The following is a 55,006-nucleotide window of genomic DNA, read 5'->3' on the forward strand; positions in this document are numbered from 1 at the left end:
GACCCACTTCACCCCAGGAAGCCATATGTAGGTAACCGGATCCAGTTGGAGTCTGTCCTGCGGGCCGACAGCCGGGGCCTGCCGGAGCTAGAACGCTTTCGCTACGAGTTACAGGATCAGCAAGGGGATCGGCAACTCTTTGTAGAGCATGGCTTACGAGAGGGGGGCAAGGCATACCTCGATGTCGAACCGATGAGGTTGCTTCAGAAGCAAGGGCGCAAGTGGCCGATTGAGCCGCCGGAGAAATTCTACCGGTTCTCGGATGTGACCTTGGCCCGATATCAGAACGCGGATTCCTTGAGCGAGTTCGCTTTGGAAACCGAGCGCCTTCTCGCCGGATTGACCTATCTTGGGCCGCTACGCGAGCATCCTAAGCGTACTTATTCGTGGGCTGGCGACAGTGTTCCTGACGTTGGTGCAAGGGGCGAGTTTGCCATCGCGGCCCTTCTCGCGGCTGCCCAGGACAAGCGAATGCTTAATCGGGGCTATCGCAAAAAGAGGGAGCGATTCGACGAGTTCATTGCCAGTTGGTTGCGCGACTTAGGTGTAATTCATAGCTTCACGGTAAAGCCCGTGGGTAGCGGAAGGAAGGAGTATGAGGTCCTGGTGCGTGCCAACGAAAGTGCACCAGAGGTGAAGTTGACGGATGTGGGCTTTGGGGTCTCACAAGTACTCCCGGCACTGGTTCAGGCCTTCTACGCCCCGGCAAACTCCACAGTGTGGATGGAGCAGCCTGAGATTCATTTGCATCCTCAGGTACAGGCAGAGCTTGCCGACGCGTTCATCAGCGCTGTCCAGGCCTATGAAGGCGGGCAGCCGCGTAACGTTCAGCTCATTGTCGAAAGCCATTCCGAGCACTTCTTGATGCGGCTGCAACGACGAATTGCAGAAGAAGTAATTCGTCCGGATGAAGTTGCAGTTTACTTCGCTAATCGAGGCGACAAGTCTCTTGATCTGGAGTCATTGCGTCTGGATAGCTACGGCGATATCGAGAACTGGCCTGACAATTTCTTTGGCGATGAGATGGCGGAGATTGCCGCGAGGACGCAGGCGGCGATGAGTCGGCGAATTAGGGAGCGCAAAGCCAATGGCGGTTGAGGTCGTGGTGGACACCAACGTTCTGCTGGTGGCGGAAGGAAAACACCCTGATGTGAGTGAAGAGTGCGTCTTGGCGTGCGTAAGCCGGCTGCAGAAGATCATGCAGGCTGAGATCGTGGTGGTAGATGACGGATATCGCGTCCTTGGCGAGTATCAGAATAAGCTCAATTCACGCGTGGGAAAGGGCGTAGGTACTGTGTTTCTCAAGTGGCTTTTGCAGCGACAGGCGAATGTCAATCATGTCGTCCAGGTTAATGTGACCGAGTATGAAAAAGATCGATACGTCGAGTTTCCTGCGCCTGAGCTTGAGGCGAATTTCGATCCCCCAGATCGCCGATTTCCAGCCATATCAAATGCTCATCCGGCAAAACCTGAGATTCTACAGGCAGCGGATTGCAAGTGGCTTCGCTGGTGGCCCGAGTTGCAAGAGGCCGGTATCTGCGTTCGCTTCCTGTGTCCCGACGATATTTGTGGCTTTTATCGAAGGAAGTTTCCTACTGAGAACGTCCCGGCTTTGCCAAAATGAATGATCTCTTCCGCTTCCCTCATACGCCTCACATTGCATGGCTGGGAAAGGGCAGTCCGCGCGATGACAAAGTGTTGGCGACGGATGAAGTCGCTGAGCTGCTATCAGGCCCGGTGGTGGTAGAAGAAAAGCTCGACGGTGCCAACCTCGGCTTCTCCAGAGCCGATGGGGGGGCGCTGCGCGCGCAGAACCGCGGGCAGTACTTGATTGAGCCGCACGTCGGCCAGTTCCAGCGCCTGCCGGAGTGGATGGCTTTGCACGGGAGTGATCTATTGGACGCGCTTGGCGAATCCTTGATTGCCTTCGGCGAATGGTGTGCTGCCCGTCATTCTCTAGACTATCCGATGCTACCGGATTGGTGGCTATTGTTTGATGTATATGATCGCCGCCGGCAGCAATTCTGGAGTACGCGCCGTCGGAACGAATTGGCATCCAAACTGGGGCTTGCGGCTGTGCCGCGCTTGGCGACTGGACTGCAGACGCTGGCGAATCTGCGCGACGGCGTGGGGCGGTGGAAAAGCCGTTATCGTGACGGAGCCTTGGAAGGTGTGGTAGTGCGCCGAGAAGACGAAAACTGGCTCCAGGCTAGGGGTAAGCTGGTTCGCGCGGGCTTCACTCAAGAGATCGGTAGCCATTGGCGAACCCGCAAGTTGGAGTGGAACCGTTTGGGATGGGGGGATTCAGGGGCGGATGGATCAGGGACGACTGTGCAGTCGAACGATTTAACCTAATGCATTTTCTATAATCTGTTTCGCTATCCTGCCTGTGCAGCCGAAGTCCGCTGGCTTCAGTGCTGCCTTAGTTTGTATTGTCTGTTTTGGGTTCTTGCTCGCTGATGGATGAATGGAGGATCTTTAATGAATAATGGAGTTGTTCAGCGGTTGGTGGATTGCAAGAACGTCGAAGCTATGAAAGGTCTGATGCCGAAGATTCGGCCTGAAATTGCCGGGAAAAGAAAAATTGTCTCAGCCGACATTGATGAATTCTTAGGCTTGATTCGTCGTCGTGATCGCAAGAAGATGCAGGCGTTTGGGTTTTACTTGGCGCTGATTGACGCAAATGAGCTAATTAGTAGGGTTCGGCGCTGTGGGGCTTTTCGGGCTTCCCGATATGACTTCAAAGATGTAGGGCTATCTCAGCTGATCGTTGGGCTCATCGATCTGCATTCATCCCTCGAGATTACGCCGGTACAGCTGTGTTACCTTGAGTCCGTGAGGAATCTTCATGTGCTTTCATCGCATGCGCGAAAGCTCCGTGATGCCACGATCACTCGTCTGAAAAGTCGAAGAGGAATGGCGTTAAAGTCTCATATTTCTCGATTGAATCAGCTTTTCCTTAATTATAGGGAGCCTGATAACAGGTTGGGCAGCGAAAGTCTCGACAGTTATAGCGTGGAGGCGATTGCTGAGGCTGTTTCAAGGTTGTTTGAGATTCATAAAGAGGAGCTGGGGCTAACGGCTGCGGATGTCTCGCTAACGGACGTGTGCGCGAGAGATCGCTTGAATGCTGCCTATGAGCGTGAACTGCTTGATGTTCTGCATATTGAAGAACTCATGAAGGCCGAAATCCTCATTGATGGCTTGCCGTATCGAGCGGATATTGATGGCGGCAATATCATTGTTCGATCGATTGATCCATGCTTTGAAATGGCTACTCGGTTTGGGTATATCCAGACAGCTGCCCAAATTCAAGTTAGACAAAGAAGCATGCTTGAGCTGTGGGGGGAGTTGGGTCCTCCGCCAGAACTAAAGGATGTTATCGCATCGAATGGGAAGTTGTTCTCCCATCTTGCAAAGGTTATTCGCAAGCCTGTGCCTCGTGTCGTAATGTTCCTTCCGACTCAGATCGAAGGTTTCTTTGATTTTCTGGCCAGGGATGCGCTGTATCAAGAAGAATGGCTGATGCTCATGCAGCTTGATGTTGAGAAATATGGGGATTCCGAAGATCCAGTATTTTCAATAATTGACAACATAAGCTCAACGGACATATTCAAGGTGATGAGGGTTTTCTCGTTCTTCAATCATCTTGTTGATCTGGCGATTGCCGCTGAGCCCGAGGAGAGACGGGCTGCAATTGCGCAATCCTCTTCCGCGCCCTTGATGAAGAGGGTTGATCTCATATCCTATGTCTCATTGGCGGTTGGCGTTGACAAGGCTGAGAAAATTGTTGATTTGCTGACTGCACGTCCTGGAGATTCGTATTTTGATCTTCAGTACAAGCCATTCGTGCTTATTGATGGACTTTACTTTGTTTCGCCTGTGATAGTTGCGAAAAGCAACATTGCAAGAAGTATTGTTAGGGCTAACTCGCTTGAATCGCCGATTTCTAGTGGTAACGACGAGATGCAGAACGCAGTGGCATGTGCATTTCGATCTGCGGGCTTTGCTGTTGGCGTTGAGGTTGAAAGTTCAAAACAAAAGAACATGCCGGAGTTTGACATTGTTGCATTTCGCGACGGTGTTCTTTATGTCCTGGAGTGCAAGAGTAGCTATCACCCTGTTAATTCTCACGAATTGCGAAACAGTTACTATCACATTGAAACCGCTGGGAGGCAGTTAAGTAAGCGATTGGCTTGGGCGTCAGATCGCGGGAATATTGAGAAGCTTTGGAGTGTGCTGGGGTGGGGCTTTGATCCCAATGTTGAGGTGCGTACGGTAGTGGTTATGGCGAATCGGGTGCTTTCGGGTATTGAGGTGGGAGGTCATCCGGTTAGGCAAGCGCATGAGTTGATCAATGTTCTGCTTAATGGGACCATGGAGGCGCCTGGTGTCAAGCTCAAGTTCTGGAAGGGTGATGCTTTTTCTAATGCGGACCTTAATTCTTATCTTGGCCGTGATGGACTAATTAGAGACCAATTCTCGGCAATGATGCCTGTAGCCTACAGTACACACTTTGGCGATCGTTCATTGGTTGTGGAGAGCTACGCACTATCGCCTGAAGATTTGCATTCAACATACAAGTCCCGCTACTGCAACTTACTATGTGCGCCTTTGGGGGGAGTGGAGTGCCCTAAGACTGATGGCTGATTATGTGTTGTCTCGCGTCGGTGGTGCTTTGCGCAATTTCGCATGTGGTCGAAGAAAACGTTCTTGCTCGAACCATTGGTATTGGAGAGGTGCTCATTTGTAGAGGAATGAAAGGGAGCTGTTTAGGTTTGGCATGAGAGGGTGCGATGAAATTCAAGAAGAGTCGCTGGTTTTTAGGGGCGTCTTGCTACGCTCTTGGTGTAACGGACTGCCGGTTAAGTTCGCCGTTGGTAGTGGAAGGTTATCCAGTCGGCAATTGCCCGTGCAGCGTGCAATTGTGTCTCGGAACAAAGCCGGTACACGCAATGCTCCTTTGACATCCTGAACTCTCACGCCACCATGTCGTTTTACTGAGGGCAGCGCGGTGCCATGAACCTGTCTCGGGTCATAGTTGCATATCAGTCGCGTGTGGTCGCAGCTTGTGAATTTCAATCTATTGTCAGATTGCAGCGGGAAGGGCGAGTGCATTCGCCCCGGCGCGCGGCACGTGCGCAGTAGTGGATGATTAGAGCCTGCTTGAGTGCGACGGATGCGGTGGTTCGTTGCACGTTCACCAATCAAGCAGATCATTCAGGCCTAACCTCCCGACAAGCCCACTCAACCAACCCCCTACAAGCCAGAAACAACCCATCCACAACCCCCTCATCCAGATGCCGCTCCGGCTCCGCTGCCACCCGGCAGCGGTCTGCCGCGTGCAGCACCTCCAGCACGGTCAGCGCCCCCACCATCGCGCGTTCGCTCTTCGCCAGGCTCACACGGCGGCCGGGTGACACATCGTTCTCCGGCCAGGGCAGTCCATCGGCTCCCTCACCTGCGCGAATGCGCGTAAGGATGCCGAGCAGGGAGTTCAAGTCGGGCAGGGGCGTGTCGTCGTTGATGGGCTCAACAACGGTGTACGAGGAAAAGGTGTCGGACTTTTTCATGGCGTCGGCTTCCGTGGCTGTACTTAACAGCGCCACCGTGAAGAAGGTGGCGGACGATGCGTGGCTGCAAACCGGGACGAAGCAACGAATGACCGGTGGGTCCGAAGACCCCCACGCACCGCCCGCCATACAGGCCGACGGATTGCCCGCCGGCACCGCTTGGGGACGGTGCCGACGGGCAAGCGTAAACAACAGTCGTTGCTCATCGCGGGTTTGCAGACCCGGAGCCACCCGTTGTCGGTGGCGCGCCATGGTGTTTACGCGGTCGCTCCGAATACCAATTGAAATTCGCGAAGAGATCGCAGAATTCGAGAGCGGAAATCTATTGTGGCACGCACTATTCGTGCCGTACGCCTCACGAACAGACGCATCCGCGCACACGCGTTGCTGATCACGAATAAGATCGTCGCAATCGCCCGTGCCTTCAGGGGATAGCGAGACAGCCGCCTTTACAACAATTCGTATTCCGAACCGGGCCGCAGCACCGCGCGATCAGTCAGACAGGCCGAAAAGCGGTCCAAAGCCGACACCGCGGAAAGACGGCAGAAACTCAATCCACGCCGTCCTCAACCAACGCCGCATTCCCCACCAGCAACTCAATCATCGCCCGCGCCGCGGCCGACTGCCGCCGATGCGGTGCATAGATCACCGAGAACGGGCGCGATCTCCCACGCAACTGCGGCAGCACTTCCACCAGCTGTCCGCGCTGCAACCGTTCGCGCACGATGAACGCATAGCTCTGGCAGATGCCGATGCCCTGTTCGGCCAGCGACACCACGCCCAGAACATCGTCGGAGGTCTCGATGGACGAACGCGGCAGCCAGTCCACGTCACGCCCGCCGTCGCGGAAGATCCAGGGCGCCAGCCGCCCGGTGCGCGGCATCACGAAGGGCAGGCACAGGTGCTGCTGCAGATCGTCCAGCGTCTGCGGCGTGCCGCGGCGCTGCAGGTACTCCGGCGAAGCCACCAGCACCAAGGGCGCATCCTCCAGCTTCCGCGCCACCAGCCCGCTGTCCGGCAGCTGGCCCAGGCGGATGGCCAGGTCGAAGCCTTCGGCCACCAGGTCCACGTTGCGGTTGGTGATGTTCAGTTCCACCTGCACCTGTGGGTACTGCTGCGCAAAGCGCGCCAGCACGGGCGGCAGCCGGTAGTGGCCATAGGTGGTGGGCACGCTCAGGCGCACGCGGCCGGCCAGCGCACCGTCCTGGGCCAGTACGTCGCGCTCGGCGTCGTGCAGCAGGCCGAAGGCGGTGCGTACCTGTTCCAGATAGAGCCGCCCGGCGTCGGTCAGGCCCACGCGGCGGGTGGTTCGTTGCAGCAGCTGCCGGCCAAGCCGCGCTTCCAGGCGGGTGACCGCGCGGCTCAGCACCGAGGGCGTGGTGGACAGCGCCACCGCGCCGGCCGTGAACGAGCCGTGCTCGACCACCGCCAGGAACACCTCCACATCGCCCAGGTAGTCGAACTTGCGGCTCATTTGGCTCTCCGGGGAACAGATGTTTTGCGATGTGGCCAATTTATCGCCGCTGGGGCGATGAATAAAGTGGCGGCCATTCCCCGATAGGAGCTCCCCCATGAACCTGATGACCCGACTGGCCGCAGCGCTGGCCCTGACCTTGGCCGCCACCGGCGCGCAGGCCGCCAACGTGCTGGTGGTGCTGTCCGACGAAAACCACCTGGACCTGAAGGACGGCAAGGTGCTGTCCACCGGCTTCTATCTCAACGAGCTGATGCAGCCGGTCAAGCTGCTGCTGGACGCGGGCCATGAAGTGACCTTCGCCACGCCGCAGGGGCGGGCGCCGACCGTGGATGCGTCCTCGGTGACGCCGGCGTACTTCGGCAACGATGCCGCGCAGCTGACGCTGCACAAGGAACTGCTGGAGAAACTGGCGCTGACCTCGCCGACGGCCTCGCCGGTGGTCAGCCTGGCGCGCATCGAGCAGCAGGGTTACGCCCATTTCGATGCGGTCTACATTCCCGGTGGCCACGCGCCGATGCAGGATCTGCTGAAGAGCCCGGCGCTGGGCCGGTTGCTGGCCGACTTCCACCAGCGCAACAAGACCACCGCGCTGGTCTGCCACGGGCCGATCGCGCTGCTGTCCACGCTGCCGGATGCGGGTGGTTTCGTGGCGAAGCTGGAAGCGGGTGCGACGCCGGCTACGCCGAAGTGGATCTACAGCGGCTACCAGATGACGGTGATCAGCAACCAGGAAGAAGAGCAGGCCAAGCCGCTGCTGGGTGGCGGTGAGATGAAGTTCTACCCGCAGACCGCGTTGCAGCGGGCGGGTGCGACGTTCAGCAGCAATGCCGCGCCGTGGACCGGGCATGTGGTGGTGGACCGCGAGCTGATTACCGGGCAGAACCCGGCTTCGGCGCTGGAGGTGGGGCAACGGCTGGTGGAGCGGTTGAAGTAGGCCTGAGGGTTCAGCGGGCTGGTCGTACTTGGGAATCCCGCGCGCAACGCGCGGGTCATGCCTCGGACAACCTGTCACATGGAGGCGCTTAGGCCTCCATCTCAATTGCCTGCTCAACGGCGGCCGCATGCTGCAGCCGGGCCCTGAAGTAGGCGGCCACCTGCGGATCTGTGGCGTAGACGTAGCAGCCCTTCATTCCTCGGGTCATCAAGGTGCGGTAGGTGTTCTTGATGATGGTGTCCGCGAGCTCGGCGGCTTGGGCGGGATGGGACTTTGACAGCTTCACGAATCCCTTCATGGTCTTGTCGTGCCGGTCCCGCGCACGAGGGACGGTCTTCAGAGCGCCGTCTTCCATGACCATGTCCGGCCCGATGATCACGCCGATGTAGTCGACTTCCAGGCCCTGACAGGTGTGGATGCAGCCCACCTGGTCGATTGAATCAGGAGAGATGATCCAGAGGCTCCCATCGTCGTTGAGGTTCCATTGCCGGCGATAGCTGCCGATGACAATGTCCATCTCTTTGCTGTTCTTCTTGCTGTTCCAAGGCCAGCAGTAGCCAGCCACAACGCGCGCGCGGTTGCCGCCGTTCCTGGCCTCGATGGCGGTATGCAGCGCGGACGGGTCATCGAACACCTGGAAATCGTAGCTGCCCTCATCCAGCGTGGTGTTCGCGGTTGGGCGGATCTGCAGCACGTCATCCAACCAGGCGAGATAGCCATCGGAGCCAGCACAGCGGAACTGCGAGGACAGGACATATTCCTCCACCGTCGCTCCACGGGCGATTGCAAAGTCCCGAATGGCCTCCTTGGTGCCGACATCCTTGAGCGTGACACGCTGGTCTTCATCAATGAAGAACACGCTGCACAGAGCGGCGTTGATCAGCTCCTGGATCTGGTGCGTGCCGAGGTTGCCGTAGAACCCGCTCTTCTCGGTAAGACGGTGTGCTTCATCCACAACCAATACGTCGTAAGCGTTCTGCGCCGATTCGGTGAAGGAGCCCGACCCGCCGAAAAGGTGGACCAGATGGGCGTTCTCGGGTTTCTGGATGAGTGTGTTGCTGTACACGGCACGAGGTGCGGCATTCTTGGAGATGTACTTGACGGTCAACCCATCGCGAAGCGCCGCGAGAAGATTCACCGCGACGATTGATTTCCCGGTGCCCGGCCCGCCCTCAACGATGACAACACGCGGCTTGACGCTGGCGTGCGCTTGGGCGCACGCGGCCTTGGCGGCTTCAAATACCTGCTTCTGCTCATCCAGCAGCGCAAATGCACTGTTCCCCCTTAGCAGCCGATGCACATCATCAGCGAGCGCCTTGGAGGGACGGATGCGGCCATTCTCCAGTTCGGCAAGCACGGGCGCGCCGTCGCCGTTGCACGTGTGCTGCCTGATGAAGCTACGCAGCCTTTCAAGATCGCCGGTGCTCTTCAGGAAGAGCGGCGCACGCTCGATGTAGGGCTGATAGTGGGGCGAGTCGATCACACCGTCCGGCACATAGTTGTGCAGGTAGGCGCAGGGATGTAGTTGTAGCTTTCCTTCATGCACCGCTTCGTTGAAGCCTTCCAGGAAGGCGGCATATGACCATGCCTGATAACTTGGGTGGACGAGTGACTGCCCTTCACGAAGCTCAACGATGGCATCGCGCTTGGTCGGCTTGATGGCAGACCACTGTTTGAGCTCAACGATGATGACGTGGGGCGAGCCGTCCTCGGCGTGGCCGGTCAGGACGACATCGATGCGCTTCTTCGACTGGGGAAGGACGAACTCCACCGCCACGCCGATGTCGTTGGGAATGGAAGGGTGAGTAAGCGCACGCGCGACGTATCGAAGCGATTCGCGCCAGGATCGAACTTCGGACTCACTGACGTCACCCCTCGTTGCCGCCTTGAAGCTGGCACGGATGACCTCCTCGATTTCCTCGTCGTTGCATTGGCGAAGGAAGGACTCTTTGTCGGCCTGATAGACGATCATGGCTGCGCCAGCTTGTTGTACTTGGTGCTGACACCCCTTGAGAGGTCGACCGGGTACTTGGCGGCATTCGTGGCGAGCTTGCTGCTGACGGCTTCGTTCAGGTCGATGCCGAGTACGTCCGACAGCCGGATGAGGTACAGCGCCACGTCGGCGATTTCCTCACGCACGGCGCTGGCGGTGGATTCCGAAGCTGCCGCCTTGAAGGAGTCGGCCTCGGTCATCCACTGGAAAATCTCGTTCAGCTCTCCAACTTCGCCGGAGAGCGCCATGACAAGGTTCTTGGGGGAGTGGAACTGCGCCCAGTCACGCGCTTCGGCGAATTCCCTGAGCGCTTGGGCAGCGCCCCGAACCTCGACAAGAGGGTGTTCCATGGCATGGCCTTATACGACAGTATTTGGCCAATTCTACCCATGCCAGCGGGGCGTAAGCGACATTTTCCCCTTGATGCGTCGGGAAGCAGCGAGGGCGCCGATGGGCGCCCTCATTGGTGATGCGATCAGACCATAGATGCCCGCCGAGGTATCAACCCTGGCACCTTGGCTTACCACCATCAACGCAACTGGCCTGCCAGTGTTGCCAGGCTTTGGTGTCGATGCCGGCTTTCAGTGCGATGGCCTCCAGCTCCTTCCAGTTCGTGGGCGAAGGCGCGGCCAGCAGCCCGCGCATGAAGGCCTGCATTTTCGTTTCGCCCACCTGTTTCTCCAGCGAGAGCAACAGCAAGGGCGCATAGACGTAGCGATACATCTCGCCCAGATCGGAATTGCCGTCGATGGCATCGAATGCGGGCAGCGGCGTGTCCTGCGTGTCGATGGCCGATTGCATTCGCGCAATATAGCGATCAGCCGCGGCATCGCCACTGATCTCACGCAGCGCCTTGATCGACAGGAACTCGGCGCTGGACTCCAGCAGCACCCAGAAGTACGGTCCCTGCGGACGGTTGAGCGTGCCGAAGTAGTAGTGGCCCATTTCGTGTGCGATGTACTGCACGCGGCGGTCGGCCTGCTCGCCACCGGCCAGCAGTGAATCGGCCACATTGCCGATGCTGCCGCTCATGGCGATGGTCGGCCAGGTGGCAAAGCCCCATTCGCTGCCTTCGCGGTCGCGCTCGATCTGGTTAAGCGTGACCATGCGCAGGAAAGTGGGGCGGTCGGCCAGCGGCACGCCCATGTAGCGGTTGTGCACGTCGGCTACGTTCTGCACCGTGCTGGATAGTGCCTGGACCTTGGCCGCGGGCAGGGTCTCATTGAGGATCGTGACCTGCGCGGTGCGGGTGATCGGGCCGTTGCCGCCGAACAGCAGGATCGGCCGCGCGTTGTCGCTGCGGAAGCGGCCCTGCGCGCCTTCGATGGCGGGGCTGCCATTGAGATACAGGAAGCGGCAGCCGGCGCAGTCCACCTGCAGGTCGTAGCGGCTCTGGCTGCTGCGCACGCGCGCCTTGGGGTCGAACGCCTGCGGCAGCCACGCGGACTGCTCGGTGAACCGCGCGCTGTCGCCGTTGAAGGCCATCATGCCTTTGAAGTCGCCCAGGGCATCGTGCTTCGGGTACAGCGGGAACGCGCCCACGTACTGCACGCAGAGCTTGGCGGCGGGTTCGGCCAGAGTGTAGACGCGTGCTTCGCCATCCACGCCCGGGTCGTACCAGCCATCGAACCCTACTGGCGTGCCCTCGCCATCGGTGACCCGTGCGACATTCAGGCCGGCGTTGAGCACGAAGTGGGATTGGGCATTGGCAGGGGAATTGGACAGGCAGACATCGCCTTCCACACGGCCGCTGGCTATATCCACCCGCACGCTGCCGGTGGTGAGCGGCGTCGTTGGCTGGGCGGGCAACGCGGCCTGGCTGATGGCGGGGGTGAACAGTGCGGCGACAACGGCGGGCAGCAGGGCCTTGCAGGGGTTCATCGGGCCATCCATGGGTGGATTGGGGTGAATATAGGGGGAATGTTGAATTTTGCCGAGAGTAAGCATCCACGCGTGGCGCGGACGCGGAGGGCTACACTGACCACCTACCCCCGACGGAAGCTCGCGCATGTTCTCTGGAAAGGTTGCCGTGGTTACCGGCTCCACCAGCGGTATCGGTCTTGGCATTGCCACCGCGCTGGCGCGGCAGGGTGCCGATATCGTGCTGAATGGCTTCGGCGATGCGGCGGAAATCGAACGCATCCGCACCAAACTGGAAGCCGAGTTCGGCGTACGGGTGGCGCATGATGGTGCTGACCTGTCGCGGGGCGAGGCGGTGCGCGGACTGATCGACCACGCAGTGGCGACGATGGGCCGCATCGACATACTGGTGAACAATGCGGGCATCCAGCACACCGCGTCGATCGAGGAATTTCCGGTCGAAAAATGGGATGCGATCCTGGCGCTGAATCTGTCGGCGGTGTTCCATGCAACGGCGGCGGCCTTGCCGCACATGAAGCAGCAGGGCGCTGGCCGCATCATCAACATCGCGTCGGTGCACGGGCTGGTCGGTTCGGTGAACAAGTCGGCCTATGTGGCGGCCAAGCATGGCGTGGTGGGGTTCACCAAGGTGACCGCGCTTGAGAATGCGGGCACCGGCATCACCGCGAATGCTATCTGCCCGGGCTGGGTGCGGACGGCGCTGGTCGAGCAGCAGATCACGGCGTTGGCCGAGAAGGACGGCACGGATCAGGAAGCCGCCGCCCGTGCGCTGCTGGCCGAAAAGCAGCCTTCGTTGCAGTTCGTGACGCCCGAGCAGCTGGGCGAGATGGTGGTGTTCCTGGCCTCGGACGCTGCGGCGCAGATCACCGGCACGGCGTTGCCGGTGGATGGGGGCTGGACGGCCCGCTAATTGGCGGGCTGCGCGCGCCGCTGCAGCATCGGCAGCGCCACCAGTGTCGCGAGGATGGTGAACAGCACCAGCGACGATCCCACCGTGCCGAAGCCCAGGCCACCCTTTTCCAGCGGCTTGGTGAGCAGGTCGCCGAAGGTGGCGCCGAACGGGCGGGTGAGTACGAAGGCGATCCAGAACAGGATGACCCGGTTGATGCCCTTGATGCGGGTGGCCAGCGCGGTGAGTGCGATGAGGCTGCCGATCAGCAGCGCGCCGCCGGTGAAGCCCAGCCCGGAATCGTCGGCGAGGAAGTCGCCCAGGGCGGTGCCGAGCGTGTTGGAGAACAGTACGGCTGTCCAGTAGAAGCCTTCGGCGCGGCGCGATGCGATGTTGCTGACCGAGATCGACTTTTCCGACACTCGCCACGCCAGCAGCACCAGCGCCAGGCAGCCGGCCAGCAGGCTGGCGCCGGTGGCGTAACCGAGGCCGAGCGTGCGGTCGAGCAGATCGGACATCGTGGTGCCGGCGGTGCTGGTGGCCAACACCACCGACCAGAACAGTACCGGGTGGAAGCGCCGCGCGGACAGTTGCACTGCCAGCAGGCCGCCGAAGATGGTGAGCAGGATGGCCGAGCTGGCCACATAGCCCAGGTTGATCGTCATCGACAGCAGATCGCCCGCAGTCTCGCCGAGGGTGGTGGCGGCGATCTTCATCACCCAGAAGCCAAGGGTGACCGCCGCCACTTTGCTGTGCAGGGAATCTGCCTCTGAAGCACTCATCGAACATCGCCTGGGGAGCCTGTGGGTGATGCTGTGGCGGGCGGCGTCGGAGTGCGGTCGGAACCGGGTTCGGTGAGGGTGAGCGTGGGGCTGGCGTTCAGCCCACGCTGGCCGAGGCCGAAAGGCGAACCAGCAGGGCATTCCAGTCGGACACGAAGCAGCCGTTGTGGCCGCGGTTGCACTCAATGATCCACGCGTCCAGCGATTCGCTCTGTGCGCGGTAGTCGCTGACATCGCCCAGCACGGCGAAGTGCAGGCGGTAGTTCACCAGCATCTGCAGCCACTGACCGGCCATGCCGGAGCGAAGCTCGAAGAATTCTGGAGAGAGGCGTTGCACCGGCACGGCGATCCACTCGGCCTGATGCCCAAGGGCATCGCCGACCAGGTCGCGCAGGCCGTTGGCATCGAGTGCGGGGCCCTGCGGCGCAATGCGCAGGAGGCGGGTGGTGCCGAAGTGTTCAATGGAATCATTCATGCTGGAGGTTCTGCAGTTGACGCAGCCGGGCGAGGATGTCTTCGCGCAGGCCGGGGATGTAGTGATAGGCGTCTGCGAGCAGGGTGACGTCCGCCGTCGGGACGAGCCGCTTCATGCGTTCGGCGGCGGCAGGGGTGTCGATGAGGGCATCACGCGCGCCCATGACAAGGGCTGCCGGCGGATGCAACGCAGCCAGGCGCTCGTCGCTGATGCGGGGAATGCGCAGCGGACGTGGCCGAACCTCGGCACGGATCAATGCCAGCAGGTCGAGCAGCGGCTGCGCACGTGCAGGTGCATGCAGTGGCGCGGGACCCATGACGGCACGGCGCAGGCGCTCGCGCCCCCATTGGCCAAGCAGCAGCAGTGGCAGCGCCTTGAGCAGGAATGCACGCTGGCGCCCGATACCCGAGGGGCTGACCAGAACCAGTGCGTTGACCCGGGCAGGCCTTCGCAACGCGTAGTCCAGTGCCAGGAAACCGCCGAACGACAGGCCCACGAATGCAGCGCTTTCCACGCCGAGTGCGTCGAGGACATCATCCAGCCATTGCGCATGCGCATCGCTGTCCAGCGCAGGTTGCGTGCCTTCGCTGAGGCCCGGTTCGCCAATGATGTCGACGGCATGCACGCGGTAGTGTTCGCTCCAACGTGCGGCATCGAACATCCAGCTGGCGGCATTGCTGAGGGTGCCATGCAGCAGCACCAGGGCAGGGCAGTGTTCGGGGCCGCAGCTGACCACGAATGTCGAACCGGCGCGGGTGGCGAGATGGTGCGATTCGTGTGGTACCGGCCAGTCCGAAAGCACCTGGCGGTAGGCGGCAAGCACGCGCTGTGTGGGAATGCCTGGGCGCTGCCGCTTCATGCGCTGCGGTGCTGCAGCAGACGCTGCAGGCTGACCAGCAGCGCCGTGGAACCTGCCAGGCCACCGATCACGATCAGCTTGAGCACATCGTGCTCAGGCGAATAGATCGTCTCCATGCGCAGCGGCTCACCGTCGGCCTCGCGGCCGGTGACGCGCGCATGCAGGGCACGCACCAGGTCGGCGGCACGTGCCGCACCGCATCCGGGAATATCCACCACCGTGGTCAGCTGTGGGCGCGCAGGGGAGGGCTGACGCACGGTGCCGGTGAACACGTCGAGGTCTTCGGCGGTGATGCGATAGGACTTGCCGATGCGGGTCGCGCGCAGTTGGCCGCTACGGATATGCCGCAGGACGGTTTTGGGGTGCAGGCTGAGCTGCTGGGCAGCCTGATCGACGGTTAGCAACGCGGGGGACATATCGGAACTCGAGAACCATGCGCTCCCTATTGTTCCATAAAATGCAATTTTAGGGAGCGATTGGGGATTGCGCGGCGACGGCGACAGGGGGCCATCTGCCCGGTACCACTCGCGCGGGCCAACCCTCCCGACGACTACGCTGGCTTCGCGAACACATCCAGCCCTTTGCCGGTCTCCAACAACGACTTCAGGCTCGACAGCACGATCGGCCAGCCCTGGCGGATACCGGTATCCATGCCGCTGCCCGGTTCCAGTTCGTCGTGGGTGACGGTCAGACGCACCATGTCCTGGTAGGGCACGATGTCGAAGGTGACGCGGCTGTAGGCATTGGGATTGTCGGCTTGCGAGGCGGCAGCCCAGGTGATGACCAACCGGGAGGGCGGTGCGCTTTCCACCACTTCGCCAACCAGTTCAACCGAGCGCGTTTCGTTGGCACGCACATGCTGCCAGCGCGAGCCGGGCTTCCAGTCCGAGACGTTCTCATGGCCCCAGTAGCGGCTGGCGATCTCGGGGCGGGTGATGGCCTCGAACACCTTCTGCGGGGTGGAGGCGATGTAGATCACGTGGATGAAGCGGGTGGACTCTGCGGACATCGTCATTCTCCTTCCAGTTCTCGTTTCAGGTCATGCAGCAGGCTCAGGCGCTGCTGCTCGAACTTGCGGACCCAGCGCTCGTACACCTCGTGCAGCGGCACCGGGTTGATGAAGTGCAGCTTCTCGCGGCCACGGCGCACGGTGCTGATGAGGTTGGCGTCTTCCAGCAGGCCCAGGTGCTGGGTGACCGATTGCCGGGCCATGTCCAAGTGCTCGCACAGCTGGCCGAGCGTCTGCCCGTTGTCTTCGCAGAGCAGGTCCAGCAGCGTCCTGCGCGTCGGGTCGGCCAGTGCCTTGAACACCTTGTCTGCATTCATGCGGGGCGTCTTCAGTTCCAGTTGTCGATCCTGACGTCGTGCGGGTTGGGGTGGCCTTTGCCGGTTTCCAGCAGGGTCTTGAGGCTGAGCAGGAACACCGCCCACTTGGTGCTGCAGTGGGAGGTGAACTCGACGCGCTCTTTCCAGCCTTCGTGGGTGAACAGGACGATGCAGTAGTCGCCTTCCTGTTTCAGCGCGAAGCGTGCGTGGGTGCCGATCCATTCGGCGGGGCCGGCGAGGAATTCCCAAAGCACCAGCTGGCCGGGAATGAGCTGTTCCAGCTTCATTTCCATGGCGCCGATTTCCTGGCCGTTGTTGGTGAAGCGCACGTTGACCTTGCCGCCGACATCGCGGTCGCCGTGGCTGTCTTCGGCCCACCAGGCGGCGACGCCTTCGGGGGTGGCCAGGGCCTGGTACACCTGGCTTGCGGGGGCCTTGATGCCGACCCTGTGTGCGATATCCACCATGGCAGGTTCCTCGCGATGGGCGGGCGGGTGCCGTCCTTGGGGGGACTATAGGCAGGCAAATACCTGCATGTCAACCGTGGTTGCGGAAGGGATTACCAGGCATGGCCGGGCACTGCTGCGGCATTTGGTCGCAAGCGCTCGCAACCATTCCTAAGCGGTGCTGACGCATGCGGCGTTTACAGTGGGGTTACCCCTCCAGGAAGGAGCAGTGCATGTACTACAGCAGTGGCAACTACGAAGCCTTCGCGCGCCCGCGCAAGCCGGCGGGTGTTGATGGCAAGCGCGCGTGGTTCGTCGGTTCGGGGCTGGCGTCGCTGGCCGGTGCGGCGTTCCTGGTGCGCGACGGCCGCATGGCCGGTGAGCGCATCACCATTCTCGAACAGCAGCAGATTGCCGGTGGCGCGCTGGACGGCCTGAAGGTGCCGGAGAAGGGATTCGTGATCCGTGGCGGCCGCGAGATGGAAGACCACTTCGAATGCCTGTGGGACCTGTTCCGCTCGATCCCGTCGCTGGAGATCGACGATGCCAGCGTGCTGGACGAGTTCTACTGGTTGAACAAGGATGACCCGAACTATTCGCTGCAGCGGGCCACGATCAATCGCGGTGAGGATGCACATACCGATGGCCTGTTCACCCTGACCGAGCAGGCGCAGAAGGACATCATCGCGCTGTTCCTGGCCACCCGGCAGGAGATGGAGAACAAGCGCATCGATGAGGTGCTGGGCCGCGATTTCCTGGACAGCAACTTCTGGCTGTACTGGCGCACCATGTTCGCGTTCGAGGAGTGGCACTCGGCGCTGGAGATGAAGCTGTACCTGCATCGCTTCATCCACCACATCGGCGGCCTGCCGGATTTCTCGGCGCTGAAGTTCACCAAGTACAACCAGTACGAATCGCTGGTGCTGCCGTTGGTGAAGTGGCTGCAGGACCGTGGCGTGGTGTTCCAGTACGGCACTGAGGTGACCGACGTCGACTTCGATCTGCAGGCCGGCCGCAAGCAGGCCACGCGCATCCATTGGACCCGCGATGGCGTGGCCGGTGGCGTCGATGTGGGCGCGGATGACCTGGTGTTCATGACCATCGGCTCGCTGACCGAGAATTCAGACAATGGCGATCACCACACGGCGGCGCGCTTGAATGAAGGCCCGGCGCCGGCGTGGGACCTGTGGCGGCGCATCGCCGCGAAGGACGCGGCGTTCGGGCGCCCGGACGTGTTCGGTGCGCATATTCCCGAGACCAAGTGGGAATCGGCCACGGTAACCACGCTGGATGCGCGCATTCCCGCCTATATCCAGAAGATTGCCAAGCGCGACCCGTTCAGTGGCAAGGTGGTGACCGGCGGCATCGTGAGCGTGCGCGACTCGCGCTGGCTGATGAGCTGGACGGTGAACCGGCAGCCGCATTTCAAGAACCAGCCCAAGGACCAGATCGTGGTGTGGGTGTATTCGCTGTTCGTGGATACGCCCGGTGACTACGTGAAGAAGCCGATGCAGGACTGCACCGGCGAGGAGATCACCCGCGAGTGGCTGTACCACCTGGGCGTGCCGCTGGACGAGATCGACGAACTGGCTGCGACCGGTGCGAAGACGGTGCCGGTGATGATGCCGTACGTGACCGCGTTCTTCATGCCGCGCCAGGCCGGTGACCGCCCGGACGTGGTGCCGGAGGGGGCGGTGAACTTCGCCTTCATCGGCCAGTTCGCCGAGTCGAAGCAGCGCGACTGCATCTTCACCACCGAGTATTCGGTGCGCACGCCGATGGAAGCGGTGTACACGCTGTTGGGTATCGAACGCGGCGTGCCGGAGGTGTTCAATTCCACCTATGACGTGCGCTCGCTGCTGGCGGCAACCGGTCGCCTGCGCGATGGCAAGGAGCTGGACATTCCCGGGCCGGCTTTCCTGCGCAACCTGCTGATGAACAAGCTGGACAGGACGCAGATTGGTGGCCTGCTGCGCGAGTTCAAGCTGGTGCAGGAGGACTGAGCCGGCCGGAGGGAGGCAGGCGGTGAGCGCATCGGCTGCCGCCGCGCCTTACGCGTCGCCGTCGGTGGAGCGGCTCAGCTGTTCCCAGGCATCGAGGGTGCTGGCCATCGATGCCAGCTTCGCGCGCACCAGCTGCAACGCGTCGCTGCCCAGCAGCAGGTGGCTGGGCGGCGCGTCGCTGTTGATGATCTGCAGCATGGCCTGCGCGGCCTTCACCGGATCGCCCAGCTGATGGCCACTCTTCGCCTCGCGCGCGCTGCGGATGGGGTCGAACAGCGCGTCGTAATCTTCAATGCTGCGCGGTGCCCGTGCCATCGAGCGCCCGGCCCAGTCGGTGCGGAAGGAGCCCGGTGCAACGGCGGTGACGTGGATGCCGAACGCCGCCACTTCCTTGCCCAGCACTTCGCTGATGCCTTCCAGCGCGAACTTGCTGCCGCAGTACCAGGCGATGCCGGGCATGGTGATGAAGCCGCCCATGGAGGTGATGTTGAGGATGTGGCCGCGACGGCGCTCGCGCATGTGCGGCAGCACGGCCTTGATCATCGCGGCCGGGCCGAACACGTTCACTTCGAACTGATGGCGCAGCTCGGCCAGCGTGGATTCTTCGAGGATGCCTTCGTGGCCGTAACCGGCGTTGTTGACCAGCACGTCGATGGCGCCGACGTTTGCTTCGACATCGGCGACGAGCGCATCGATGGCATCGGCATCGGTCACGTCCAGCAGGCGGCCGAAGGCGCGGCCGGGAGCCAGCGCTTCGAATGCCACGCGCGCTTCGTCGTTGCGCACGGTGCCGACCACGCGGTGGCCGGCGTGCAGGGCCTGCTGGGCGAGGGCGCGGCCGAAACCACTGCTGACGCCGGTGATGAGGATGAGGCGGGAGGAGGTCATGGCGATCAGGCTCGTTGGGGAGGGCTTGCACGTTAGTGCTTGAACCGACGGCTACCCAGGCCTAGGATTCGCCCAGTCTTGCCTATTCCTCTGGAGCGCTCGTGCCCGTGGTCGATTCCCAGCAGGCGCAGATGCAGGCGCGCATGGTCGGCCTGCTGCAGACTTTGGCGGTGGAGGAGGGCTATACGCTCACGCCGCTGCCCGGGGTGCGCCTGCTGCGTTCCAACCGGCCGCTGGCGCGCACGCCGGTACTGTATGACCCCGGCATCGTGATCGTCTGCCAGGGCGTGAAGCGTGGCTATCTGGGCGGGCAGGTGTACCAGTACGACGCGCAGCATTACCTGGCGGTGTCGGTGCCGGTACCGTTCACGATGGAAACCGAGGCGTCGGAACAGGCGCCGCTGCTGGCGATCTATCTGCACCTGGACCTGCAGCTGGCAGCGGACCTGATGATCGAACTGGGCGAGCAGGCCGGTGCAGGGCAGGTACCCGCACAGAGCATGATGTCCAGCGCGATGCAGGCGCCGATGCAGGCGACGGTGCTGCGCCTGCTGGAAGCGTTGGCCGATCCGCTGGAAGCCGCGGTGCTCGGGCCGGCGCTGGTGCGTGAGCTGTACTTCCGCGTGCTGACCGGCGCACAGGGCGCTGCAATGCGCGAGGCGTTGGCCATGCGCGGGCGCTTCGGCAGCATCGGCAAGGCGCTGCGCACCATTCATTCGGCGTATGCCACGGCCCTGGATGTGGGCCAGCTGGCGGCCGAGGCGGGCATGAGCGTGGCGACTTTCCATGACCACTTCCGAGCGATCACCGGTACGTCGCCGATGCAGTACGTGAAGTCGACCCGGCTGCATCAGGCGCGGTTGCTGATGCTGCGCCAGCGCATGACGGCCGAGGCCGCGTCGCTGGCGGTGGGCTATGCCAGCCCGTCGCAGTTCAACCGCGAGTTCAAGCGCCTGTTCGCGCTGCCGCCGGCAGCCGAGGTGGCACGCATGCGGCGCAGTTTTTCCGTGCCGCCGGGGCCGGCAGAGGCGGTGTACGTGTCTTCGCATTGAGGGGCTCGGTGGTTTCCTGGGATGCCGGCCAGCGGCCGGCACTACCGGGGGGGTATTGACTGCGAGCCTACCTACTAGTAGGTTCTTACATATGAAAGAGTCGCTCTCGCCCAAGGCCCTGGAGATCCTGGCCCACGCCCGTTCGCTGCTGGAGGCCGGCGGCTACAACGGTTTCAGCTATGCCGACGTTTCGGCGCGGGTCAACATCAGCAAGGCCAGCATCCACCACCATTTCCCCAGCAAGGCGGACCTGGTGCGCACGGTGGTCGAGCTGTACCGGGTCGAAGCCCGCGAAGGCCTGGCGCTGCTGGACCGGCAGCTGGACGACCCGCTGCAGGAACTCAACGCCTATGTGGACTACTGGTCGGCCTGCATCGCTGGCGGCACGTCCTCATTCTGCATCTGCGCGATGCTGGCGGCCGAGTCGCCGATGATTCCTGCGGAGATTGCCGAGGAAGTGCGCGGCCATTTCGAGGACCTGAGCGGCTGGCTGGCGCTGACCCTGCAGAAGGGGGCGGCGACGGGGCAACTGCATCTGCAGGGCTCTGCGGCCGATGAGGCCAAGGCATTCATGTCGGCGGTGCATGGCGCGATGCTGGCCGCGCGCGGTTTCGGTGATGCCGGCACGTTTGCCACGCTGGCGCGCCTGGCGATTGCGCGGGTGAGCACCGCCCGCTGAACCCGGTTGTTGAGGCCTGCGAGGTTCGCAGGCCTTTCTTTTGAATACTAAGCCTACCTACTAGTTGGTTCATTCAGCCATAAGGAGTTTTCCCCATGTCACACGCACTTTCCGCCCTCGGGGTGATCCACACCGCTGTCAGTCTGGTTCCGGTGCTTGCCGGTCTGTACGGCTTCATCCGACACCGCGCCATCGACCCGGCCACGCGTTCGGGCAAGGCCTATCTGGTCGGCCTGGTGCTGTCGGTGGCGACCTCGTTCACCGTGTCCAGCACCGGTGGGCTGAATCCGGGCCACGCCTTCGGCGTGATCGTGCTGCTGGCCGCCTTCGGCGGTGTGCTGGCCGGGCGGCTGCCGTTCCTCGGCCGCGCGCGGCCATACCTGTCGACCTTCGGACTGTCTTTCAGCTTCCTGCTGTCGCTGGTGCCGGGCGTGAACGAAACGCTGACCCGGGTACCGCTGTCGCACCCGATCGCCGCGGCACCGCTGGCGCCGGTGATCCTGCAGACGCTGCTGGGGTGTGCTGTGGTATTCGTGCTGGGGTTTGCCGCGCAATGCGTTCGGATCTGGCGGCAACGGGCGCGCGTTGCGATGTCTTGACGCTTTCGGGTGGGCGGATCGCGTAGATTGGCGAGGCCAGTCTCATTTCCTGCAGCGGCTTGAATGCCGCTGGGGCGCTGCGACCCCCGCCCTCCGTCAGGATGTGAAGTGCAACCGAGTCGATCTGTTTTCCCCCGTGCGACGGGGGCCGCTGCCGAGCGTGTCCGCGACCATGACTGGTCGGCGACTGCGCTCGGCCCGTCGGACCACTGGCCCGCGTCGCTGCGTTGCGCGGTTGAACTGATGCTCAACTCCCCCGAGAGCATGTACCTGGTCTGGGGCCCGGAGCTGGTGTTCCTGTTCAATGATGCCTATGCGCCGATCCTGGGGCCGCGGCTGCCGCAGGCGATGGGCGCGCCGCTCCGCACCCTGTGGGCGGACGCCTGGCCTGCGGTACGCGAGCCGATCGAGCGCGCGTTCGCCGGGCAGGGATCGCGTTTCGAGAACGTGCCGGTGGCGATGAACCGGTACGGGCAACCGGAAGATACCTGGTGGACGTTCTCGTTCTCGCCCCTGTACGGCGGCGACGAGCAGGTGGCGGGCGCCTTCTGCGTGACCAAGGAGGTGACCGGCATGATCGTGGCCCAGCAGAAGCTGGCCCGCGAGAATGAGCGGTTGATCGCGCTGTTCGAGAAGTCGCCGATGTTCATGGCCTTCCTGACCGGCCCCGAGCACCGCATTGCACTGGTCAACCCGGGCTATGAGGAACTGATCGGCCACCGCGAGGTGGTTGGCCGGCCGTTGGTCGAGGCCCTTCCCGAAGCTCTGGACCAGGGCTACGTGGATCTGCTGGATGAGGTGTACCGCACCGGCGAGCCGTATATCGGGCGCAAGGTGGCCTACGACAGCGGGGTGCCGCAGCCCGGGTTTGGCCCACGGCATATCGTTGATGTGGTGTTCCAGCCGTGCAAGGACGAAGCCGGGCAGGTCAACGGCATCTTCGTGCAGGGCCTGGATCTGACGCCGCAGGTCGCGCTGGAACAGCATCTTTCGCTGACCGAGGCACGCCACCGGCAGATCATGGACAGCGCACGCGACTACGCCATGATCGCCACCGACATGGACGGTCTGATCACGCTGTGGAACCGCGGCGCGGAAGAGACGCTGGGCTGGCACGAAAGCGAGGTGCTGGGCCAGCATGCCGGGCTGCTGTATCTGCAGGACGATCTGCAGGCGAACCGTTTCCAGCACAACATGCAGCATGCGCTGCTGCACGGCGGGCTGAGTGGCGAACGCTGGCTGCGCCGCCGCGATGGCGGGCGCTTCTGGGCGCAGGGCTCGATGACGCTGCTGCGCGGCGGGGAAGGCGAGGCGGTGGGATTCGTGGTGGTGTTCCGCGATCGCACCTCCGAACGCACCGCGGCCGATGCATTGGCGCAGAGCGAACGGCGCCTGGCGGCGCTGGTCTCGGCCGCGACCCAGTCGCTGTATTCCATTTCCGCCGATTGGCAGCAGATGAGCCTGATCTACCGGCAGGGCGACGCGGCGGAGCTGCACGATGCGCAGGGTTCCTGGCGCGAGCAGCTGGTTCACCCGGGCGACCGCCTGGCCGTGGATGCGGCCATCGACGAGGCGCTGCAGGCTACGTCCGCGCTGGAGGTGGAACACCGCACGCTGCTGCCGGACGCCTCGGTGCGCTGGGTGCAGCTACGCGCGGTGCCTTTGCTGGATGACCATGGGCGGGTGAAGGAATGGTTCGGCGCGGCCTCGGACATTACCGACCGTCGCATTGCCCAGCAGCGCCTGCAGCAGCTGACGTTGACGCTGGAAGAACGGGTGCAGGCCAGGACGGCCGAACTGATGGCGATGGAGGAGCGGCTGCGGCAGGGCCAGAAGATGGAGTCGCTGGGGCAGTTGACCGGCGGCATCGCGCACGACTTCAACAACATGCTGACCGCGGTATCGATGGGGTTGGAACTGCTTGAAATGCGCGTGGAGCAGGGCCGGGTGGATGGGCTGGAGCGCTACCTGGAGATGGCGCGCTCCGGTGCCGACCGTGCCGCTGCGCTGACCCAGCGCCTGCTGGCGTTTTCCCGGCGGCAGACGCTGGCGCCGTCGTCGGTGCGCGTTGCCGCATTGGTAAGCGGCATGCTGGATATCCTGAACCGTTCCATCGGCCCTTCGATCAACATTGAAACCCGTTTCGAGGATTTCGAGGATGCGGTACGGGTCGATGCACCGCAGCTGGAAAACGCGCTGCTGAATCTGTGCATCAACGCGCGCGATGCCATGCCGGGGGGCGGCACGATCATCATTTCCAGCAGCACCGAAGCGCTGGCAGGAACGCGCAGCGAGCGGTTGGGACTGCCGGCTGGTGACTATGTGCGCCTGTCCGTGCGCGATACCGGTACGGGCATGGATGCCAGCGTCCTGGAAAAAGTCTTCGAGCCATTCTTCACCACCAAGCCGATCGGGCAGGGAACCGGGCTGGGCCTGTCGATGATCTATGGCTTCACCCGCCAGTCGGGCGGCCAGGTGGACGTGGAATCGGCACCGGGTGCGGGTACGACCATGCATCTGTACCTGCCGAAATCCGATCCGGCGCAGGCGGTCGATGTCGCACCGCCGAGTGCGATGCCACTGAAGCCGGCCTCGGCCAGCCGATCGGTGCTGCTGGTGGAGGACGAGGACGCGATTCGTGGGCTGGTGCGCGATGTGCTTTCGGGGCTGGGCCACGCGGTAACCGAGGCGGCCAATGGCAGTGAGGCGCTGGCGTTGCTGGACAGTGGGCAGCACTTTGATCTGCTGGTGACGGACGTGGGCCTGACCGGCACGTTGAACGGCCGGCAGGTTGCCGACGCCGGACGACAGCGGCGCCGCGACCTGCCCGTGCTGTTCATCACCGGCTATGCCGCGAGTGCTGCGGTGGGCGGCGAGCATCTGGAGCCTGGCATGGAGATCCTGACCAAGCCGTTCAAGGCCGTGGAGCTGGAACGGCGGGTTGATCAGCTGCTGTCCCGATCGGGCAGGGAATGGAGCGTTGACGCGCAGGATCTGCCCGCCGCGTAACGGGGTCAGCAGCCCACCAGGCGATCCGCACCGATGCCGCTGCGATGCTGGCTGCGGTACTCGGTGGGGCTGGCATCGACCTGGCTGCGGAAGTGGCGCCGGAAGGATTCCTGCGAACCGAACCCCGCGTGCTCGGCGATCCACTGCAGTGGCCGGTCGGTGGTTTCCAGCAGCTCGCGGGCGAAGGCCACGCGCTCGCGGATCAACCAGTCGATGGGTGACAGGCCGGTGGCGTCCAGGAACTGGCGTTGCAGGGTGCGCTGGCTGAGCGCGGCCTGCTCGGCGAGGCTGCCGAGCGAGTGCGGCTCGCGCAGGTTGCGGCGCATCCATTCCATCAGCTTCGCCAAGCGGCTGGGCTCGCCATTGGGAATGGCGCGGCTGACGCGCTGGCTGCGCCCGGCATCACGCCACGGCGCCAGCACCAGCCGCTCGGCCACCAGGTTGGCCACGCGCGCGCCGTAATCCTTGCGCACCATGTGCAGCATCATGTCCATGCCGGTGGCCGAGCCGGCCGAGGTGATGATGCTGCCGGCATCCACGTACAGCACATCCTCGCGTACATCGACGCGGGGGAAGTCACGCGCAAGCGCTTCGGTGAGGCGCCAGTGGGTGGTGGCCTGGCGGCCATCGAGCAGGCCGGCCCAGGCCAGCACGAACGCACCGGAGCAGATCGAGGCGATGCGTGCGCCGCGCGCGTGGGCGCGGATGAGCGCATCGAGCAGTGCCTGTGGCGGGCGCTCGCTGGGTTCGCGCCAACCGGGGATGACGATGATGTCGGCGTCATCGACGCTGTCGAGATCGTAGGGCAGCTGCACCTGGGTGTTGCCGAGCATGCGAAGTGCGCCGGGTTCGCCCGCGCACAGCTGGGTGCGGTACCAGGCCACGCCCAGTTCCGGCCGCACCGGTGCGAACAGGCCGACCGCGCAGCCGAACTCGAACAGCCCCTGGCCGTGGCAGGCGACGATGGCGACCAGTGGCGCGTTGGGATCGGCGGACAGGGTGGGCATGGCTTGATGCTACGGGCCGCGGTGCCAGGCGCTGCGTGGTGCGCGGGCATGTGGTGATGCCTGTGGGGCATGTAGCGCCGGAGACCGCGTTGCCGCCTAACGTCATGACCAGTGGTCATGTGGGTGGCCGGATGTTACGGCTGGGTGACGCGATCACGCCTGTCGTGGCGGGTGAACACGCTCTTGAATGGAAGCGTGTTTCCGGCCCACCTCACGAGCCCCCATGCCTGCCGCCCACACCCCCGTACTGAGCACGCTTGCTGTCCTGATCGCCGCGGCCCTGGCGACATCGCCCAGCCATGCCGCTGAAGCCGATGCCGAGCCCGCCACCACCGCGGCGACCGCCAACGTGGCTGCGTCCACGCTGGACGCCGTGGTGGTGACCGGTTCGCGTACCAGCACGCGCACCGTGAAAAACAGCTCCACGCCGATCGATGTGATCTCCGCCGAAGACCTCACCGCCACCGGCCAGGGCAACCTGCTGGAAGCGTTGCAGCGTGCGCTGCCATCGCTGAGCCAGATCGGCGGCTACCAGAGCGATCAGGAGAGCCTGATCCGCGGCTACCAGCTGCGCAACCTGTCGCCGGGCTACACGCTAGTGCTGGTGAATGGCAAGCGCCGCAATGCCAGCGCCTACGTGAGCGGGGCCAACGGTGGTGGGTTTCCCGGGCATGCCTGGGCCGATCTGGCGTTGATTCCGGTTGCTGCCATCGACCATGTGGAAGTGCTGCGCGATGGCGCCTCGGCAATCTACGGCTCGGACGCGATCACCGGTGTGGTCAACGTGATCCTGAAATCGCAGGCGCACGGTGGCGATCTGTCGGTGGAAAGCGGGCAGAGCATCGATGGTGATGGCTCGCGCACCAGCGTGCGTGCCAATGTTGGTTTGCCGTGGGGCGCCGATGGCTTCGTCAACCTGTCCGGCGAGAGCACGCGCCAGCATCATGCAATCCGTACCCGCCGCTACATCGATGGCTACCTGAGCTACCCGGCGGTAGACGCGAACGGCAACCTGGTGGCACTGCGCCCCAATAACCGGCTGCCGGCGGGAGCCTCGCCGAACCCGGCCGAGGCCAACCGCAATGCCGAGGCCAACACCATCCTCAGTTCGCCCTCGTATGCCTTGAAGGCCTTCGCGGTGAACGTGGGTCATGGCCTGGGTGAAAGCGCGCAGTTCTATGCCAACGCGACCGCCAGCGACCGCACCGCGCAGGCGATCCAGAATTTCCGCCTGCCCGCGACCATCTTCACCACTTACAAGGCACCGGGCGTGCTGAGCGTGTTTCCGGACGGCTTCCTGCCGGTGCTGGAAACCAAGGAGAAGCAGTACACCGGCACGGCGGGCGTGAAAGGCCAGCTTGCCGGCTGGGACTACGACGCCAGCTTGACCGGCAACCGCAGCACCGTGCGCACCTACACGCGCAACTCGGTGAACTACTCACTGCCGTACCCGGGCTCGCCCACCGATTTCTATGACGGCAAGCTGGACTACCAGCAGGGCATCGCCAACCTGGATCTGCGCCGTGGATTCGAGGTGGCGGCGTTCGCATCGCCGCTGGAAGTGAGTGCGGGCGCCGAATACCAGCACGAGCAGTACGAGCGCGGGGCTGGGCAGTGGGAGTCGTACACCGGCTTCGGTGCCGCCGCGTTCGTCGGCTACTCCACGGCCGATGCGGTGAAGGCCACGCGCAACAGCAAGGCGGTGTATGTGGGTGCAGCGACCAACATCACCTCACGCTGGTACCTGGATGCGGCCGCGCGCTGGGAAGACCATTCGGATTTCGGCAGTGTCTCAACCGGGCGGCTGACCACGCGCTTTGATTTCACCGATGCGCTGGGCCTGCGTGCGACGGTCAGCAACGGCTTCCATGCCCCCAGCCTGGGCGCGCAGTTCTACCAGGCCACTGGCAGCTGCCCGTGCGGCACAACGCTGGTGGCGCAGGTGTCCTCGCCGGCGGCGATCGCGCTGGGTGCAACGCCGCTGAAGCCTGAGAAAGCCACCAACTACAGCCTGGGCGTGACCTGGGATCCGAGCCCGGCGTTCCATCTGGCAGTAGATGCGTACCAGATCGACATCCGCGGGCAGCTGGGCCAGTCCAGCCAGATCGGCTACAACGCGCAGGACCCGGCGCGGGTGACCGACAACAGCGGCACGGTGCTGAGCGCGGCGCAGAAGAACACCATCGATGCGCTGCTGGGTTCGGCCGGCATCAGCATCCTGGCCGGTGATGCGTTCTACGCCAGTTACTTCACCAACGTGGGCAACACCCGCACGCGCGGCGTCGAGCTGACCCTGGAAGCCAACCAGGAAACCGCCTGGGGCAAGCTGCGCTGGAGCTACGCAGCCAACATCGGCCGTACCACCATCCAGAAAGTCAGCGACATTCCGGCGGCACTGCAGGGCCTGCCGAACATCAACCTGCTGACAAAGTCCAGCGAGTACGCGCTGCGCTTCCGCACGCCCAGCTACACGCAGGTGGCAGGGCTGGGGTGGCAGAACGGGCGTTGGCGCTCGAACGTGGACTTCACCTACTACGGCCCGATCAAGCGCCTGAACAACGGCGTGGAGTACAAGCAGCCACCCGTGCTGGTGACCAACCTTTCCGGTGCTGTGGAACTGGGTGCGGGCTGGAGTGCGGCGCTGGGCATCAACAACGTGTTCGACAAGCGCACCCGCAAGGTGCCCGGGTACGCGCGTAGTGCCACCGATGTGGCCAGCATCGAGACCACCTGGGACAGCGGCGATGTGCTGGGCAATGTGGGCGCGTACTGGTACGGGCGGGTCAATTACCGGTTCTGAGGTTCAGGCCAACGGCAGTCGAGCATGGCTCGACTCTACATGGGAGCAGTTCATGTCTTCTGCATTGAAGGTGGTTGCTTTGGTCGGGTCGCCGACCAGTTCCGCGACGTCGCGTACGTTGCTGCTGGTCCGGCACCTGCTGGAATCGCTGCAGCAGCGGGTGCATGCCAGCGTGGACCTGGTGGAGCTGGCGCCGATCGCGCGTTCGCTGGGGCAGTCGCTGACGCGCGCCGAGGCGCAGCCGGAAGTGGAACGGGCACTGCAGGCCATCGAGGCCGCAGAACTGCTGGTGGTCGCCGCGCCGGTGTATCGCGGCTCGTATCCCGGTCTGTTCAAGCACCTGGTGGATTTCATCGAACTGGAGGCATTGGTGGATACGCCGGTACTGCTGGCGGCGACCGGGGGCAGCGAGCGCCATGCGCTGGTGATCGATCACCAGCTGCGGCCGTTGTTCAGCTTCCTGCAGGCGCACACGCTGCCGATAGGGGTGTATGCCACGTCGGCCGACTTCGACGGTGAGCACATCCACAGCGCCGCTTTGCAGGCCCGGATCGCACTGGCGGCCGAGCGTGCGGTCGGCCATCTGGCCACGCAGGCGCGGGTGTTGCCGGCGCCGCTGCGGCGCATTGCCTGACGCCATAACCGGCGGCGCTTTGCTTATGGCCAAGGCGCATCTGCATGGCCGGATATGACCGCCGATTGTCGCCTGGCATCGCTGTTGCCGGTGCTGGCTTCTCTAGCATCGAAATCGAATCGGCATTGCATTGCCGGCCCTGATGAGGACGACTCCGTGAGTCTGGACGCAACTGACAAACCCATCCTGTTCCTGCTCGATCGTGAGTTCGAGGACGGCCAGCTTCCCGGCCAGCGCTTCTTCTGCCGGCACAGCCTGTTGCTGGAAGGAGCGCTGTCGAGCATCGATGGTCTCGATGCACAGCTGGATGTGCGACGCATTGGCTTCGCGCGGCCGCGCCGCGAGGTGATCGCCGAGATCGGTGAACAGGACCAGTCGTTGCCGAAGCTGGTGCTTCCGCAGGGCGTGCGCAGTGAGCTTGCCAGCGGTGCACACCAGGATCGCCAGTACATCTCCGGTGCCGAACCGATCCTGGCGGCGCTGAACGGGTTGCTTGGCATTCCCGTGGCCCACCCCTGAGCGAGGACGCGACGATGAGCTACCTGATCAGTGTGTTGGACAAGAGCCCGGTGGCCGAAGGTGCCTCGCCCGAACAGGCGCTGCGCCACAGCCTGCAGCTGGCGCAGCGCGCCGAGCAGCTGGGCTACCACCGCTACTGGTTTGCCGAGCACCATGCCGCACCGACGCTGGCCAGCCCTGCGCCGGAAGTGCTGGCGGCGTGGGTACTGGCGCAGACCCGGCGCATCCGCGTCGGCAGTGGCGGCGTGATGCTGCGCCACTACGCACCGTACAAGGTGGCCGAGAACTTCAACCTGCTGGCGGCGCTGGCGCCGGGACGGGTGGATCTGGGCGTGGGCAAGGCGCCCGGTGGGTTGCCCGCGTCGACCGCCGCGCTGGCGGCAGGGCGACCGGCCTTCGCCGATTTCGACCAGCAGCTGCGCGATCTGGAAGGCTATCTGTCAGGCGCCGAGGGCGACGCACTGGCCCGGCCCCTTCCGCAGCAGGCACCGGAACGCTTCCTGCTGGGGGCCAGCCCGCAGAGTGCGAAGCAGGCGGCCGAGCTCGGTTGGCGCTTCGTCTACGCCGCGCACTTTGATGGTGATCCGAAGCATATCGAAGCCGCGTTCGACGCCTACCGCAGCGCGTCGACGCAGCCACCACTGCTGGCCACGGTGGCCTTTGCCGCACGGTCTGCCGAAGCCGCGGCGCGGCATATCGGCGCGCTGCGCGTCTACAAGCTGCACCTTGGCCCCGGCCAGACGGTGAATCTGCCCAGCCCGGAAGCGGCTGCCGAGTACGCACGCCAGGTAGGCGTGGCCGACTTCCGCATCGAGGAAACACGCCCGAGCGTGCTGTCCGGCGATGCGCAGCACGTGCGAGACGAACTGGATGCGCTGCATCGGCGTTTCGGCGTGGGCGAGTTCATCCTCGACGCGCCGGTGGCCGACCTCGACGCACGCCTGGCATCCCTTGAACTGCTGTCGCCCGCGCCACGCGCGGCGGTGGCCTGACCTGCAGGAGCGATTCCCATGAGCACGACCCCGCGCCACATTCCGTTCGGCATCATGCTGCAGGGCCCCGGCAGCCACATGCATGCCTGGAAGCATCCGTCCAACCCGGCCGATGCCAGCGTCAACCTGCAGTTCTACATCGACATCGCGCGTACTGCCGAGGACAACGGCATCGCCTTCGGCTTTGTGGCCGACGGGCTGTACATCAACGAGAAGTCGATTCCGCACTTCCTCAACCGTTTCGAGCCGATCTCGCTGCTGTCGGCGCTGGCGACGGCAACGAAGAAGATCGGCCTGGCCGGCACGCTGTCGACCTCCTACAGCGACCCGTTCACGGTGGCGCGCCAGTTTGCTTCGCTGGACCTGCTCAGCGGCGGTCGCGCCGGCTGGAACGTGGTGACCTCGCCGCTGGAAGGTTCGGGGCGCAACTACGGGCGGCCACACCCCGAACATGCGCTGCGCTATCAGATTGCTGACGAGTACCTGGAGGTGGTGCAGGGGCTGTGGGATTCATGGGATGACGGTGCCTTCGTGCGTGAGCGCGACACTGGCACGTTCTTCGCGCCTGAGACGTTCCGTCGGCTTGACCACAAGGGACGCTTCTTCCAGGTGGAAGGGCCGCTCAACATCCAGCGTTCGCCGCAGGGCCAGCCGGTGATCTTCCAGGCCGGTTCATCCGATGATGGCATCGCGCTGGCCGGCAAGTATGCCGATGCGGTGTTCACCCATTCGCCGTCGCTGGAAGAAACCCGAGCATTTACCCAGAGGGTGAAGAACTCGGCGATCGCGCACGGCCGCAGCGGCAATGACGTGAAGATCTTCCCGGGCATCGGCCCGATCGTCGGACGCACCGCCGAGGAAGCCGAAGCCAAGTACCAGGCGATTGCCGCGCTGGCCACGCTTGAGGACGCGCTGGCTTATCTCGGCCGCTTCTTCGACCACCATGATTTCAGCCAGTACGACCCGGATGCACCGTTCCCGGAGTTGGGCGGGATCGGCAGCAACGCGTTCCGTTCCACCACTGACCGCATCAAGCAGGACGCGCGCGAAAAGGGCCTGAGCCTGCGCCAGGTGGCATTGGAAGCCGTGAGCCCGCGGCCGAACTTCATCGGCACGCCGGAGCATGTGGCCGGTGAGCTGATCCGCTGGTTCGACGCCGGTGCCAGCGATGGCTTCATCCTCGGCTTCGCTGCACAGCGCGAAGGCCTGGACGATTTCGTGACCCAGGTGCTGCCGATCCTGCAGGCGCGCGGTTATCACCAGCGTGAGCTGGAGGGGCAGACCCTGCGTGAGCATCTGGGCCTGCCATACAAGGCCAGCCGGTATGCAACCGACGCCGAACCGGCGCGGAAGGCGGGGTAGGGCGATGAGCGGAGAAACCGCGGCAGTGCCGGACCAGGTCCGGCGGACACCCACGTCGAGCGGTGTGCTGCCCGAGATCGCAGCACGCGCCGACGCGGCCATCGCCATCCGTCACGACCTGCACCGGCACCCGGAGCTGGCCTTCGAGGAACACCGCACCAGTGCCCGCGTAGCCGAGCTGCTGCAGCAGTGGGGCTATGAGGTCACCACCGGCCTGGGCGGCACCGGCGTGGTCGGCACGCTGCAGCGCGGGCAGGGCAGCCGTCGCCTCGGCCTGCGCGCCGACATCGATGCACTGCCGATCCACGAGGATTCCGGACTGGCCTATGCCAGCCAGACCGACGGCCTGATGCATGCCTGCGGCCACGATGGCCACACCGCCATCCTGCTGTCGGCCGCGCATTACCTGGCTCACCATGGCCGTATCGACGGCACCCTGCAGCTGGTATTCCAGCCGGCCGAGGAAACCGGCTCGGGCGCGTCGAAGATGATTGCCGACGGCCTGTTCGAGCGCTTCCCGGTGGATGCAATCTATGGGCTGCACAACTGGCCGGGCGTACCCGTGGGCCACTTCGGCTTCGTCGACGGTCCGGCGATGGCGTCGGTGGACTGGGCGCGGCTGAAAGTGATCGGCAAGGGCGGCCATGGTGCCGAGCCGCAGGGCAGTGTCGATCCGATCCTGGTGGCGGCGCACATCATCACCGCGCTGCAGAGCGTGGTATCGCGCAATGTCGATCCACGGCAGATGGGCGTGGTCACGGTCGGCTCGATCCATGGCGGGCAGGCCGCCAATGTGATTCCGGACGTGGTCGAACTGACGTTGACCGTACGCGCCTATCTGCCCGAGGTGCGCGACACCCTGCGCCGTCGGACCATCGAGATTGCCGAGCAGACCGCCGCCGCCTTCGGTGCGCGGGCCGAGATTGCATTCCCGCGTGGCTTCCCCAGCGTAATCAACCATCCGCAGCAGACCGCCTACGTCCGCGAGGTGGCTTTGCGTGGCTTCGGCGCCGAACAGGTAGTGCCTGACTTTGCGCCGCGCACGGCCAGCGAGGACTTCGCCTTCCTGCTGCAGGCGCGCCCCGGAAGTTTCGTGTTCGTCGGCAACGACGACAGCGCACCGCTGCACAGTCCGCGCTATGTGTTCAACGACGCCGCCATCGCGCCGGCCGCCAGCCTGTGGGCGCGGTTGGCCGAAGACTACCTGGTGAAGGACGTGGCATGAGCAGCAACGAACGCTTCTTCTATACCTCGGTGGATGATCCGCTGGCGCGGCCCCTGTTCGATGGCCTGGAGCAGGAGTACGACAGCCGCTACGCCGACGTGCGCCGACGCATCGGTGGCAGTGCCCGCGAGGAGCTGCAGCGATACCCCGCGCAGGCATTCGCCTCACCGGTAGGCGCGTTCGTACTGTTGCTGCGCGACGGCGTTGCGATCTCCGGGGGTGCCTTCATGCCGCACCGCGATCCGGAGACCGCTGAATTCAAGCGGATCTGGACGCTGCCGGGGCTGCGGCGGCAGGGGATCGCGCGGCGCGTCTTGCAGGAGCTGGAGGCGCAGGCCGCGCGCCAGGGCTATCGGCGGGTGTTCCTGACCACCGGCTTCCGCCAGCCCGAAGCGGTCGGCCTGTACCTCAGCCATGGCTACACCGCGCTGTTCGATCTGCAGGCGGATCCGGAAACCATCGCTCACCTGCCGTTCGAGAAGTATCTGCAGGCGCCCGCGTCACGGGTCGCGCAGGCGCAGGCTGTACTGCATGGAGCCCACGCATGAGCACGCCGTCGACCGCGCTGGATGGAATTGCCGCACGCCCCGCACCGGCGCCCGCGCTGAAGATCGTGCCGGCCCGGCATCCACTGCAGGTGTTCGGAACGCTGCTGGCGTTGGCGCTGATCCTGATTGCCCTGCAATCGGTGCTGGGCAATCCACGCTGGGGCTGGGGCACGTTCGCTGAGTGGTTCTTCGCGCGCCCGGTGCTGGAAGGCCTGGGCCGCACGCTGCTGCTGACCGCACTGGGTACCGGCCTTGGCTTCGCGCTGGGCACCCTGCTTGCGCTGGCGCGCGTCTCCGGCTCGCCACTGCTGTCGGCGGTGTCGTGGGGCTACGTCTGGTTGTTCCGTTCGATCCCGCTGCTGGTGCTGTTGTTGCTGCTGAACAACCTGGGCTACCTGTACAGCACCATCGAGCTGGGCGTGCCGTTCACCGGCATCAGCCTGTTCTCGTACCCGACCACCCAGCTGATCGGTGTGTTCACCGCGGCGGTGCTGGGCCTTACGTTGAACCAGGCCGCATTCTCGGCCGAAGTGATCCGCGGTGGCATCCTGTCGGTCGACCATGGCCAGTACGAGGCGGCAGCCGCACTTGGCCTGCCGCGTGGCCGCCAGGTGCGCCGCATCATCCTGCCGCAGGCGATGCGCTCGATCCTGCCGGCAGCGTTCAACGATGTGATCGGGCTGGCCAAGAGCACGTCGGTGGTCTACGTGCTGGCGCTGCCAGAGCTGTTCTACACCGTGCAGGTGATCTACCGCCGCAACCTGGAGGTGGTACCGCTGCTGATGGTGGCCACGGTCTGGTACCTGGTGATCCTGACCGTGCTGTCGCTGTTGCAGCGACGGGTGGAGCAGCGCTTTGCGCGCGGCCAGCTGCAGCGCGAGCGCTCGGTGTCGCGTGTCTCGTCGCCGACGCGTACACAGCACGATCCCATGCCGCGCGCCACCAGCCGCCCGCGCATCGCCGCGCAGGTCGAGGCGGGCGAGGGTGCATCGGTGTCGTTGCATGGCGTAGGCAAGGTGTTCGGCGACCAGCCGGTGCTGGAAGACGTGAACCTGGACCTGCGCGCGGGCAGCGTGACCGTACTGATCGGCCCGTCCGGTGCCGGCAAGTCCACGCTGCTGCGGCTTATCAACCACCTGGAACGCGCCGACAGTGGCTACGTGACCGTCGGCGGCCAGCTGATCGGCTACCGCCGTGACGGTGACACCCTGTACGAACTGCCGGAGCGCGAGATCCGTCGCCGCCGCGCCGAGGTCGGCATGGTGTTCCAGGGCTTCAACCTGTTCCCGCACCTTACCGCGCTGGAGAACATCATCGAGGCGCCGATCGCGGTGCGCGGCGTGCCGCGCGCGCAGGCCGAGCAGCAGGCGCGCACGCTGCTGGAGCGGGTGGGCCTGGCCGACAAGGCCGATGCCTTCCCGCGCCAGCTGTCGGGCGGCCAGCAGCAGCGCGTGGCGATTGCCCGCGCGCTGGCCCTGCAGCCGAAGGTGCTGCTGTTCGACGAGCCGACCTCGGCACTGGACCCGGAGCTGGTGGCCGAAGTACTGAGCGTGATCGAGGAACTGGCCCGCTCCGGCACCACGCTGGTGATCGTTACCCATGAGTTGAGCTTCGCCCGTCGCGTGGCCGACCACGTGGTGATGATGGACCAGGGGCGGGTGATCGAGCAGGGCACGCCTGAGGCCCTGTTCCAGCGCCCGCGCCAGCAACGCACCGCCGATTTCCTGGCCAAGACTCCGTAACCCCGAAAGGAACGCCATGAGCCCTGCAGCATCGCGTGGACCGTCGCGCAGCACCCTGTTGATCGTGGGCGTGCTGGTCATCGGCATCGCCGGCATTGTCTATTCGCGCGTGCGCCAGGCACCGGATACCGGCACCGTGGTAGTGGCCAGCCTGGCCGGCGCGAACACCGCCGTGCTGGAAGGCACACTCGATCCGAAGGCGCAGGCGTTGATTCCCGCGGGCTACCGCTTCGTCACGCCCGGTACGTTCACCGTGGCCACCCACCCGGGGCAGCTGCCGCTGGCAGACTATGGTGCCGACAGCAAGGAGGTGGTCGGCATCGAGCCGGACATCGCGCGACTGATTGCCGATGCATTGGGCCTGAAGCTGGTGATCGTGCCGGTGGCCTGGGCCGACTGGCCGCTGGGGCTGGAATCGGGCAAGTACGATGCGGTGCTGTCGAACGTGACGGTCACCGAGGAGCGCAAGAAGAAGTTCGATTTCTCCAGCTATCGCTACGACCTGCTGGGTATCTATACGCGCAGGGATGGGCCGATCCGGAAGATCGACAAGCCCGCCGACGTGGCCGGGCTGAAGGTGGTGGTCGGTGCTGCCACCAACCAGGACCAGATCCTGCGGCAGTGGGACCAGCAGAACATCGCCGCCGGTCTGAAGCCGGTGGAATACCAGTACTTCGATGATGCGGTGGTGGGGCGGCTTGCGGTGATCACCGGCCGCGCCGACGTCTCCTTCGAACCCAATGCTACCGGCGCCTACTCGGCGCGCGACGGCAAGGTGCGGCGCGTCGGCCTGTTCCCCGGTGGCTGGCCAAACGCTGCGGCGATCTCGGTGACCACGCGCAAGGGCAGCGGCCTTGCCGACGCAGTGACACAGGCGCTGAACACCCAGATCGGCAGCGGCACGTATGCGCAGGCGCTGGCGCGCTGGAACGTGGCCGAGGAAGCGGTGCCGCAGTCGCAGACCAATCCTCCGGGGTTGCCTGCACTCTGACGCCGGGTGTGGCCCGGCGCGGCCCTGTAGCGTCGGGCTTGCTCGACTGGGGTGGGGGGCGGCGAAGTGCAGTCGAGCAAGCTCGACTCTACCAGCGCGCTTCCAGCGTCCGGAACGGTTTCGCCAGGCGCACGCCCTCGGCGTCGAAGTCGGCAACTGGCCGCCCATCCACACGCACCGATTTCGGTATCGTGCGCTGCGGCCACCAGACCTTCACCGCCGTGCCTCTGCGCAGCCCATCGCCCAGCGTGACCGTCAGCGCGCCGTCGCGCTGCCGCGCCTGCATCTGCAAGGTGCCATATGCGGTGGGCAGTCGCTCCACCGCCAGCCCATCACCGGCCACCCAGGACGGCGGAGTGCCCGGCAGCAATGACAGCGCATCATCGTCTTCGCGCATCAGCATGCCGAACAGCGTGCGACCATACTCGGCACCGATCCAGGTGTGTGGCATGTCACCCAGGTAGCGCGGGAAACGCAACCGCGAATGCACGACTTCGGCCAGCACCTGCCACTCCAGCGGGCGCCGGTCATGCAGCAGGCCCTGCAGCAGTTCATCGGCGGCCTCGGGCTGGCCCAGGTGTACGTAGCTCAATACGTTGCGGATCTCATAGGGCGTGTAGGCATACAGCGCACCGGGCTGGTTGCGCTTGCGCACGTCCTCCAGATAGCGGGCGAAGGTGGTCCGCAACGCATCGGCAGGCAACACGCTCTGCGCGCCGGTCGGGTCCAGGGCGATCGAGACGCCCGTGGGATCGCCATCACCCAGATCCGCCGAGGACGGGATGAAGTCGATGCCCTTCCACGCCATCGTCGCGCGGATCGATGCGTGCAGCGCGTCGTACAGCGCCTTGTGCTGCTGACGCGCCCACACCGCGGTTTCGTGATCGCCCAGTGCGTCGGCCAGCCACGCGCCATCGTGCCAGCCCTTCAGGCCCCAGTAGTCATCCCAGTAGCTGTGGGTCGGTGATGGATAGCCCTCATGACTGATGGATGGTGCAAGGATGCCGGCGAAGCGTTCCGGCGACGGCTGGTCGGCCATGTAACCCGCTACCAGCGTGCGCTCGCGCAGCTGCTGCAGGAAGCGCAGCGCCGCCTTCACTTTCGGCAGGTACGCGCGCACCGACTCCGGCCCGCCATCGAGGCGGGCGACATCGGCGACCAGTGCGACGTATTGCCCCTGGCTGTCGTACTCGATGTCCGAACCAAAACCGGTGTTGACGCTGCCATCGTCGTTGAGGATCGGCGAGACCAGTCCGTTGGCGTGCACGCCGTGCTCGCTGTACCACGCAAGGTAGTCGCGCGCGACCTTGGCTTCGCCCATGCGCAGCAGCACCGCCGACGTGGCCATGCCGTCGCGGATGAAGGAGCGGTTGTAGTTGCGTGGCCCCGGCTGCATGGCCGGCCCGGTCTGGTTGATCAGCATGTAGGCGGCCTGCGCGCGCAGCATGTCGACCAGCGAAGGATCGGGCAGGCGCAGCCCCACCTGGCCCAGCCGTGCCTGCCAATCCGTTGAGGCCTGCGCGGCCAGCGCGTCGAACGCTGCATCGGCTCCGTGTGGCAGCGAGGACAGGTCGAGCGGAGGAGCGTCCGGCAGTGCACCGTTGGCATCGGCGGCGGCGGTGCCCAACGGGAAGGCAGCGACGATGGCCTCGCTGGCCCCGGGCGCCAGCGAAACGCGATAGCTGAGGGCCGCTGCGGCAAGGCCCTGGTCATCCCGTGCCTGTTGCGTGTCGGGCAGCGTGCCGGTGGCGATGGCGGCAGTGATTTCCTTTGCACCTTCCGCACCGAAGGGCGCGGCGCCCGACGCCGTCACCGGGGTGAGTGAATGCAGCAGGATACGGCCATTGATGCGCACCGCCTGACCTTCGACGGACACATCGCGGATCGGTGACAGGCCACCGTTCTGCCACGGCGGGTTCATCTGCATGGGGCGTACAACCAGGGTCAGCGTGCCGTTGATCGTGGTCGTGCCGCTGTTGTGCAGCCGGTGGCGAAGCAGGGTGACCGGCTGCCCGTCGCGCTCAATGGCGAAGGCCTCGCTGCGCAGCTCCAGTCCGGGCTGAGGTGCCCAGGTGGCCGACGGCATCGGCTTCCATCCATCGCGCAGGGCATGCTGCACCGTCTGCCCCGCCGCGCCTGCAGCGTGCCCGTCGGCATTGCGCCAGATCGGCTGCACCAGCGGTGCGCCCTTGAAGGCTTCGAGATTGCCGTATTCGTCGAAGATCGATTTCTGCCGACCCGCGTGCACACCCACGGCGGTCCAGTAGGTCTGCTGCATCTGCAGCGAGGCGGGGAACAAGGCACGTTGCGCACCGCTGGCGGCAATCTGGTAACGCTTCATCGGCGTCATCACCGCCTTCGGGCCCAGCAGGCGGATGCGGGCGATCTGCGGAGCGTCGCCGTGCACCGTCAACCGTAGTGCGTGGATGTCGAGCGGCGCGCTGGCCGCGAGCCAGCTCTGCTTCCGGGTCGCTGCCTGCGCGTCCTTTGCCAGCGCATGCCAGCGGCCTTTGCCATCCTGGGCCTGCAGCGCTGCGGCACCGTGCACGCTGGCCCAGTCCACCGCCAGCCCGGTGCTCGGCTGCGGGCGTGGCAAGGTGATGTCGAGCGTATGGACGCCACCCCTGCCGGCGGGAATGGCTACTGCACTGCCGCCTTGCCACAGCGCCGCTGACTGCGTGGCATCGAGTCCCACCAAGCGCGCGCTGAGCGACGTATCGAGCGGTTCCATTTCGAAGATCGACACGCCCCAGTCGGAGGTGCGCCGCGGACTGGCCAGGCGCAGGTAACGGGCCTGGCGTGGCGCGAAGTACAGCGTTTCGACGCCGCCGAGTGAATCGTCCATGGTGTAGGCGGTCTGCCACTGCGTCCCGTCCAGCGAGGTCTGCAACGTGTAGCCCTCGGGATTGGAGACATCCCAGGTCAGGCGCACGCCAGCGAGCGTGGCCGGCGCGCCGAGGTCGATCTGGAACCAGTGGCCGGGACTGAACGCGCCGCCGGTCACCGTGTTCGGATCGTTGTCGATCAGGTGGCTGATGGCCATGGCCGGGACCTGCTGCGATGAAGCACTTGCCCGCCACTGGTCGCGGGCCGGCAGGTTCTGGGCCTGCGCGGAGAACGCCAGCCCGACAAACAGCAGGGCTGCGGTGAGGCGGAAAGAGGAGGGCAGCTTGAGGACAGTGGAGCGTTCAACGCGAAATGCCATTACAGACAACCTCGCAGGTTCGGCCGGGATCGGGCGAGCGCTACGCTAGCAAGGGTTGTAACCGTTTACATGACGCGCTGCGGTAGGCGATGCAACGAGTGCTGACGGATGTGGCTCTGGACGCATGACCGGGATTGGCTAGGGTCATTGCTCAAGGCAAAGCCATGCAGGTTGTCATTTGACAACCATGGCCTGTCATGTGCAGACTAGGGAGAACAAGGAATGTCTCGTGCTCGTCATCCCGACAAGGACATCGAATCGGTGCTGCGGTTCGCGGAAGCTCGAGGCTGGAGCCTCCGTGTAGGTGGGAGCCATGCGTGGGGCCGGATGTATTGCCCTTACAACGACACCGACTGCCGATGCGGAGAATTCTGTGTCGTGAGCATCTGGAGCACGCCGCGCAGTCCTGGCAACCATGCGCGCGCCTTGCGCCGCGTGGTCGAGAACTGCAGTCGTGAGCAATGAAATCAGGCTTCGACGGAAGCGAGGTGGCAGACGATGGAATTCAATTTCACCCTGAAGTACCGCTTGCCCGAACTTTACGATGACGTCGGAGTGCTTGAGCGGCGGCTGGTGGAGGCGGGGTGTGACGACGCGCTTCTGGGCAGCGGCTTGCCGGGGAGGATGGCGCTGGCCTTCTGCCGTGACGCCGACAGCGCGGTGGTCGCGCTGTGCTCGGCAGTGGATGATGTGCAGCGGGCCGTGCCGGGTGCCGAACTGGTGGAGGTGAGCCCGGATCTGGTGGGGCTTACGGATGTAGCCGATCTGCTCGGGATGTCGCGACAGAACATGCGGAAGCTGATGCTGGCCAACCCGCAGTCGTTTCCGTCCCCGGTGCATGACGGCTCAACCTCCATCTGGCACCTGGCCGACATTCTGGGTTGGTTGCGCGCGCGTGGCAGCGAGAAGGTCACCACGGAAATGGCCGAACTGGCCGCGGCCGCATTGCAGTTGAATCTGGCCCGGGAAGGGCGCAGGTTGCAGCCGAAGGCGTAGTGCCGGGCTACCGCATCAGCGCTGTCACCCGCGCGCTGGCGTCCTGCGAAAGGGCGCCCGAAGGCGCCCCGCAGGTCCACTGGCTTTCCGGGCTCAACCCCGTGGCGAGAGCAGGTCTGCAAGACCGATTGCGGTGTACATTTCGCGTCGCATGCGATCGGCAACGGCATTGACCACTTCGGCGCCGTCCTGTGAGGGGTCTACATGTACCCGGAATGGCCGATGTCCGTGTGGCAGGCCCACCACCCGCACGATCTGCCGCGCGACCTCCTCGGGATCGGCATCTGCAGGCTCCCGCCCTGCCAGGCCCTTCAGTGCCTGGTCGGCGACACCTGCATACGGGCCATTCTCATAGTCGTCCACGATGGCGGTATCGGCGGGCGTGCCCGAATGCAGGAAGTGATTGGTGCCCTTGGTGAATGCACCCGGCACCATGATCGTGGTCTCGATGCCCCACCGCGACAGTTCGGTTGAATAGGACACCGCCAGTGCATCCATGGCGGCCTTGGCGGCGAAGTAGGGCGCAAGGAACGGTGGCGTGCCACCGCGTGTGGAGGACGAGCCGATCCAGACGAGCAGGCCGCTGCCACGGCGGCGCAGGTGTGGCAGCGCGGCGCGGTTCACCCGCTGTGTGCCCAGCACATTGACGTCGTACTGCTGCATCAGCTGCTCCGGGGTGAATGCTTCAGCCGGCCCGAACACCATGTGCCCGGCGTTGTGCACGATGACGTCGAGCGCGCCTGCTTCGGCCAGAACCTGTTCGACCGCCGCCTGGCTGGACGCGTCCGACTGCACGTCCAGTTCAACGCTGCGAAGGTCGGCGTGATGCGCGTCTGCCCACTGTGCGATGTCGGCCACGCGGGTTGCATTGCGCCCGCGCGTTTCGCGCATCGAGGCGTAGACGACGTGGCCGGCAAGGGCCAGTGCCTTGGCGGTCATCAGGCCGAAGCCGGAGGATGCGCCGGTGATCAGGATGGTGTGCGACATGGAAACTCCAGAAGAAGAGAGGGTCATTGCCGGGCGCGGGCCAACAGGCGCTGCGGCACGGTGTGCGCGGTCCAGGCGGCCAGTGAACCGAGGGCGCTGGCCGCGGCCAGTTCGGAGAGATGGGCCAGCGAGGGCTCAAGGTGGGCCGCGAACCAGCTGACCAGACCGAGGAAGTACCCCAGCAGGTTGTTCAATACCGGCAGGCCACGCAGGGCGACCACGCACAGCGCTACGACCAGCACGACGGCGGGCACGGCCAGCGAGGGACCCAGTGAGGGAGAGAGCAGGCCCACTGCAAGTGTTGCCAATGCGCCGATGCCCAGCCCGAACCAGACGCAGGCCAGGTTTTCGATCGTGGAGCGCGTGCCCTGCAGCCGCGTGAAAAAGGCAATCCAACCGATGAACATCGTCCACACCGGCCAGCCGGCATGCAGCGCTCCGGCTGCGGCGAAGGCCGCGGTGAGCGCCGCGGTCACGGTGACGAGGGCGTAGGCACTGCGGGAAACAGGGATCGGATTCATGGCGTCTCCCCGTGGCTCAGACCGCGCCGCCGTTGGCACGCAGGACCTGACCGTTGATCCATCCGCCGTCGGCACCGGCCAGGAAGGCCACAGCAGCGGCGATGTCATCCGGCGTACCCAGGCGTTCAAGCGGGCTCATCTTTGCCAACCGGTCGATCAGCTCGGCTGATTTGCCTTCCAGGAACAGGCTCGTTGCCGTCGGGCCCGGTGCGACCGCGTTCACGGTGATGCCGCGGCCGCGCAGTTCCTTGCTGAGGATGGCGCTCATGGTTTCCACCGCCGCCTTGCTTGCGGCATAGACGCCATAGCGCTCGAGCTTGAATCCGACCACGCTGGTGGACAGGGTGACGATGCGGCCGCCGTCGCGAACACGGCGTGCGCTCTCGCGCAGCACATTGAACGCGCCCTTCAGGTTGATGGCGATGAGGCGGTCGAACAGGGTGTCTTCGCTCTCGGCCAGCGAAGCGAGTTCCAGTACCCCGGCACTGTTCACGACCACATCGACACCGCCGAAACGTGCCTCGATCGCATCGAACAGGGAGTGCACGGACTGCGGCTTGGCGACATCGGCTTGAAGCGCGATGGCCTGGCCACCCTTGGCCATCAGCTCGTTGGCCAGTGCTTCGGCCTCTTGGTGACGGCCGGCATAGTTGATGGCAACGGCAAAGCCGTCGGCGGCGAGGCGGCGGGAGATGGCGGCGCCGATGCCGCGCGAGCCGCCGGTGACAAGGGCAACGGGGGCTGAGGAAGCGATGTTCATGTTCAGATCCAGGAAGGCGCACCCACATGGCGCACGGTCATCCTGAGCGTAATTGCCGGACGGATAATCCCCCTTGATCCGGCAACATCATCCGGGTAGCCGAACAATCAGGCCGCCGACCCGCTGTACGTCCCCGCCCGGGCCGCCACAGCTGTGCTGCTGCAGCACCCGCGCGAGGCGGGGGCGGCAGAGGGTTCCAGGCAGGGCGCGGTGGCAGGCTACAACTGCACCTGCTCCCACCAGCGCGTGCCGGCGCTCGGCGCCTGCATGTCCAGCGCTTCGCCCATCATCGGCGTGGCCACCGGCACGCTGTTTGCCTTCGCCAGGGCGGTGATGCGCTCGAACGGTTGTTGCCAGGCATGCAGGGCCAGATCGAAGGTTCCGTTGTGGATCGGCAGCAGCCACTTGCCGCGCAGATCCAGGTGCGCCTGCAGGGTCTGTTCCGGTTGCATGTGCACGAACGCCCAGCGTGGGTCATAGGCGCCGGTTTCGATCATGGTGAGGTCGAACGGGCCGTACTTCTCGCCGATGGCCTTGAAGCCATCGAAGTAGCCGGTGTCGCCACTGAAGAAGATGCGGAAGTCGCCGTCCTGGATGACCCAGGACGCCCACAGGCTGCGATCACTGTCGCCCAGCCCACGGCCGGAAAAGTGCTGGCCCGGGGTGGCGGTCAGGCGCAGGCCGCTGGCTTCGGTCGACTGCCACCAGTCCAGCTGTTCCACCTTGGCGGCATCCACGCCCCAGGCGATGAGCTGGTCGCCCACCCCCAGCGGCGCAATGAAACGCGCGGTCTTGCCGGCCAGCTGCATCACCGCGGCGTGGTCGAGATGGTCGTAGTGGTTGTGCGAGAGGATCACACCGGCGATCGGCGGCAGTTCGTCGATGCTGATGGGGGGCGCGTGGAAACGCGCCGGGCCCATCCACTGCACCGGAGAGGCGCGCTCGGAGAATACCGGGTCGGTCAGCCAATACTGGCCGCGCAGCTTCAGCAGGATCGTCGAGTGCCCGAGCCGGAACAGGCTGCGGTCGGGCGCGGCGTCCAGGCGGGCGCGGTCCAGCGGCAGCACCGGAATGGGGTGCGCCGGCACCGTGCCCTTGGGCTTGTTGAACAGGAACGTCCACCAGATCTCCACGCCGTCGCGCAGGCCCATTGCCGGCCGTGGCAGGGCGTTGCGGAACTTGCCGTCGCGGTACTGCGGCGAATCGGGGAAGTCGGGAAGGGACCAGGACTTGCAGAAGGTGTAGGCGGTCACGGCGAGGATTCCAAGCAAAAGGACAAGGAGCAGGCGCTTCATGGGTGACGTCCGCTGGGTACACTGCACAGTGTAGTTTCGTGTTTTTCAAAAGTACACTGGTCGGTGTAAAGTGTACGCATCCGTTCAGCTGACTGGTTCCTGCCATGCCCCGTGCCCCGCAACGCCTGACCGACCGCAAACGCGACGCCATCGTGCGCGCGGCGGTGGAGGAGTTCCGTGCATCGGGTTACGAGGCCACCAGCATGGACCGCATCGCCGAAGCGGCCGGAGTCTCCAAGCGCACCGTCTACAACCACTTCCCAAGCAAGGAAGCGTTGTTCTCGATGATCCTGGAGGAGCTGTGGGAGCGCAGCGCGGCCAGCGACACCCTGCCGTACCGCGCCGACCAGCCGCTGCCGGCACAGCTGCTGCAGCTTGTGGGGCAGAAACTGGAGCTGCTCAGCGACGCCAACTTCATCGATCTGGCGCGGGTGGCGATGGCCGAGATCATCCATTCGCCGGAGCGCGCGCAGGCGATCGTTTGCCGCATGGGCGAGAAGGAAAGCGGCGAGAGTGCGTGGATACGCGCGGCGATTGCCGATGGGCGCCTGCGTGCGGTCGATCCGGAGTTTGCCGGGCACCAGCTGCACGGCCTGGTGAAGAGCTTTGCGTTCTGGCCGCAGGTGACGATGGGGCAGGCGCCGTTGAACGCCGAGGAACGCGCGCGCGTGGCCGAGTCGGCGGTGGCGATGTTCCTGGGCTACTACGCGATCTAGCCGGCGGCGAAACGACGGAATTCATCCGCCGGTAGCGCAGCCGAGTACAGATAGCCCTGGCCGACATCCACGCCCAGTGCGCGCAGCTGCTGTTCCTGTGCCAGGGTCTCGGTGCCTTCGGCCACCACGATCGCGCCGCAGCGATGCGCGACTTCAACGATGAAGCGCACGATCGACTGTGACTTGGCATCGGACAGCGTGGCGATCAACGCCTGCTCGATCTTGACCTCGGCGATGGCCAGCTGCGAGAGCAGGATCAGGGTCGAGTAGCCCGCACCGAAATCATCCAGGGACAAGGTCACTTCGGCGGCCAGCAATTGCGCGATGTTGGCATCGACCACATCGCGTTCGACGATCTCGGTCCACTCGACGATTTCCAGGCGCAGCATCGTCCCGGGCACATCATGCAGCTGCAGCAGTTCCTGCAGGCGCAGGCCGAAACGGGGCAGGCGCAGCGACTCGGCGGAGACATTGACCGCCACGGTCAGTTGCAGGCCCTCACCCCGGCACTGCTGCAGGAAGTGGATGGCTGACTGCAGCGTGGCCCATTCCAGGTCGGCCAGGCGGCCCTGGCGGCGCAGCAGCGAGATCACCCGCATCGGCGTGACCATCCGGCCCTCGCCGTCGCGCATGCGCAGCAACGCTTCGGCACCGACCAGGCGCCGGTCCTGCAGGCGATGCTTGGGCTGGTAGCACAACGGCGCGTCGCCTTGGCGGAGCCAGCGTTCCAGTGCACCTTCGATCAGCACGTCGATCTCGCTGTCGCGCTGGACCGGATCGTCGAAGAACACGACGCCCGACTTGATCGCGCTCAACGCCAGCGTGATCGCGCGGAAGGGCAGGTGCCCGTCGTCGGCGTCACCGGGCGGCTTCAGTTCGACCACCGCGCAGCGGACCAGCGGCCGGAAGCCTGGCCACTCCTCGCTGATGCGCTCGGCCAGCCCGGACGCCAGTTCGGTGATGCGGGGCTGCGTGCGCAGTTCCGGCAACGACAGGCCCTGCACCAGGATCGCCAGCGCGGCATCACCGAACTGATAGATCTCCAGCCTGTCCGCAGGCAGTGATGGCAGCAGGCGGCGCACATCGTCGCCGCTGTCGCGCCGCCACAGTCCGTTGTCCTGCAGCGGCCCATAACGCAGCCGCAGGTCACGCAGGTTGCCCATCTCGGCGACGATCAGGCAGGCATGACCGATGCCGTCGTTGTCGCGCCAATAGTGCTGCAGGCGTTCGCCGAGCGCGCGCATGTTGGGCAGGCCGCTGATCGGGTCGATGCGCAGCCAGGCCTGCTCGCGCTGGCGCTGGGCATCGATCTGCGCATCGTTGTAGACCAGTGCGAACACGGCGCCCAGCATCAACAGCGACACGGGCAATGCCAGCAGGCGCTGGATCGCCAGTTCTGTTACCGGCAGCTGATCGGCGCCGATGATCGCCACGCCGAGGGCCAGGCCCAGCGCGGTCACGCCGATGCGCACGCCCCAGGCCTGCAGGATCATCGGCAGCGAGAGTTCGTTGAGCATGCGCGGGTGCAGGCGCCTGCGCAGCCAGATGCCGGCCAGCATCTGCAGCAGGGATTCAAGGGCCGCGGGCAGGAAGAACTGGGTGCCGGAGAACTGGTAGCGGGCCAGCAGGCTGGCGGCCAGGCAGGCCAGGCCGCCGCGCCAGCCACCGAGCAGGCCGCTGACCAGTAGGATGTCGAAGCCGAGGTGGAGCTTGACCACGCCCTGGGTATAGCCGGCCACGAACCAGGAATTGAACAGGTAGATCAGGCCCAGCGCCACGCCCACATACAGGCGGCGCCCTTCGATGGCATGGCCGGCGCGGCGGGTGGCGATCAGCAGCACGCCGATCATGCCGATGACGGCGGTGGCCTGCAGCAGGTACAGCGGCAGGCTGGGCAGGGCACTGTCCAGGACCTGGGCCGTAACCCGTGAAAGCGCATCCATAGCAGGTTCCCGCCTGTGACCGACGGCCAGTGAGGAGCAGGGTAAACCACGGCCGCGCGCGCGGCCACTGACGCCTCCCTGCGCTGGCCGCCGTGGTCAGTAGCGCGGGTCGGCGATGGCCGGTAGCACCAGTTCGCGCACGAAGCCCGAGGGCGATAGCTGCAGCAGTGCACGCACCATGGCCACCACGTCGTGCACGGGCACCAGCCCGCCTTCGCCGCGCGCTGCGGCGTCAGCCACCGGTACCGCCAGTGCGTCGTCGGTATTGAGATAACCCAGCTGCAGGCTGGTGACCGCCAGGCGGCGCTCGCGGAAGCCTTCGCGCAGCGTATCGGCGATGCCGTTGAGCGCGAACTTCGAAGCGCCGAAGGCCACTTCCGGGCGGCCGCTGCGCGGCAGTGCCGAGGTGGAACCGGTCAGCACCAGCTGTGGCCGTGCTGCATTCAATACACGGGGCAACAGGCGCTGCAGCAGCATCAGGGTGGCGGTGATGTTGACGTCGACCAGCTGCGCGAGCGCGGTATCGCTTTCATCGAGAAAGGCGTATTCGTCGCTGAAGGCCTTGTCTTCCCAGATGCCCAGGTTGTGGATCAGCACATCGATATCGGCCGGTGCCTGCGCTGCGATGTGGTCGGCCGCTGCGGTGGGCCGGGACAGGTCTGCTTCGATCCATTGCAGAGTGACGTCGTCAGGGCAGGCGATGCCGCGCGGGCGGGTGCGCGAGACACCAATCACAGTGTCACCCGGGGCACAGAGGCCTTCCACGAACGCGCGTCCCAGGCCTCTGCTAGCGCCGATGATCATCAATTTCATGTTGCTTCCTTGGTTGTGCAGTGGCGGCATCAGTGGGCCGCCAGGATGAGGTCCCAGTCGCCGAACGCGCGCAGGCCGCTGCGTTCGGCAGTGGTGATGGAGGCCGTGTTGTCGAGCTGGCATCGGTACTGCGGCTGCAACCCGGAGGCCTGGGCGGATATGGCCATCGTCTGCACGAGCCGGCGTGCATGACCACGCCCACGGGCTTCGGGCAGTGTCAGCACGCCCATGTCGGCGAGTGCCGGATCCAGGCTCCACGGGTACAGGCTGCCGGCCGCGACCAGCTGCTCGCCGTCGAAGGCACCGAACACCTGCCAGTGGTCGAGCTCGACCCAGGCCGCATCGAGATCCCCCTTGCTGGCGCTGGCCTGGAACGCACTGAACACAGCAGTGTCGGCTGGAGCGAGGCGGCGGATGTGGGGCGGTGCAGGGTGCTCGGCCAGTGCCGCAAGTTCTGCAGCAGGGAAATAGAAGAGGCGGTCGGCGCCATGCGTGCGCTGGCCGACGTCGATCAGCCGCTGCCGCAGCTGTGCGAGTGTCCAATGCGCGCGTGCGTACAGTTGCAGGCGTTCCGCCAGGACTGGGCGCAGCACCGCGCGCGCAGGACCAGCAAACGGTTGCAGCAGCATGCCGTCCTCACCCTCGTCTAAATCATCGCTGCAGGCCAGGTACAGCAGGGGATCGTCCTGCAGCATGCGCTCACCCCCGCAGATGCGCCGCCAGCTGGCATCGATCATCGGGGCAAACGCATCATCCATGACAGTGGTCTCGCTCAGTGCCGGGGCAGATTCACCTGCAGGCCGGACGCCTTCCATTCGGGGTAGCCGGCGGGGAGCTGCTGCGCCGCCAGTCCGGCCTCGTCCAGCATCGCCAGCGCATCGTTGGACAGCACGCAGCAGGGCCCGTGGCAGTCGGCGACAATGTGGACGGCGCGTGGCCGTTCGTCCATCCATGCATGCCGTTCCGTAACGGGAATGTTCAGCGCGCCAGGCACAGCTCCATCATTGGTGCTGTTGACGGGGGGCATGCCGGATGAGCGAGAATCCGTGCAGTCATCGGCAACAGGCGTTTCCCGGCATGGAAGCAACCCACGCGCGCATGGATGGCATGCCCCTGCCTCACGCCTGGCAGGAAGCGCTGGCCGGCGCGCGTTTTGAGCGGCAGTCGATCGGCGTTTCGCGCGCTGATGTTGCCCGCGTGCACCGGCCAGGGCAGGCCGATGCGTTCCTGAAATCGGAAGTGATCGATGCCTTCAGTGAACTGGGTGATGAGATCGCACGCCTGCGCTGGTTGCAGGCACAGGGGCAGCCCGCACCGACGGTGATGGCCACTGCCGAAGAAGCGGGCCGGCGCTGGTTGCTGATGAGTGCGCTGCCAGGCCGCGACCTGGCCACGTCAGTGGATCTGCCACCCCGACAGGTGGTAGTGGTGCTGGCTGACGCATTGCGCGACCTGCATGCCTTGCCGGTGTCAACCTGTCCGTTCGACCAGCGGTTGGCGTCGCGCCTCCATGCCGCGCAGGCACGCGTCGAGGCCGGTGTGGTCGACGCCGACGACTTCGATGACGAACGCCTGGGCCAGAGCGCGCAACAGGTCTTTGTCGAGCTTTGCGCGAGCCGGCCGGCGCACGAAGACCGGGTGGTCTGCCATGGCGATGCCTGCCTGCCCAACCTGATGGTGGCTGACGGCCGCTTCAGCGGTTTCATCGATTGCGGGCGCTTGGGCGTGGCCGACCGCTACCAGGACCTGGCATTGGCCGCGCGCAGCCTCGTGCACAATTTTGGTGACACGCGCTGGGTGGCGCCGCTGTTCCAGCGTTACGGCGTGATCGCCGATGAGCGGCGGCTGGCGTTCTATCGATTGCTCGACGAGTTCTTCTGAAGCGAGCGGGGGCTGAACGCCGGCCTGCCGGTGGCTTCGCGGGCGCTTGAAATGGACGAACGTTCGTTCATTATTCGCGCCATGAGCCGAATCGAACGCAATGAGCAGCGCGTGGCCCTGATCCTGCAGGCGGCGCTGCAGTGCTTCCTGGCCAAGGGCTTCCACCAGACCAGCATGCGCGACATCGCGCAGGCGGCCGGCGTCAGCCTGGGCAACCTCTACAACCATTTTCCGGGCAAGGAGGCGATCATCCTCGCGGTAGCAGTGGCCGAGAGCGAAGAACTGGCACCGATGCTTCAGCGGCTGGCGGCCGCCGACGGCGAGCGCACACAGGTGATGGCGTTCCTGCTGGATCTGCATGCGCTGTGCCGGCAGCCGCAGTGGGCGACGCTTGCGGTCGAGGTGCTGGCCGAGAGTGCACGTACCCCCGCCGTGGCCGAGGCTTTCGCGGCCAATCGCAGGCAGCTGCAACAGGCTCTGGCCGATGCCCTGCAGCGCGTGGCACAGCGCGAGCGGCGGCGCCCGGCGCTGGCTCCGCCACTGCAGGCGCAGGTGCTGCTGGATGCCATCGAAAGCGATGCATTGCGCCGAGGGCTGGGCGAGGCCGATGAGGCGGATGGTGAGCCGCTGGATATCGGGCTGCTGGCGCTGCTGCTGGGTGCGCGCGCATGAGCGTCGATGACCGGCGCCTGCACGGCCTGGACCTGGCACGCTACCTCGCACTGGCCGGCATGGTGCTGGTCAATTTCCGCCTGGCGATGGCCGTGCCCGCAGAGGGTACGGGTGGGTTGGCAGGCTTCTTCCACCTGCTGGAAGGCAAGGCCTCGGCCACCTTCGTTACGCTGGCCGGGCTGGGACTGGTGCTGGCCACGCGGCGGCAGGGATGGTGGCCGGCCAGCGTGCAGACCTGGCGGCGCGCACTGTTCCTGCTGGTGCTGGGCCTGCTCAACCTGACGCTGTTCCCGGCCGATATCCTGCACTACTACGCGGTGTACTTCGCGCTGGCGGTGCTGTGGCTGCGTGCGTCGCCATGGTTGTTGCTGGCCAGCATCGTCGGCCTGGCCGCGGGTTCGTTCTGGGCGCTGCTGCAGTGGGACTACAGCGAAGGCTGGAACTGGCAGACGCTGGAGTATGCCGGCCTGTGGCGGTGGCCTGGCATGGCGCGCAACCTGTTGTTCAACGGCTTCCATCCGTTGCTGCCGTGGCTGTGCTTCTTTCTGCTGGGCATGCTGCTGGCGCGCCTGCCGTTGTCGCAGCCTCGGGCGCAGCGCGCACTGCTGGTGCTGGGCCTGCTGCTGATCGGGACCGGGCATGGCGTGCAGCAGCTGGCGCAGGGAACGCCCTGGCAGCCGTGGCTGGGAACGCAGCCGATGCCGCCGGGGCCGGCCTATGTGCTGACGGGCGCGGGCGCGGCCTGCAGTGTCATCGCGGCCTGCCTGTGGCTGGCGCGTCTACGCTCGGGCGAGTGGTTGGCACCGTTCACCGCGGCCGGGCGAATGACCCTGACCCTGTACGTCGCGCACATCCTGCTGGGCATGGGCACGCTGGAAAGCCTGGGCCTGCTGGATGGCCGTGCCTCGCTCGCCTCGGTGCTGCTGTGGGCGCTGCTGTTCCTGCTGCTGGCGACCGGGGCGGCGTGGTTGTGGTCATGGCAGTTCGCGCGCGGCCCTCTGGAAATGGTGATGCGGCGCATCGCGGGTTAGCCCTTGGGTCGCGACGCACGATGTTGTGACGGACATGTCTGTGTCGTAGCGAACGCATCTGCGATAGTAGCGGCAGGTAATACTTTCCGTTTGCATCCATGTCATCCGCTTCGGCGCAGCATCTCGGCGAAGTCCTGCAGCAGTCCTATGCCATCACGGCGAACGCAGTGGTGCCGCGCCCGGTGGGCGCCGATGCCAACGCCAGCGTGTATCGCGTCGATGCGCGGCGCGGGCAATGGTGGTTGAAGTGCCGCACCTACCAGGTCGATCCAGCAGTCTGGGACAGCCTGCACTGGCTGCGCGGCACGCTGGGTATCGAGGAGATCGTCGCGCCCTGGCCGGCGTTGACGGGAGGCGCGTCGGTACAACGCTGGGGGCTGCAGTTCACCTTGTTCTCCTACATCGAAGGGCAGTCCGGCTTCGAGGCGGCGCTGAGCCGCACGCAGTGGAAGCGGCTGGGCGAAGTGCTGCGACGCCTGCACGCGGCGCAGCTGCCAGCGGAGCTGCAGCAGGCGCTGCCCACCGTGCGGATGGAAACCGGCGCCCTGGAGACGGTCGGGCAGTGGCTGGTGGGTGAGGGGCTGGCGGTGGCGCAGGACGGTCTGGGCCGCGCATTCGCTTCGGTCTGGGATCAGCAGCATGCGCGCATCGCGGCGCTGCATGCGAGCGCGCTGGAGCTGCACGCTGCATTGAAGGATGCACCGGTCGATCTGCACCTGTGCCACACCGACCTGCATGCCGGCAATCTACTGATGGGGAACGATGGTGGCCTGCATCTGATCGATTGGGATGGCCTGTCGCTGGCGCCACGCGAGCGCGACCTGATGTTCATCGGTGGCGCCGTGGGCGGGCGTTGGGGTCGCGAGAATCCGCTTGATTTCGCAGCGGGCTATGGCAGCGACCTGGGAGATCCGCGCTGGATCGCGTGGTACCGCCACTGGCGCATCCTGCAGGACCTGATCGAGTTCCAGCAGGTCCTGCTGGGCAGCGATGGAGAAGAGCGTTCTCCGCAGTTGCGCCGGCAATCGCTGCATTACCTGGGGGAGCAGTTTGCTCCGGGCAATGTGTTCGATGCGGCGGAGCGGGCGTATCGGGCGCTGTAAACGCACGTCACCTGCCATTTATGATTCTTCGCGCTGCGCGCGATGCGTCGAGCATGGCTCGACGCTATAGGGAGACCTACTCGGCAGGTTTGGCTGCGGCGGAGGCGGCGGCACTGGCGGCGCGGCGTGACAGCACGGCTTCGCGGTGGGCGATGTAGGCGTTGGCGGCAAGGATGATGCCGGCGCCGATGATCGTCCAGCGGTCCACGCTTTCGTTGAACAGCAGCCAGCCAAACAGCGTCACCAGCGGCAGCTGCAGGAAGCTGATCGGGGTCAGTGCCGAGACTTCGCCCAGGCGCAACGCGCGTGTCCACAACAGCTGGCCGATGGTGCCCAGCACGCCGGTGGCCAGCAGCCACAACCAGGCGGTGCCGGTTGGCCAGACCCAGACGAACAGGGCCGGAACCAGCGACAGCGGCACCCAGAAGACGTAGGTGTAGAGCACCACGGTGTCGGCGCTGTCGACGCGGGTGAGCTGCTTGATCTGGATCGCCACCAGTGAACTGAGCAGGGCGGCGGCCACGGCCACCAGGCTGCCGGCGGTGAAGCCGGCGGTACCCGGGCGCACGATCACCAGCACGCCGATGAAGCCGACCACCACCGCTGCCCAGCGACGCACGCGCACGGTTTCGCCCAACCACAGTACCGCCGCAATCGTGACGAACAGCGGGGTGGAGTAGGACAGGGAAACCGCCTGCGCCAGCGGCAGATGGCCCAGCGCCCAGAAGGCGCACAGCATCGAGCCCAGGCCGATCGCGCTGCGCAGGAAATAACGCGGCAACTGCTGGGTTTTCAGCGGTGCGTGGCCCGGGCGCAGCAGCATCGGCAACAGCGCCAGCAGGCCGAAGGCGTTGCGGAAGAAGGCCACTTCCTGGGTCGGCACGTAGCGGGTGGCATAGCGGATCGCCACCGCCATCAGGCCAAACGCCATCGTGCTGCCGAGCATCAGCAGCGCCGCCCGCATCGGGGTGGCGCCTGGGGAGAGGGTGGGGGTGTTCACCACTGTGCGCCGAGCAGGCGGGGCTCCGGTTCGATCGGCACGCCGAACTTCTCCAGCACCGAGGCCGAGATGCGGCGCGCCAGTGCCAGCAGTTCAGCGCCAGTGGCGTTGCCGTGGTTGACCAGTACCAGTGCATGGCTGGGGGCCACGCCGGCATCGCCCTCGCGGAAACCCTTCCAGCCGCAGGACTCGATCATCCAGGCCGCCGAGACCTTGCGCTTGCCTTCCTGGTCGGACGGGAACACCGGCAGATCGGGGAAGTGCTGCAGCAGCACATCGACCTGCTCCAGCGGCAGCACCGGGTTCTTGAAGAAGCTGCCGGCGTTGCCGAGCACGTCGGGGTCCGGCAGCTTGCGGCGGCGGATCGCGATCACCGCATTGGCCACGTCCACCGCACCGGGCAGTTCCACGCCCTGCGCCTGCAGTTCCTCGCGGATGCCGGCGTAGTCCATGCGCAGGTCATGCAGCAGCGGCAGCTTCAGTTCGATGGCGGTGATCAGGTAGCGGTCCATCTGCTGCTTGAACACGCTGTCGCGGTACCCGAAGCCGCACTGTTCGTTGTCCAGCCGCACCCAGGCCTGCTCGTGGCAGTCCCAGGCTTCGACGGCCTGGATGAATTCGCCGATCTGTGCGCCATAGGCGCCGATGTTCTGGATCGGCGCGGCACCGGCGGTGCCGGGAATCAGCGCCAGGTTCTCCAGTCCGGACAGGCCCTCCTGCAGCGACCACATCACCAGACCGTGCCAGGGCACGCCGGCACCGGCGCGGATCACGGCATGGTCGGCGCGGTGTTCGAGGAAGCTGATGTCACGGTTGCCGAACACCAGCACGGTGCCGGGCAGGTCGTCGGCGATCAGCACGTTGCTGCCGCTGCCCAGCACCAGCAGCGGGCCGTTGGCCACCTCGGGCAGCGCCAGCACGTCCGGCAACAGTGCGGGGGCGTGCAGTTCCAGCAGCTGTGCGGCGCTGGCCTGCACGTGGAAGGTGTTCAGCGCCTGCAGCGGCGCATTGCGGGTGAGCGTCCAGCGCAGCGGTGCGGCGCCGTCGGCGGTGTCCATGGGCGCGCTCACAGCGGCGCCACCGCGCCGCGGCTGGGCGCTTCGCGGCGGCGACGGATCGCCTCCACGCACTCGGAGACCAGCGCCGGGCCACGGAAGATCAGGCCGCTGTAGCACTGCACCAGCGCGGCACCGGCGGCCATCTTGGCCACTGCATCGGCACCGGACAGGATGCCGCCGACACCGACCAGCGGCACCGATTCGGGCAGGCGCGCGCGCAGGCGGCGCAGCACCAGCGTGGACTGCTCCAGCACCGGGGCGCCGGACAGGCCGCCGGCTTCATTGGCCAACGGGTCGCCGGCCACCTTGCTGTGGTCGACGGTGGTGTTGGTGGCGATCA

The 55,006-nt window shown here is 65.1% G+C and carries 52 protein-coding genes (2 of these 52 only partly in view); 26 read left to right on the forward strand and 26 right to left on the reverse strand.

Translation table 11 applies throughout. The features are described 5' to 3' along the window. From AC5P7U_RS11405 to AC5P7U_RS11420, 4 genes are all read left to right on the forward strand, one after another. Window positions 1-1,098, forward strand: the 3' portion of a protein-coding gene (locus tag AC5P7U_RS11405; protein ID WP_197562931.1) for an AAA family ATPase. 300 nt of this gene lie to the left of the window's left edge; the window shows 1,098 of its 1,398 coding nt (coding positions 301-1,398); its start codon lies off the left edge, out of view; it ends in the stop codon at window positions 1,096-1,098. Further along, the gene (locus AC5P7U_RS11410) at window positions 1,088-1,624 is read left to right on the forward strand and encodes a hypothetical protein (protein WP_197562933.1); all 537 of its coding nucleotides are present in this window, start codon (window positions 1,088-1,090) and stop codon (window positions 1,622-1,624) included. The genes AC5P7U_RS11405 and AC5P7U_RS11410 overlap by 11 nt, the downstream gene beginning before the upstream one ends. Next, window positions 1,621-2,355 (forward strand): RNA ligase family protein, encoded by a 735-nt coding sequence (locus AC5P7U_RS11415; RefSeq protein ID WP_197562935.1) that lies wholly within the window; start codon window positions 1,621-1,623, stop codon window positions 2,353-2,355. The genes AC5P7U_RS11410 and AC5P7U_RS11415 overlap by 4 nt, the downstream gene beginning before the upstream one ends. A gap of 126 nt (window positions 2,356-2,481) precedes the next feature. After that, entirely contained in the window at window positions 2,482-4,650 is a 2,169-nt protein-coding gene (locus AC5P7U_RS11420) for a hypothetical protein (RefSeq protein WP_197562937.1), read from the forward strand. A gap of 566 nt (window positions 4,651-5,216) precedes the next feature. Here the strand turns inward: AC5P7U_RS11420 and AC5P7U_RS11425 are convergent. Next, complete coding sequence (locus tag AC5P7U_RS11425; protein ID WP_008266254.1) at window positions 5,217-5,573, reverse strand: hypothetical protein; 357 nt, start codon at window positions 5,571-5,573, stop codon at window positions 5,217-5,219. Window positions 5,574-6,123: 550 nt separating this feature from the next. Continuing rightward, entirely contained in the window at window positions 6,124-7,047 is a 924-nt protein-coding gene (locus AC5P7U_RS11430; protein WP_197562939.1) for a LysR family transcriptional regulator, read from the reverse strand. Window positions 7,048-7,144: 97 nt separating this feature from the next. Here AC5P7U_RS11430 and AC5P7U_RS11435 point away from each other — a divergent pair, with 97 nt between their 5' ends. After that, window positions 7,145-7,984, forward strand: a complete 840-nt coding sequence (locus AC5P7U_RS11435; protein ID WP_197562941.1) for a type 1 glutamine amidotransferase domain-containing protein — start codon at window positions 7,145-7,147, stop codon at window positions 7,982-7,984. Between the two features lie 88 nt (window positions 7,985-8,072). Here AC5P7U_RS11435 and AC5P7U_RS11440 read toward each other — a convergent pair whose 3' ends face one another. The 3 genes from AC5P7U_RS11440 to AC5P7U_RS11450 form a co-directional block, all read right to left on the reverse strand. Beyond that, window positions 8,073-9,956 carry a DNA/RNA helicase domain-containing protein gene (locus AC5P7U_RS11440; RefSeq protein WP_197562943.1) on the reverse strand — a complete coding sequence of 628 codons (1,884 nt, stop codon included), beginning with the start codon at window positions 9,954-9,956 and terminating at the stop codon, window positions 8,073-8,075. Then, window positions 9,953-10,327, reverse strand: a complete 375-nt coding sequence (locus AC5P7U_RS11445; RefSeq protein WP_197562945.1) for a nucleotide pyrophosphohydrolase — start codon at window positions 10,325-10,327, stop codon at window positions 9,953-9,955. Before AC5P7U_RS11445 ends, AC5P7U_RS11440 begins: the two co-directional genes overlap by 4 nt. Before the next feature lie 151 nt (window positions 10,328-10,478). Then, complete coding sequence (locus tag AC5P7U_RS11450) at window positions 10,479-11,858, reverse strand: M1 aminopeptidase family protein (RefSeq protein WP_495221132.1); 1,380 nt, start codon at window positions 11,856-11,858, stop codon at window positions 10,479-10,481. A 127-nt stretch (window positions 11,859-11,985) separates the two neighbouring features. On the opposite strand from AC5P7U_RS11450, the gene AC5P7U_RS11455 reads away from it, so the two are divergent. Then, window positions 11,986-12,768 carry a 3-hydroxybutyrate dehydrogenase gene (locus tag AC5P7U_RS11455; RefSeq protein WP_495221133.1) on the forward strand — a complete coding sequence of 261 codons (783 nt, stop codon included), beginning with the start codon at window positions 11,986-11,988 and terminating at the stop codon, window positions 12,766-12,768. Here the strand turns inward: AC5P7U_RS11455 and AC5P7U_RS11460 are convergent. The 7 genes from AC5P7U_RS11460 to AC5P7U_RS11490 all read right to left on the reverse strand — a co-directional run bounded on the left by AC5P7U_RS11460 (window position 12,765) and on the right by AC5P7U_RS11490 (window position 16,656). Next, the gene (locus AC5P7U_RS11460) at window positions 12,765-13,529 is read right to left on the reverse strand and encodes a COG4705 family protein (RefSeq protein WP_495221134.1); all 765 of its coding nucleotides are present in this window, start codon (window positions 13,527-13,529) and stop codon (window positions 12,765-12,767) included. The two genes, AC5P7U_RS11455 and AC5P7U_RS11460, sit on opposite strands and share 4 nt — an antisense overlap. A 97-nt stretch (window positions 13,530-13,626) precedes the next feature. Then, window positions 13,627-14,004 carry a DUF4180 domain-containing protein gene (locus AC5P7U_RS11465; RefSeq protein ID WP_308307755.1) on the reverse strand — a complete coding sequence of 126 codons (378 nt, stop codon included), beginning with the start codon at window positions 14,002-14,004 and terminating at the stop codon, window positions 13,627-13,629. Next, the gene (locus AC5P7U_RS11470) at window positions 13,997-14,863 is read right to left on the reverse strand and encodes an alpha/beta fold hydrolase (protein ID WP_006435389.1); all 867 of its coding nucleotides are present in this window, start codon (window positions 14,861-14,863) and stop codon (window positions 13,997-13,999) included. The genes AC5P7U_RS11465 and AC5P7U_RS11470 overlap by 8 nt, the downstream gene beginning before the upstream one ends. Next, window positions 14,860-15,279: a helix-turn-helix domain-containing protein gene (locus AC5P7U_RS11475; RefSeq protein ID WP_495221135.1), complete on the reverse strand. Its 420-nt coding sequence runs from the start codon at window positions 15,277-15,279 to the stop codon at window positions 14,860-14,862. Before AC5P7U_RS11475 ends, AC5P7U_RS11470 begins: the two co-directional genes overlap by 4 nt. A gap of 134 nt (window positions 15,280-15,413) precedes the next feature. Next, window positions 15,414-15,872 carry an SRPBCC family protein gene (locus tag AC5P7U_RS11480; RefSeq protein ID WP_308307757.1) on the reverse strand — a complete coding sequence of 153 codons (459 nt, stop codon included), beginning with the start codon at window positions 15,870-15,872 and terminating at the stop codon, window positions 15,414-15,416. 2 nt (window positions 15,873-15,874) lie between these two features. Next, window positions 15,875-16,189 (reverse strand): ArsR/SmtB family transcription factor, encoded by a 315-nt coding sequence (locus tag AC5P7U_RS11485; protein WP_005416268.1) that lies wholly within the window; start codon window positions 16,187-16,189, stop codon window positions 15,875-15,877. 11 nt (window positions 16,190-16,200) lie between these two features. Continuing rightward, complete coding sequence (locus AC5P7U_RS11490) at window positions 16,201-16,656, reverse strand: SRPBCC family protein (protein ID WP_478431752.1); 456 nt, start codon at window positions 16,654-16,656, stop codon at window positions 16,201-16,203. A gap of 212 nt (window positions 16,657-16,868) precedes the next feature. Here AC5P7U_RS11490 and AC5P7U_RS11495 point away from each other — a divergent pair, with 212 nt between their 5' ends. After that, window positions 16,869-18,638 (forward strand): oleate hydratase, encoded by a 1,770-nt coding sequence (locus AC5P7U_RS11495; RefSeq protein ID WP_308307759.1) that lies wholly within the window; start codon window positions 16,869-16,871, stop codon window positions 18,636-18,638. Window positions 18,639-18,686: 48 nt separating this feature from the next. Here the strand turns inward: AC5P7U_RS11495 and AC5P7U_RS11500 are convergent, their stop codons facing one another. Further along, the gene (locus AC5P7U_RS11500; RefSeq protein WP_006435415.1) at window positions 18,687-19,526 is read right to left on the reverse strand and encodes an oxidoreductase; all 840 of its coding nucleotides are present in this window, start codon (window positions 19,524-19,526) and stop codon (window positions 18,687-18,689) included. A gap of 107 nt (window positions 19,527-19,633) precedes the next feature. Between AC5P7U_RS11500 and AC5P7U_RS11505 the strand changes: the two genes are divergently transcribed. The 4 genes from AC5P7U_RS11505 to AC5P7U_RS11520 all read left to right on the forward strand — a co-directional run bounded on the left by AC5P7U_RS11505 (window position 19,634) and on the right by AC5P7U_RS11520 (window position 24,865). Continuing rightward, complete coding sequence (locus tag AC5P7U_RS11505) at window positions 19,634-20,578, forward strand: AraC family transcriptional regulator (protein ID WP_308307760.1); 945 nt, start codon at window positions 19,634-19,636, stop codon at window positions 20,576-20,578. A gap of 91 nt (window positions 20,579-20,669) precedes the next feature. Then, entirely contained in the window at window positions 20,670-21,257 is a 588-nt protein-coding gene (locus tag AC5P7U_RS11510; RefSeq protein WP_197562967.1) for a TetR/AcrR family transcriptional regulator, read from the forward strand. A gap of 95 nt (window positions 21,258-21,352) precedes the next feature. Further along, window positions 21,353-21,856 (forward strand): hypothetical protein, encoded by a 504-nt coding sequence (locus AC5P7U_RS11515; protein ID WP_006435418.1) that lies wholly within the window; start codon window positions 21,353-21,355, stop codon window positions 21,854-21,856. A gap of 243 nt (window positions 21,857-22,099) precedes the next feature. Continuing rightward, entirely contained in the window at window positions 22,100-24,865 is a 2,766-nt protein-coding gene (locus tag AC5P7U_RS11520) for a hybrid sensor histidine kinase/response regulator (RefSeq protein WP_495221137.1), read from the forward strand. Between the two features lie 5 nt (window positions 24,866-24,870). Here the strand turns inward: AC5P7U_RS11520 and ftrA are convergent, their stop codons facing one another. Continuing rightward, window positions 24,871-25,872, reverse strand: a complete 1,002-nt coding sequence (ftrA, locus tag AC5P7U_RS11525; RefSeq protein WP_006435419.1) for a transcriptional regulator FtrA — start codon at window positions 25,870-25,872, stop codon at window positions 24,871-24,873. A 223-nt stretch (window positions 25,873-26,095) separates the two neighbouring features. On the opposite strand from ftrA, the gene AC5P7U_RS11530 reads away from it, so the two are divergent. The 9 genes from AC5P7U_RS11530 (at window position 26,096) to AC5P7U_RS11570 (ending at window position 36,685) form a co-directional block, all read left to right on the forward strand. After that, window positions 26,096-28,672, forward strand: a complete 2,577-nt coding sequence (locus AC5P7U_RS11530) for a TonB-dependent receptor domain-containing protein (RefSeq protein ID WP_197562971.1) — start codon at window positions 26,096-26,098, stop codon at window positions 28,670-28,672. 52 nt (window positions 28,673-28,724) lie between these two features. Beyond that, entirely contained in the window at window positions 28,725-29,306 is a 582-nt protein-coding gene (msuE, locus tag AC5P7U_RS11535) for an FMN reductase (protein WP_197562973.1), read from the forward strand. Between the two features lie 156 nt (window positions 29,307-29,462). Beyond that, window positions 29,463-29,825 carry a DUF3088 family protein gene (locus tag AC5P7U_RS11540; RefSeq protein WP_197562979.1) on the forward strand — a complete coding sequence of 121 codons (363 nt, stop codon included), beginning with the start codon at window positions 29,463-29,465 and terminating at the stop codon, window positions 29,823-29,825. Window positions 29,826-29,839: 14 nt separating this feature from the next. Continuing rightward, window positions 29,840-30,817, forward strand: coding sequence for an MsnO8 family LLM class oxidoreductase (locus AC5P7U_RS11545; protein WP_197562981.1), 978 nt, complete (start codon window positions 29,840-29,842; stop codon window positions 30,815-30,817). Between the two features lie 18 nt (window positions 30,818-30,835). After that, window positions 30,836-32,179, forward strand: a complete 1,344-nt coding sequence (locus tag AC5P7U_RS11550) for an NtaA/DmoA family FMN-dependent monooxygenase (protein WP_197562983.1) — start codon at window positions 30,836-30,838, stop codon at window positions 32,177-32,179. A 4-nt stretch (window positions 32,180-32,183) separates the two neighbouring features. Continuing rightward, window positions 32,184-33,404, forward strand: a complete 1,221-nt coding sequence (locus tag AC5P7U_RS11555) for an amidohydrolase (protein WP_197562985.1) — start codon at window positions 32,184-32,186, stop codon at window positions 33,402-33,404. Further along, complete coding sequence (locus tag AC5P7U_RS11560) at window positions 33,401-33,952, forward strand: GNAT family N-acetyltransferase (RefSeq protein WP_006435457.1); 552 nt, start codon at window positions 33,401-33,403, stop codon at window positions 33,950-33,952. The genes AC5P7U_RS11555 and AC5P7U_RS11560 overlap by 4 nt, the downstream gene beginning before the upstream one ends. Further along, on the forward strand, window positions 33,949-35,694 hold the full coding sequence (locus AC5P7U_RS11565) for an ABC transporter permease subunit (protein WP_197562987.1): 1,746 nt from the start codon (window positions 33,949-33,951) through the stop codon (window positions 35,692-35,694). The genes AC5P7U_RS11560 and AC5P7U_RS11565 overlap by 4 nt, the downstream gene beginning before the upstream one ends. A gap of 16 nt (window positions 35,695-35,710) precedes the next feature. Next, complete coding sequence (locus tag AC5P7U_RS11570) at window positions 35,711-36,685, forward strand: transporter substrate-binding domain-containing protein (RefSeq protein WP_197562989.1); 975 nt, start codon at window positions 35,711-35,713, stop codon at window positions 36,683-36,685. A gap of 88 nt (window positions 36,686-36,773) precedes the next feature. Here AC5P7U_RS11570 and AC5P7U_RS11575 read toward each other — a convergent pair whose 3' ends face one another. Next, window positions 36,774-39,890, reverse strand: a complete 3,117-nt coding sequence (locus tag AC5P7U_RS11575; RefSeq protein ID WP_197562991.1) for a galactose-binding domain-containing protein — start codon at window positions 39,888-39,890, stop codon at window positions 36,774-36,776. Window positions 39,891-40,388: 498 nt separating this feature from the next. On the opposite strand from AC5P7U_RS11575, the gene AC5P7U_RS11580 reads away from it, so the two are divergent. After that, a complete protein-coding gene (locus tag AC5P7U_RS11580; RefSeq protein WP_049457267.1) occupies window positions 40,389-40,886 on the forward strand; it encodes a helix-turn-helix transcriptional regulator in 498 nt (165 codons plus the stop codon). A gap of 93 nt (window positions 40,887-40,979) precedes the next feature. On the opposite strand, the gene AC5P7U_RS11585 is transcribed toward AC5P7U_RS11580, so the two are convergent. The 4 genes from AC5P7U_RS11585 to AC5P7U_RS11600 form a co-directional block, all read right to left on the reverse strand. Next, window positions 40,980-41,873 (reverse strand): SDR family NAD(P)-dependent oxidoreductase, encoded by an 894-nt coding sequence (locus tag AC5P7U_RS11585; protein WP_197562993.1) that lies wholly within the window; start codon window positions 41,871-41,873, stop codon window positions 40,980-40,982. Between the two features lie 23 nt (window positions 41,874-41,896). Beyond that, entirely contained in the window at window positions 41,897-42,394 is a 498-nt protein-coding gene (locus tag AC5P7U_RS11590) for a DUF1097 domain-containing protein (RefSeq protein WP_197562995.1), read from the reverse strand. Between the two features lie 16 nt (window positions 42,395-42,410). After that, window positions 42,411-43,154 (reverse strand): SDR family oxidoreductase, encoded by a 744-nt coding sequence (locus tag AC5P7U_RS11595; RefSeq protein ID WP_197562997.1) that lies wholly within the window; start codon window positions 43,152-43,154, stop codon window positions 42,411-42,413. Window positions 43,155-43,372: 218 nt separating this feature from the next. After that, window positions 43,373-44,449: an MBL fold metallo-hydrolase gene (locus tag AC5P7U_RS11600; RefSeq protein ID WP_197562998.1), complete on the reverse strand. Its 1,077-nt coding sequence runs from the start codon at window positions 44,447-44,449 to the stop codon at window positions 43,373-43,375. 104 nt (window positions 44,450-44,553) lie between these two features. On the opposite strand from AC5P7U_RS11600, the gene AC5P7U_RS11605 reads away from it, so the two are divergent. Next, window positions 44,554-45,165: a TetR/AcrR family transcriptional regulator gene (locus AC5P7U_RS11605; protein ID WP_006435685.1), complete on the forward strand. Its 612-nt coding sequence runs from the start codon at window positions 44,554-44,556 to the stop codon at window positions 45,163-45,165. On the opposite strand, the gene AC5P7U_RS11610 is transcribed toward AC5P7U_RS11605, so the two are convergent. From AC5P7U_RS11610 to AC5P7U_RS11625, 4 genes are all read right to left on the reverse strand, one after another. Then, window positions 45,162-47,108: an EAL domain-containing protein gene (locus AC5P7U_RS11610; protein WP_197562999.1), complete on the reverse strand. Its 1,947-nt coding sequence runs from the start codon at window positions 47,106-47,108 to the stop codon at window positions 45,162-45,164. The two genes, AC5P7U_RS11605 and AC5P7U_RS11610, sit on opposite strands and share 4 nt — an antisense overlap. Before the next feature lie 96 nt (window positions 47,109-47,204). Then, window positions 47,205-47,921: an SDR family NAD(P)-dependent oxidoreductase gene (locus AC5P7U_RS11615; protein ID WP_197563000.1), complete on the reverse strand. Its 717-nt coding sequence runs from the start codon at window positions 47,919-47,921 to the stop codon at window positions 47,205-47,207. Window positions 47,922-47,950: 29 nt separating this feature from the next. After that, window positions 47,951-48,679, reverse strand: a complete 729-nt coding sequence (locus tag AC5P7U_RS11620; RefSeq protein WP_197563001.1) for a GNAT family N-acetyltransferase — start codon at window positions 48,677-48,679, stop codon at window positions 47,951-47,953. Window positions 48,680-48,693: 14 nt separating this feature from the next. Then, the gene (locus AC5P7U_RS11625) at window positions 48,694-48,870 is read right to left on the reverse strand and encodes a hypothetical protein (protein WP_308307779.1); all 177 of its coding nucleotides are present in this window, start codon (window positions 48,868-48,870) and stop codon (window positions 48,694-48,696) included. Window positions 48,871-48,998: 128 nt separating this feature from the next. On the opposite strand from AC5P7U_RS11625, the gene AC5P7U_RS11630 reads away from it, so the two are divergent. From AC5P7U_RS11630 to AC5P7U_RS11645, 4 genes are all read left to right on the forward strand, one after another. After that, window positions 48,999-49,802, forward strand: a complete 804-nt coding sequence (locus AC5P7U_RS11630; RefSeq protein ID WP_197563002.1) for an APH(3')-II family aminoglycoside O-phosphotransferase — start codon at window positions 48,999-49,001, stop codon at window positions 49,800-49,802. A gap of 81 nt (window positions 49,803-49,883) precedes the next feature. Beyond that, the gene (locus tag AC5P7U_RS11635) at window positions 49,884-50,474 is read left to right on the forward strand and encodes a TetR/AcrR family transcriptional regulator (RefSeq protein ID WP_197563003.1); all 591 of its coding nucleotides are present in this window, start codon (window positions 49,884-49,886) and stop codon (window positions 50,472-50,474) included. Next, window positions 50,471-51,505 carry a DUF418 domain-containing protein gene (locus tag AC5P7U_RS11640; RefSeq protein ID WP_006435789.1) on the forward strand — a complete coding sequence of 345 codons (1,035 nt, stop codon included), beginning with the start codon at window positions 50,471-50,473 and terminating at the stop codon, window positions 51,503-51,505. Before AC5P7U_RS11635 ends, AC5P7U_RS11640 begins: the two co-directional genes overlap by 4 nt. Window positions 51,506-51,603: 98 nt before the next feature. Then, window positions 51,604-52,608, forward strand: coding sequence for an aminoglycoside phosphotransferase family protein (locus AC5P7U_RS11645; RefSeq protein ID WP_006435791.1), 1,005 nt, complete (start codon window positions 51,604-51,606; stop codon window positions 52,606-52,608). A gap of 76 nt (window positions 52,609-52,684) precedes the next feature. Here the strand turns inward: AC5P7U_RS11645 and AC5P7U_RS11650 are convergent, their stop codons facing one another. The 3 genes in view from AC5P7U_RS11650 to AC5P7U_RS11660 are tightly spaced (at most 32 nt apart) and all read right to left on the reverse strand, a layout consistent with a single transcriptional unit that may run on beyond the window. Next, window positions 52,685-53,572 carry a DMT family transporter gene (locus tag AC5P7U_RS11650; RefSeq protein WP_053508874.1) on the reverse strand — a complete coding sequence of 296 codons (888 nt, stop codon included), beginning with the start codon at window positions 53,570-53,572 and terminating at the stop codon, window positions 52,685-52,687. Window positions 53,573-53,604: 32 nt separating this feature from the next. Beyond that, window positions 53,605-54,666, reverse strand: a complete 1,062-nt coding sequence (gene murB, locus AC5P7U_RS11655; RefSeq protein ID WP_197563004.1) for a UDP-N-acetylmuramate dehydrogenase — start codon at window positions 54,664-54,666, stop codon at window positions 53,605-53,607. Between the two features lie 8 nt (window positions 54,667-54,674). After that, a protein-coding gene (locus tag AC5P7U_RS11660; RefSeq protein WP_006435836.1) for a quinone-dependent dihydroorotate dehydrogenase crosses the window boundary here: on the reverse strand, window positions 54,675-55,006 show its final stretch. The gene runs 724 nt beyond the window's last position; only the last 332 of its 1,056 coding nucleotides appear in the window; its start codon lies beyond the right edge, outside the window; its stop codon occupies window positions 54,675-54,677.

This window comes from Stenotrophomonas sp. YJH_SMC_57, assembly GCF_059369755.1.

What these genes read in the sequence shown, in the direction of transcription:
- AC5P7U_RS11585 (WP_197562993.1), bottom strand. Translation starts at nt 41,873, where the DNA reads ATGTCGCACACCATCCTGATCACCGGCGCATCCTCCGGCTTCGGCCTG.
- murB (WP_197563004.1), bottom strand. Translation starts at nt 54,666, where the DNA reads ATGGACACCGCCGACGGCGCCGCACCGCTGCGCTGGACGCTCACCCGC.
- AC5P7U_RS11500 (WP_006435415.1), bottom strand. Translation starts at nt 19,526, where the DNA reads ATGACCTCCTCCCGCCTCATCCTCATCACCGGCGTCAGCAGTGGTTTC.
- AC5P7U_RS11465 (WP_308307755.1), bottom strand. Translation starts at nt 14,004, where the DNA reads ATGAATGATTCCATTGAACACTTCGGCACCACCCGCCTCCTGCGCATT.
- AC5P7U_RS11485 (WP_005416268.1), bottom strand. Translation starts at nt 16,189, where the DNA reads ATGAATGCAGACAAGGTGTTCAAGGCACTGGCCGACCCGACGCGCAGG.
- AC5P7U_RS11440 (WP_197562943.1), bottom strand. Translation starts at nt 9,956, where the DNA reads ATGATCGTCTATCAGGCCGACAAAGAGTCCTTCCTTCGCCAATGCAAC.
- AC5P7U_RS11575 (WP_197562991.1), bottom strand. Translation starts at nt 39,890, where the DNA reads ATGGCATTTCGCGTTGAACGCTCCACTGTCCTCAAGCTGCCCTCCTCT.
- AC5P7U_RS11580 (WP_049457267.1), top strand. Translation starts at nt 40,389, where the DNA reads ATGGAATTCAATTTCACCCTGAAGTACCGCTTGCCCGAACTTTACGAT.
- AC5P7U_RS11435 (WP_197562941.1), top strand. Translation starts at nt 7,145, where the DNA reads ATGAACCTGATGACCCGACTGGCCGCAGCGCTGGCCCTGACCTTGGCC.
- AC5P7U_RS11565 (WP_197562987.1), top strand. Translation starts at nt 33,949, where the DNA reads ATGAGCACGCCGTCGACCGCGCTGGATGGAATTGCCGCACGCCCCGCA.
- AC5P7U_RS11560 (WP_006435457.1), top strand. Translation starts at nt 33,401, where the DNA reads ATGAGCAGCAACGAACGCTTCTTCTATACCTCGGTGGATGATCCGCTG.
- msuE (WP_197562973.1), top strand. Translation starts at nt 28,725, where the DNA reads ATGTCTTCTGCATTGAAGGTGGTTGCTTTGGTCGGGTCGCCGACCAGT.
- AC5P7U_RS11475 (WP_495221135.1), bottom strand. Translation starts at nt 15,279, where the DNA reads ATGTCCCCCGCGTTGCTAACCGTCGATCAGGCTGCCCAGCAGCTCAGC.
- AC5P7U_RS11550 (WP_197562983.1), top strand. Translation starts at nt 30,836, where the DNA reads ATGAGCACGACCCCGCGCCACATTCCGTTCGGCATCATGCTGCAGGGC.
- AC5P7U_RS11610 (WP_197562999.1), bottom strand. Translation starts at nt 47,108, where the DNA reads ATGGATGCGCTTTCACGGGTTACGGCCCAGGTCCTGGACAGTGCCCTG.
- AC5P7U_RS11595 (WP_197562997.1), bottom strand. Translation starts at nt 43,154, where the DNA reads ATGAACATCGCTTCCTCAGCCCCCGTTGCCCTTGTCACCGGCGGCTCG.
- AC5P7U_RS11545 (WP_197562981.1), top strand. Translation starts at nt 29,840, where the DNA reads ATGAGCTACCTGATCAGTGTGTTGGACAAGAGCCCGGTGGCCGAAGGT.
- AC5P7U_RS11495 (WP_308307759.1), top strand. Translation starts at nt 16,869, where the DNA reads ATGTACTACAGCAGTGGCAACTACGAAGCCTTCGCGCGCCCGCGCAAG.
- AC5P7U_RS11640 (WP_006435789.1), top strand. Translation starts at nt 50,471, where the DNA reads ATGAGCGTCGATGACCGGCGCCTGCACGGCCTGGACCTGGCACGCTAC.
- AC5P7U_RS11445 (WP_197562945.1), bottom strand. Translation starts at nt 10,327, where the DNA reads ATGGAACACCCTCTTGTCGAGGTTCGGGGCGCTGCCCAAGCGCTCAGG.
- AC5P7U_RS11430 (WP_197562939.1), bottom strand. Translation starts at nt 7,047, where the DNA reads ATGAGCCGCAAGTTCGACTACCTGGGCGATGTGGAGGTGTTCCTGGCG.
- AC5P7U_RS11570 (WP_197562989.1), top strand. Translation starts at nt 35,711, where the DNA reads ATGAGCCCTGCAGCATCGCGTGGACCGTCGCGCAGCACCCTGTTGATC.
- AC5P7U_RS11520 (WP_495221137.1), top strand. Translation starts at nt 22,100, where the DNA reads ATGCTCAACTCCCCCGAGAGCATGTACCTGGTCTGGGGCCCGGAGCTG.
- AC5P7U_RS11555 (WP_197562985.1), top strand. Translation starts at nt 32,184, where the DNA reads ATGAGCGGAGAAACCGCGGCAGTGCCGGACCAGGTCCGGCGGACACCC.
- AC5P7U_RS11630 (WP_197563002.1), top strand. Translation starts at nt 48,999, where the DNA reads ATGGAAGCAACCCACGCGCGCATGGATGGCATGCCCCTGCCTCACGCC.
- AC5P7U_RS11470 (WP_006435389.1), bottom strand. Translation starts at nt 14,863, where the DNA reads ATGAAGCGGCAGCGCCCAGGCATTCCCACACAGCGCGTGCTTGCCGCC.
- AC5P7U_RS11415 (WP_197562935.1), top strand. Translation starts at nt 1,621, where the DNA reads ATGAATGATCTCTTCCGCTTCCCTCATACGCCTCACATTGCATGGCTG.
- AC5P7U_RS11480 (WP_308307757.1), bottom strand. Translation starts at nt 15,872, where the DNA reads ATGTCCGCAGAGTCCACCCGCTTCATCCACGTGATCTACATCGCCTCC.
- AC5P7U_RS11645 (WP_006435791.1), top strand. Translation starts at nt 51,604, where the DNA reads ATGTCATCCGCTTCGGCGCAGCATCTCGGCGAAGTCCTGCAGCAGTCC.
- AC5P7U_RS11600 (WP_197562998.1), bottom strand. Translation starts at nt 44,449, where the DNA reads ATGAAGCGCCTGCTCCTTGTCCTTTTGCTTGGAATCCTCGCCGTGACC.
- AC5P7U_RS11635 (WP_197563003.1), top strand. Translation starts at nt 49,884, where the DNA reads ATGAGCCGAATCGAACGCAATGAGCAGCGCGTGGCCCTGATCCTGCAG.
- AC5P7U_RS11625 (WP_308307779.1), bottom strand. Translation starts at nt 48,870, where the DNA reads ATGGACGAACGGCCACGCGCCGTCCACATTGTCGCCGACTGCCACGGG.
- AC5P7U_RS11515 (WP_006435418.1), top strand. Translation starts at nt 21,353, where the DNA reads ATGTCACACGCACTTTCCGCCCTCGGGGTGATCCACACCGCTGTCAGT.
- AC5P7U_RS11420 (WP_197562937.1), top strand. Translation starts at nt 2,482, where the DNA reads ATGAATAATGGAGTTGTTCAGCGGTTGGTGGATTGCAAGAACGTCGAA.
- AC5P7U_RS11590 (WP_197562995.1), bottom strand. Translation starts at nt 42,394, where the DNA reads ATGAATCCGATCCCTGTTTCCCGCAGTGCCTACGCCCTCGTCACCGTG.
- AC5P7U_RS11650 (WP_053508874.1), bottom strand. Translation starts at nt 53,572, where the DNA reads ATGCGGGCGGCGCTGCTGATGCTCGGCAGCACGATGGCGTTTGGCCTG.
- ftrA (WP_006435419.1), bottom strand. Translation starts at nt 25,872, where the DNA reads ATGCCCACCCTGTCCGCCGATCCCAACGCGCCACTGGTCGCCATCGTC.
- AC5P7U_RS11425 (WP_008266254.1), bottom strand. Translation starts at nt 5,573, where the DNA reads ATGAAAAAGTCCGACACCTTTTCCTCGTACACCGTTGTTGAGCCCATC.
- AC5P7U_RS11490 (WP_478431752.1), bottom strand. Translation starts at nt 16,656, where the DNA reads ATGGTGGATATCGCACACAGGGTCGGCATCAAGGCCCCCGCAAGCCAG.
- AC5P7U_RS11510 (WP_197562967.1), top strand. Translation starts at nt 20,670, where the DNA reads ATGAAAGAGTCGCTCTCGCCCAAGGCCCTGGAGATCCTGGCCCACGCC.
- AC5P7U_RS11620 (WP_197563001.1), bottom strand. Translation starts at nt 48,679, where the DNA reads ATGGATGATGCGTTTGCCCCGATGATCGATGCCAGCTGGCGGCGCATC.
- AC5P7U_RS11605 (WP_006435685.1), top strand. Translation starts at nt 44,554, where the DNA reads ATGCCCCGTGCCCCGCAACGCCTGACCGACCGCAAACGCGACGCCATC.
- AC5P7U_RS11615 (WP_197563000.1), bottom strand. Translation starts at nt 47,921, where the DNA reads ATGAAATTGATGATCATCGGCGCTAGCAGAGGCCTGGGACGCGCGTTC.
- AC5P7U_RS11530 (WP_197562971.1), top strand. Translation starts at nt 26,096, where the DNA reads ATGCCTGCCGCCCACACCCCCGTACTGAGCACGCTTGCTGTCCTGATC.
- AC5P7U_RS11455 (WP_495221133.1), top strand. Translation starts at nt 11,986, where the DNA reads ATGTTCTCTGGAAAGGTTGCCGTGGTTACCGGCTCCACCAGCGGTATC.
- AC5P7U_RS11460 (WP_495221134.1), bottom strand. Translation starts at nt 13,529, where the DNA reads ATGAGTGCTTCAGAGGCAGATTCCCTGCACAGCAAAGTGGCGGCGGTC.
- AC5P7U_RS11450 (WP_495221132.1), bottom strand. Translation starts at nt 11,858, where the DNA reads ATGAACCCCTGCAAGGCCCTGCTGCCCGCCGTTGTCGCCGCACTGTTC.
- AC5P7U_RS11410 (WP_197562933.1), top strand. Translation starts at nt 1,088, where the DNA reads ATGGCGGTTGAGGTCGTGGTGGACACCAACGTTCTGCTGGTGGCGGAA.